Genomic DNA, 46,296 nt, shown 5'->3' with positions numbered 1-46,296 from the left:
GGAGCACCTCAAGCTGCTGTATTCCAGGAGCTACCTCCAGTCGCTGCGGGCCGAGTTGGCCGATTTGAGGAGCAAGGGAATGCCCGAGGCCGCCGAGGAACTGCTGTCCCGCTTCCACAAGCGCTTCTGCAACCTGGAGATTTTCGTCAAGGAACTGAAGGAACGCTTCAGCCGCTGGTTCAACAAGCACCACGGCCGCCGGGGCACGCTGTGGATGGATCGCTACAAGAGTGTGATCGTCGAAGATGGCGAGGCACTGAGAACCATCGCCGCCTACATCGACCTCAACCCGGTGCGCGCCGGGCTTTGTGACGATCCGAAGGATTACCGCTGGTGCGGCTACGCCGAGGCGGTGGCGGGCAGCAAGCGGGCCCGGCGCGGCCTGTGCCGGGCGCTGGATCGGCCGTTGGATTCCTGGGAGGAAAAGCCGACGAAGAGCGATCTCACGGCGGCGGAATGGTATCGCTGCTGGCTTTTCGGTGAGGGGCTGTCGCTTCCCGATGAGGCCGGTCAACCGAAGCGGCGCGGGATGAGCCTCGAGGAGGTGCGCCAGGTTCGGGAAGGGGGAGGGAAGCTCACACGCGAACAGTTGCTGCGCTGCCGGGTTCGCTACTTCAGCGACGGCGTGGCGATCGGGAGCCGCGAGTTCGTCGACGGGCTCTTCGAGCAACGGCGTGAGTATTTCGGCACAAAACGCAGAGATGGTGCCAGGCCGGTCCGAGAAAGTGCCGCGCCTATTTTCTCACTGCGGGCGCTCCGACAACGGGCGGTGGAATGATTCCTTCTAAGTTGCAACTTGACGTGCTCGTGCTTTCGTGCAACCGTGCTGCACGATGAATGTGACCATCAAGATGGACGATGCCTTGTGTCGGGAGGCCCGGCACCGGGCCGTGGATCGGGGGCTTTCGCTGTCGGCTTGGATCGCGGAGGTCGTGAGCAAGCAGCTGGCGGAAGACGAGGCCGTTGCGGGTGGCCTGCTCGAGGCGTTGGCGATGGAAGAGGCCGCGGGGAGGGAATTCGCCATACCACGTGATGACTCCGGTTCCCGCGATCTGACCTTTGTGCGATGAGGTTCCTTCTGGATTCGAACGTCATTTCGGAGCTGCGTTCGGTTCAGCGCTGTGCCCCCGAGGTGCGGGCCTGGGAGCAGAAAACTCCATTGGCTTCCTGCTGGATCAGCGTCGTCACCCTGCTGGAAATCCGCCGGGGCATCGACCAGATCGAGCCGAAGGATCCTCGCTTCGGGAAACTTCTCGGACAGTGGCTGGAGGGCAGGGTCAAACCGGCTTTCGAGGGGCGGACGCTGGCGGTGACTGCCGCCGTGGCGGAGCGCGCCGGCAAGATCGCTGCCGGGCGGACGAGGGGGTTGGCGGATTGCCTGATTGCCGCGACGGCCCTCGAGCACCATCTGATTCTGGCAACCCGCAACGTTGCCGACTTCGAGGATCTGGAGGAGCTGAAGGTCGTGAACCCGTGGAACGGTCCCCAGGCGGGATGAAGCTCAGGGAGCCCGGAGGCATTATCCCCGATTCCAGCTCGCCGCGACCAGGCCGGTGATTTCGAGATAGGATCGTCCATCGGAACTGGTCTTGCGTGCCAGCTCGACGGTCATCGGGAGGCCGGAGCGCTGCAGAAGCTCCTGATATCGGGGGTGGTTGGCGATGGCCTCACTGTCGAAAAGCGCGGTCAATGAGGCAAAGGCCACGCCGGACCGTGAAGCGTAGGCGGTCGTGGTGCGGGTGCCGGCGGGCGCGGCAATCTGGTACGCCGCAAAGGCGGGCTGGGAATCCTCGGTGGGCTTGAAGAAAACCCGGAAGGTTCCGCTTTCTCCCAGGTCGCCGGCGAGGAAACGGGCGAAGCGGTTGGTGGAGAACTCGTGGAAGGAGGACCAGTCGACCTGCCAGCCGCCGGAGGTTTGTCGAAGGGTGACGGGGAAGCCGTCCGGAAGGGCTTCGGTGGTGACCCGGTAGTGATGGAGATCCCCGTCAAGGAGCGAGGGTTCGATGGAAGTCACCTTGATTGGCCCGTCGCCCTCTGCCTCCGCCACCTCCTTCATCGCGGGCAGCGCGGCCTCGGCCACGTAGGCCGAGCGGGCCGTCCAGTCGGGAGCGGAGAGAAATGCCTCGAGGGTGGTCCGCGAACCGGTTTCGGCAGACGGTGGCTCGTCCACCTCCGGCGGTGGCTCCTCGATCGGTGGTTTGCTGGGAGTCTCCCGGATCTCGACGGGCGGGGCAGGCGTTTCGGGAAGGTTTGAGGGAAGAAGGCGGGGTGCCGGTTTGGTCGAGGGCGGGGCGAAAATGGGTGCGGTCACGTCGATGCGCTTGAGGGCGGTGAGGTAGCCGCCGATGAAGGCGAGGACGGTGCACAGGATGCAGGAGAGCACGAAGACGGCGGCCCAGAGGCGGCGGATCCGCTTCGCGGGCTCATCGTAGGTCGCGGAGCGCAGCGCAGGCTCGGTGGCGGGCCGGGGGACCGGAGCCTTGGCCGGAGCCTGCTCCTCAGCCGACGCCCGGGGCGGCTCGCGGTCGCGGGGGACCTCGCGGGTCGCCTGCTTCGGCTGGAAGACTTCCAGTGCCGCGGAAACGGGGCTGGATTCGCCGGGCTCCGGGAGGTTCGCCTCGGGCGCGGGCGGCAGCGGGATCTCGTTCAGCGGCGGCCCGGCTTGCAGCGAGATGCGCGCCGGGATGCCCAGGGCGGGCTGGGGTCCGATGATTTCCTCGCCGCAGTTCGGGCAGGGTCCCCGCTGACCGGCCGCCGCCGCAGGGACTCTCAAGCGCTTGTCGCAGGCGGGGCAGGGAAACTGGAGAGAGTCCATGGCGGAAGCGGATGAGAGCCTTTCAACGGCGAAACCCTAACATCAACTGCCGCGGGTGTCGATCTCAGACAGGCCCTCAGGCAAGCGTCACCGTTTCCACCAGCCGCGGGACCGCTACGGCAAGGCAGTGGGCGATCTCTGCAGGATCGACGGGACGCCGCAGGTGAAATTGATCGCACCGCTCCGGGCCGCCGATTCCGGCGTCGTCACGAACGATCAACTCGGTGGGCGGAAACTGAAGGCCGGTTCCCACGGCCTTCAAGAGGGCTTCCTTTGCCGTCCACAAGTGGAGCAGGGCGATGGCTCGGGAGCCGGTGTCGACGGGCAATTCCGCCCGTTCGGCTGGATGGCAGAAGCTGTCCTCGCACTCAAGCAGGGTGGGGGCGCGGTCGAGCGGTTCGAGATCGACTCCCACCGGGCCGGCGTCCGACACGACCAGGGCGGCCAGCGTTTCGCTGTGGCTCAGGTTGAACTCCAATCCCGGCTGGTCCACCCGGGGCTTGCCACCCGGCCCTTCGAGCCAAGGCAGGATCCGTCCGCCGGTGTGGCCGGCCAGGGCCCGCTTCGCCTTGGCGCGGAAGAGCGACCAGCGACGGGCATCGGGCTCGAAGACGAAGCGCCCCATCCTTTCGATTTCGTCCGAATCGAGGAAACTCTCCGGCTTCTCCGGCAGGTCCCATTCAGAAGTCAGAAGATGGAGCGTCACCCGTCCCATTCGCGTGCCTGACGCTGGCGGATTTGCCCGCTGCTTGTCACGCGCCGTCTCGCTTCAGATCCCGATCAAGCCCCTGCCCTGCATTTCTCACACGTGAGAAATGCATCTGGCCGGAGGCCAGACCGATACGCCCCGACAAGTCGGGGCTATCGGCGCAAACTCCGACAAAGTCGGCCCTCCGGGTTGGGAGGTCCATGTTTTGTGAGGAGGGCGGTTGGTGATCCGCGGCGACTGAAACGGTGCGGCTCTGGCTTCGCGGCCCCCTGAAGGGGGAACTACGAACCGAACAGGCGCGCCGGTTCTGTTTGTAGTTCCTCCTTTAGGAGGTCCAGCGCCAGATCAGATGGCAAGTCGCGTCCTTCGCTCCAGCCACGGATGGGCGAGGTTGCTGACGAACTTGATCTCCGCGCGATCCGACACCCACTTATTGTTCACCGTTCCTATTCGAGTGCTGCGCTCGGAAGGTCGAAGGTCTCAAATTCGAAAGTCCGAACCATTCCCCCGTCCACGAGAATCGTGAGATATCCGGGCTACGGGATCGCGTGGGGGAACTTTTGTGAATTCCAAAAGTCATTCAAAAATAACGAGTTGAAAGGTGTGTCGTCAAAAGATCCGCTCCGCTGAATATCTTGATTTTTTAAAATATCGACCTCATTCTTATCGGCGTTCCCACCCTGTTCCCTTCATTTTTATGACGACCCCCACGTCTCACGCTGTCCGGTTGCGCATTGCCGCGACCTTCACCGCCGAGCCGCTGAATGCCTACCTTTCGAAGGCACTCGCGATTTTTGGATTCGAGACCGACGTCGGTTTCGCCCCGTTCAACCAGGTGCTTCAGCAACTCCTGGATCCCGGCGGCTTGCTCGCGACCAATGATGGCGGGATCAACCTGGTCATCGTCCGGCCCCGCGATCTGGGCGCGGACGGACCCGCGAGGGCGCGTTCGACCGCGCGTGAAGTGGCGGCGGCGGTGGGCGAGTCGATGGCTCACGGTGCCCGCCGCACGCTCGTCGTGCTGGCGCCGAGCGAGCACGACAACGGCATCGAGAAGAACTTCGCCGCTGACCTGCGGGACCAGTTGGATCCGGTCGCGGGGGTCGAGGTGATCGATGCCTCGGAATCCTTCGAGATCTACGGCATCGAAGACGCCTACGATGCCGAGGCGGCCGAGGCGGCCTGCCTGCCCTACCGCGAGGAGGCTTTCGCCGCCCTGGGCACCTTCCTGGCGCGCCGGGTTCTCGCGCTGCTGCGCAAACCCTTCAAGGTGATCGCCGTCGATTGCGACAACACCCTCTGGACCGGGGTCTGCGGCGAGACCGGCCCGCGTGGCGTGTTGGTCGACGAAGGACGCGCGGCCTTCCAGCGGGAGCTGATGGCGAAGCGGGCGGAGGGCTACCTGCTGTGCCTCGTGTCGAAGAATCACCCCGAGGACGTGGAAGCGGTGTTCCGCGAGAATCCCGGGATGGTGATTTCCCGCGACGCCTTCGTCGATGGAATGGTCAACTGGGATCCGAAGTCGGCGAACCTGTGCCGGCTCGCCGAGCGCCTCGGCCTGGGGCTGGACAGCTTCCTGTTCCTTGATGACAACCCCGCCGAGGTCGCGGAGGTCTCGGCCAACGCCCCGGCCGTGCTTGCCCTGCGGCTGCCCGAGGCCAGCGTGGACCTGCCGGATTTCCTGCGTCACCTGTGGGTGCTGGACCGCGCCGAGCACTCGAAGGACGACACGCGTCGTGCCGACTTTTACCACGACGAAGCCCGCCGCCTGGCGCTTCGCGAGCGCACGGCGAGCTACGAGCAATTCATCGAGGGCCTCGACCTGCGGATGGAGATCGTGGCGGTGGCCGAGGATGATCTGGCCCGGGCCAGCCAGCTGACGCAGCGGACCAACCAGTTCAACGCCTGCCCGCAGCCGCGGGACGAGGTCACGCTGGCGCGTTTCTGCCAGGGCATGCGCGCCCAATTGGTCAGGGTCAGCGACCGCTTCGGAGATTATGGCACGGTCGGATTGATGTGCTCCCGGGAAGACGGGGGACGCCTCTGGGCGGAAACCTTCCTCCTGAGTTGCCGCGCGCTCGGCAAGGGCGTCGAGCAACGCATGCTCCGGCACCTGGGCGAGCTGGCCGGGCACCTCGGGCTTTCCGAGGTCGCGATCTGGTTCAACGACACCGGGCGCAACCAGCCGGTGAAGGATTTCCTCGAGAGCGTCGCCGGGCGCTGGGAGGACGGCATGCGCCTGATCGATTCCGAGGTGGCGGCGTCGTGCCCGCTGCTGCCGACGGCGACCGCCTCGCGCTCGAAGGCGGCGAGCTCGATCACCACCCCGCTGGTCGATCCGGAGGCCGTGAGCCTGACGACCCATGTGCTGACCGATGGTGCTTCGCTGGTGAATTGGGCCGCCGATCCGGTGCGCCCGCGTCCGGAGATCTCGGAGCGCTATGCCGCGCCGGTGGGTGAGGATGAGGAAAAAATCGCCACGATCTGGTCCGAGGTGCTCGGTCTGGAGGAAGTCGGCCGCAACGATCGCTTCGTGGATCTCGGCGGCAGCTCGCTGCAGTTGGTCCGCGTCCACGCCGCCATCCAGCGGGCCTTTGGTCGTCGCTTTGAATTTGTCCGCATGTTCGAGAACCCGACGGTGACCGCCCAGGCCGAGCTGGTCGCCGGGCGCGAGCAGGCTTCGGTGGTTCCGGAAGCACCGATTGGCGGCGGCGAGGGTGACGACAACGCGCTGGCCATTGTCGGCATGTCGGTCCGGCTGCCGGGGGCCTCGTCGCCCGAGGAGTTGTGGAAGAACCTGCGCGATGGGGTCGAGTCCATCACCCGTTTCTCCGAGGAGGAACTCGAGGTTCCGGGGCCGGCCAACGACCCGAGCTTCGTGCGGGCCCGCGGCCTGCTCGAGCCGGAGGTCTATGAAGGACTGGATGGCGGGCTTTTCGGGATCATTCCGCGCGAGGCCGAGATCATCGATCCGCAGCAGCGGGTCTTCCTCGAGCTTTGCTGGGAGGCCTTCGAGCGTGCCGGCTACGTGCCGGATGACGCCGAGGCCGATGGCGGTCGCGTGGGAGTTTACGCCGGCTGCTACTACGGCACCTACCTTCCCCACAACATTCTCTCCGACCCGCAAGTGCATCGCCGGCATTTGGAGGAAGCGCAGGTCGGAGCGCTGCAGGTCGAGTTCGGCAACGACAAGGACCACCTGGCGACGCGGGTCGCCTTCAAGCTCAACCTCAAGGGTCCGAGCCTCACGGTGCAGACCGCCTGCTCCAGCTCGCTGGTCGCCGTTTCCCACGCGGCAATGGCACTGCGGACGGGCCAGTGCGACATGGCCCTGGCCGGTGGCGTGACCGTGACCGTGCCGCAGAAGCGCGGCTACCGCCACGAGGAGGGCGGCATGCTCTCGCGCGACGGCCACTGCCGCCCGTTTGATGCCGACAGCTCGGGCACGGTTTTCTCGAATGGCGGTGGCGTGGTGCTGCTCAAGCGACTCAAGGACGCGGTGCGCGACGGCGACCACATCCATGCGGTCGTGCGCGGCTTCGGCATGAACAACGACGGCGGCGTGAAGCACAGCTACGCCGCGCCGAGCGTGGACGGCCAGGCCGATGCCATTCGCCGGGCGCACCTCGATGCCGGCGTCGATCCCCGCACGATCAGCTACATCGAGGCCCACGGCACCGCGACGCCGCTGGGTGATCCGATCGAGATCACCGCGCTGACCCAGGCCTTCCGCCACGCGACGTCCGACACGGGCTTTTGTGCGGTCGGTTCGCTCAAGTCGAACCTCGGCCACCTCGACACGGCCGCGGGCGTCTGCGGCCTGATCAAGACCGCACTCTCGCTCGAGCACGGCGAGCTGCCGCCGGTGCTGCATTTCGAAAAGCCGAATCCCCGCATCGATTTCGACAGTTCCCCGTTCTTCGTGAACGGCAGCCTCCGGGCGTGGAATCGCGAAGGCGACACGCCGCGGCGGGCGGGTGTGAGCTCCTTCGGGGTCGGCGGCACCAATGCCCACGTGATTCTCGAGGAAGCGCCGCGGGACGTCACGCCCGAGGCCCCCGAGGACGAGCGGGTTTGGCTGCTGTCCGGACGCAGCGACGAGGCCGTGGCGGAAATGGCCGACAAGCTCGCCGCGCACGCGGACGGAGCGAGCAGCACCGACTTTGCGACGGCGGCCCGGACGATGGCGGTCGGTCGCAAGGCCATGGCCCGCCGCGCGGCGGTGGTCGCCCGGGATTGGGCCTCGCTGGCCGGCAAGCTGCGCAGCCGCGAATTCACCACGGCCGAGGCGGCGACATCGGTGCCGGAAATGGTCTGGATGTTCCCGGGCCAGGGAGCCCAGCACCCGGGGATGACCCGCGATCTTTACGAGGCCGAGCCGGGCTACCGCGAAGACATCGACTACTGCGCGGACCTTCTCGAGCCGCTTCTCGGCGAGGACTTGCGCAAGACTCTCTTCGCCGAAGACGGAGGCGAAGCTGCCGAGCGTCTCAAGCGCACCGTGCTCGCCCAGCCGGCGATCTTCGTCGTCGAGTGGGCGCTGGCCCGCCAGTGGGCCCGCTGGGGTTTGCGTCCGACGTTGATGCTCGGCCACAGCGTCGGCGAATTCACCGCCGCCTGCCTGGCCGGGGTGTTCTCGATCGACGACGGCCTGCGCATCCTCGCCGAGCGTGGCCGACTGATGGGTGAGCTGCCCGGTGGATCGATGCTGTCGGTGCGCCTGGCCGCCGCCGAGCTTTCAAAGCGACTGCCGGAGGGCATCGACCTCGCCGCCAGCAACGGCCCGGCCCTGTCGGTCGTCGCCGGCGAAACCGAGGCGGTGAATGCCTTCGCCCGGCAGTTGGAGTCCGAGGGCGTCAACGTCCGCGAACTCCACACCTCCCACGCCTTCCATAGCCACATGATGGATCCGGTCGTCGATCGCTTCCGCAGGGTGATCGAGGGCGTGAAACTGCACACGCCACGGATGGCGATCCTTTCGACGGTGACCGGGGAGCGCCTGAGCGATGCCCAGGCGATCGATCCCGGCTACTGGGCGTCCCACCTCCGCCACACGGTGAATTTCCACGGGGCGCTCGATGCCGCCGCGTCCGAAACCGAAGGCCGGGTGTATCTCGAAGTCGGACCCGGCCAGACGCTCACGACCCTTGCCCGCCAGACCGCCGGACGCCGGGCGGCGGGTTGTTTTTCGAGCTGCGAGCATCCGGCATCCGGCGCTCCGGATCGTCCCCGGATGCTGCTTTCGCTGGGCGAACTCTGGACGCGTGGCGTGGAGGTCGATTGGAAGCTGGTCTTCCGCGAGGTGCCGGCCCAGCGGGTGCCGCTTCCCACCTATCCTTTCCAACGCAAGCGCTACTGGAAGGAGTGCCGCCTTCTCGACCAGCCCGTCGTGGCAGCCGCCCCGGCAGTTGCCGCCGCGGCCGTGCCTGCCGAAGCCGCGGCTCCCGAGGAGTCCGCGGGCTCGCTCATCGACCGCGTCCGCCAGGTGCTGGAGGACCTTTCCGGCATCCCGGCCGAGGACATGGCCGAGGGCGCCGGATTCCTCGAGTTCGGATTCGACTCGCTGCTGCTGACCCAGGCGGCGCGCGAGCTGCAGAAGAACTTCGGCGTGGCGATCGCCTTCCGCGACCTGATGCAGTCCTTCCCGACGCTCGGGAAACTGGTCGCCCACCTCGAAGCCAGTGGTGTCTCCGCCGCCGCCGGCAGCTCGAAGCCGACCCCGGCGAAGGTCGAGGTCGTGGCAGCCGATCCGGACGACGACGGCACCGAGTCCGGCGTCGCCGGTCCGCGCACCCGGATCGACCGCGAGGAGCGGTCAGACGAACTCACCCCCTCGCAGCGGGCCCATCTCGACGCCCTCGTCGAGCGCTACTGCGAGAAGACCAGGACCTCCAAGTCCCGGACCCAGGAGTTCCGGCAATGGCATGCGGATCCGCGGACGGTCAACGGCTTCAACCGCCTGTGGAAGGAGATGGTCTATCAGGTCGTCGCCACCCGGATGAAGGGTTCGCGGATGTGGGACGTCGATGGCAACGAGTACATCGACATGGTCAACGGCTTCGGCCCGAACTTCCTCGGCCACGCGCCCGACTTCGTCACCGAGGCGATCCAGGAGCAGCTCGCCACCGGCCTCGAGGTCGGTCCCCAGTGCGAGGCGGCGATGGAAGCCTCGCGCCTGTTCTGCGAAGTGACCGGCAACGAGCGCGTGTGCTTCCTCAACACCGGATCCGAGGCCGTCCAGGCGGCGATGCGGATCGCCCGCACCGTGACCGGACGCGACAAGATCCTCGTCTTCGACAAGGACTACCACGGCAACTTCGATCCGGTGCTCGTGCGCAGCGTCGGCAAGGGCCAGCGCCGCCGCACCCTGCCGCTGGCGCCGGGGATTCCGGACAACTCGGTGCAGGACATCATCGTCGTGCCGTGGGGCAAGCCCGAGGCGCTGGACATGATCCGCGAGGTCGCCGGAGAACTCGCCGCGGTCCTCGTCGAGCCGGTGCAGAGCCGCCAACCGGAGCTGGTTCCGGTCGATTTCGTCCGCGAGGTGAAGAAGATCAGCGAGGAAAACGACTTCCTGCTGGTGTTCGACGAGGTCATCACCGGCATCCGCCAGGGTCCGCGCGGCGCCCAGGAACTCTACGGCATCGAGGCCGACCTGGCGACCTACGGCAAGGTCTTCGGTGGTGGCGCGCTGCCGATCGGCATCTGTGCCGGCAAGGCCAAGTACATGGACACCTTCGACGGCGGCCATTGGCAGTTCGGCGACGACTCCTTCCCCGAGAAGGAGGTGACCTTCTTCGCCGGCACCTTCGTCCGCCTGCCGATGGCGATGGCGGCCTGCCGCGCCGTGCTCAAGCACGTGAAGGAGCAGCCCGCCGAGTATTGGGAGGGCATCGGACGCCGGGCCGACCGCCTGGCGACCACCGTCGACCGCATGTTCCGCGACCAGGGGATCGACGTGCGGATGGTGAACTTCAACTCGCAGATGTACCTGCGGATCGGGGACGGGGCCAGGCACGGCAACCTGATCTACTATCACCTTCGTAGCAAGGGGGTCTTTGCCATGGAGGGCCTGCCCTTCTACCTGACCGCGGCCCATACCGACGCCGACGTCGATTTCGTGATCAACGCCTTCCGCGAGACGATCGCGGAACTGCAGGACGGCGGTTTCTTCCCGAAGAACGAGACATCCAGCGAGGAGGAGGCGGCCGCCGGCGAGCGCGGGCCGTTCCCGATGACCGAGCCGATGTCGGAGATCTGGCTGGCCTCGCTGCTGGGTGACGAGGCGAACCTCGCGTTCAACGAGATGCTCCAACTCCGCCTCAAGGGGGCGGTGGATCACGCGGCGGTCCGGTCCGCCGTGCAGGATCTCGTCGATCGCCACGACGCCCTGCGGATGAGGGTGCCGGCCGGTCGCTCACCCGTGTTCGTGATCGATGATCATCAGGACGCCTGCGTGATCGAGGAGGACCTGCGCGATGAGGAGGACGTCGAGGCGGCGGTGCGCGAGTGCGGCCTGCGCCAGCGTGAGTCGGCCTTCGACCTCTCGACGGGACCCTTGTTCCGGGTGGTGGCGGCGCGTGTCGCCGACGATGAAGTGGTGCTGCAGTTCGTCGCCCACCACCTTGCGGCGGACGGATGGTCCTTCGAAGTGCTGATCCGTGACTTTGCCAAGGCCTACGAGGCGCGGCTCGACGGGTCGAAGCCGAAGTTCACCCCGGTGCCGTCGATCGTCGACCGGGCGCTGCGGGAGCATCGCAGCTCCGGAGATGGAGGCGACTCCCTGGACTGGTGGGCCGGGCGGTTTGCCGGAGAAGTGCCCGAGGTCGAGCTGCCGCTGCGCAAGGCCTATCCGCGGACCCCGCTGTACGCCTCGGACACCTGTGAGCTGATGCTCGATACCGAGATGCTCGGGAGGCTCAAGAAGCTTGCGGCGGCTTGCGGCGCGACGCTCAACAGCACCCTTCTCGGGGGTTTCCAGGCCTTGCTCCACAAGCTCACCGGGCAGCAACGCTTTGCGATGACCTTCCCGACCGCCGGGCAGATGAATGACGGCGACGAGGAACTCGTCGGGCATTGCGTCAACTTCCTGCCTCTGGTCGCCGAGATCGGCGAGGGCGATTCCTTCAAGCAACTGGTCGCCTCGGCGTCGGCGGGCCAACTCGACGCCCTCGAGCACGGCGACGTGACCTACGGGCGTCTCCTGCGGGCGCTCAAGCTCGGCCGGGAGGGTGGCCGCCGTCCGTTGATGGAAGTCATCTTCAACTTCGAGCCCTCGGGTGACCCGGGGTCCTTCGGCGGGCTCCAGGCCAAGGTCGAGACCGTTCCGGCGCGCTACAGCAACTCGACGATCTTCCTCAACCTGATGCAGTCGCCCGACGGCCTCCTGCTGTCCTCGACCTACAACCGGGAACTGATCGATCCCGGGACGATGCGGGCCTGGCTCGTGGCCTTCCGCGAGCTGCTCGGCCAGGCGACCGAGGATCCTTCCCGCCCCCTGGCAGCGCTGAAGCTGCTCGGAGACGACGCCCGCCAGAACCTGCAGCACTGGAGTGGCAGCGAGCTTCGCCTCGCCGATGAGTCCATCGATGCCCGTTTCCGCAGGATCGCTGAAGTCCATGCCGACCGGGTCGCGCTGACGGCTTCCGCCGGGTCGTGGACCTACGGCCAGCTCAATGTCCGCATCGATGCCGTGGCTTCGGCCTTGGCCGGTGCCGGGGTCGGTCGTGGCGACCGTGTGGCCGTGCTTCTTCCGCGGGGCCGCGAGTCGATTGCCGCTTCGCTCGGAGTCCTGCGTGCCGGTGCGTGCTTCGTGCCCATCGACCCGGCCGATCCCGAGCCGCGCCGCCGTGAAATCATCGAGGACGCCGGAGTGAAGCTCGTCCTTTCCGACCAGCGTCCGGAGGGCGTTGCCGTCCTTGATCCCGGCGACATCGAAGAGGGCGTCGCGCCCGTGCTCGAGCTCTCCACCGAGGATCCGGCCTACGTGATGTACACCTCCGGCTCGACCGGCAGGCCGAAGGGCGTGGTGGTGCCGCAGCGTGGCGTGCTTCGCCTCGTCGAAAACGGCGGAACCATCGAGTTCGGTCCGGAGGAGGTCTTTCTCCACGCCTCGAACCCGGCGTTCGATGCCTCGACGCTCGAGATCTTCGGCCCGCTGCTTCACGGCGGGCGGCTGGTCCTGCTGGAGGAGGACGAGACCTCGCTGGCGGGCATCGGTTCGCTGGTGGAGCGCGAGGGAGTGACCACCCTGTGGCTGACGGCCGGCCTCTTCGAGTTGATGATCGAGGAGAATCCCGGATGCCTCCGCGGTGTGCGCCAGTTGCTGGCGGGCGGGGACGTCCTCTCGCCCGGGCACGTCCGCCGCGCCTTCGAACTCCTGCCCGATACCGCGATCATCAATGGCTACGGCCCGACCGAGAACACAACCTTCACCACCTGCCACCGGGTGCGGCCGGAAGACCTCGAAGCCGGCTCGATTCCGATCGGTCGGCCGGTTCCCGGCACGACGGTGGGCATCGTCGACAAGGACGGAGAGCCGGTTCCGGTCGGCGTTCCGGGAGAGCTTCTCTGCGGTGGATCGGGTTTGGCGCTCGGTTATCTCGGTCGCGACGACCTCACGGGGGAGCGCTTCATCCAGACGCCGGCGGGTCGCATGTATCGCACCGGCGACCTTTGCCGCTGGGCGTCGGATGGCACGATCGAGTTCGTCGGGAGGATCGACCAGCAGGTCAAACTGCGTGGTTTCCGGATCGAGCCCGGCGAGATCGAGGCAGTGCTCGGAAGCCATCCTTCGGTCGCCCGCTGCAAGGTGGCGGTGAGGGGCGAGGGAGCCTCCGGGAAACGACTGCTGGCGTGGGTCTGCACGCGGGACACCGGTGCGCTGTCGGAGCTTTCCGAGTGGCTGGCTGCCCGGCTGCCGGGCTTCATGGTCCCAGAGCGGATCATCGAGGTTCCCGACATGCCGCTCACGGCGAACGGCAAGGTGGCCGTCGACCGGCTTCCCGAAACCTCCGGCCATCAGCCGCAGCCGGTCGTGGCGCGGCAGGCACCCGAGGGTGAAACCGAGCGGAAACTTGCCGTCATCTGGAGTGAGCTTCTGAAAATCGATCCGCCCGCCCGGGACGAGGATTTCTTCGACCTCGGCGGAAACTCGCTGGCCGGACTGCGGATGTTCGCCCAGATCCAGCGCAAGTTCGAGGTTTCCCTGCCGCTCTCGACCCTGCTGCGGGCGCGAACCATCCGTTCACTGGCGGTGGCCGTGGAATCCGCCGGGGGCGGGGAAAAACCGGTCGCGCTGGAGAACCTGGCCTCGGTCCAGCCCGAGGGCGACCTGCCGCCGCTGTGCGCCGTTCATGGTGGCGACGGAGGCATCCTCTTCTACCGGGAACTCGCCGAGCGCCTGCCCAAGGATCGCCCGTTCCTGGCGATCGAATCGCCGGAGCTGCGACGGGACGACCGGATCGAGGTCGGCGCCATCCCGGAAACGGCGGCCCGTTACATCGAGATGCTCAAGGCGGTCCGACCGGACGGCCCCTACCTGCTCGCCGGCTATTCCTACGGCGGAGTGGTGGCCTTCGAGATGGCGCGTCAGCTGGCGGAAGCCGGTGAGGAGGTTCCGTTCCTGGCGCTCTTCGACACCGTCAACCCCGCGGCGGACATCCGCCCCTACGCCCTCGGCGAGCGGGTCTCGGTTTACTGGAATTCCCAGTCCGAAGCCTCCCTGGCGGAGCGGATCCGCCGGCTTGCAGGCCGCTTCAAGGACGGCGTCGAAACCCACCTCCGGGTGAAGGCCGAGTCGGCCGCCGCCCGGGGCGAGGCGGCGTCCGCCCATACCGAGCGCCGGGCCGTCCAACTGCGCGAGGCCCACGAAAAGGCCATGGATGCCTACCAGCCGTCGCGGTTCCGCGGCACTCTTCATCTTTTCCGCGCATCCGCGGTGAACGACAAGTTCGAGATCCCCGACGACTACGGGTGGTCGGATCATGTCGACGCCCTGAAGATCATCGAGGTCCCCGGTGAGCACCTGACGCTGTTCGACGATGGAAATGTCGGCCCGCTGGCCGAGGATGTGGCCGCCGAGCTTCGGGCGGCCGTCGGAACCGCCATGGACCAACCGCAGTCGTGACCCCCGTGATCACGTGCCCCCCTTCCTCCTTGTGAATCGCTGAAATTCAGTTCATTCTGATAACTCACATGCCCCCCATCAGGTCAGCCGAGATTCTCCGGCAGGCACTGCTTGCGCTTCCGATTCTGATCGGAGCGACGGCCGTGTCGGCACAGGATCTTGTCCCGCAGGCGGTGGAGTATGTGCCGCTGGAAGATCTGTCGCTGGAGGCTGGAGACGATGCCCGGGTCAACGACCAAGCGGGCCGGGTGGATGATCGATTGGGCGGCGTGGAGTGGACCCCGGCGCGCGACGAAATGCCGGAGCCGGCGGAGAGCGGCTGGGACCTCGGCCTCGTGCTGGAGGTGGCCTACGACGACAACATCTTCCTCAGCGCCGCGGCGCCGGAGTCCGACCTTGTCATCAGCGTGACTCCCAGGGTCGGGTTCATTGCCGGACGCGACGACGACGAGGCGGCCTACCTCAAGCTCGCCTATCGGCCGAGTGCGGTGATCTACATCGAGAATGGCGACGAGACCCGGCTCGACCAGCGCCTGGATCTGGAGGGGGCGATCAATGGCCGGCGGTCCGGCCTGCGCTTCCTCGGAAATCTCGACCGGCTGGGCGGGGCGACCCCCGAGATCGGTGCCCAGGTCGACCGCACCGATTACGCGGCCGAGCTGCGCGCCGCCTGGCGCCCCCGTGAGAAGCTCGCCCTGGAGATCGCGACGGGAATGGCCGGCACCGACTACGACGATGCTGTTTTCTCGGACTCGAAAGAGACCTATCTCGAAGGGGCCCTGCGCTACGCCTATTCGCCCAAGACCGAGCTCGTGTTCGCGGTCGCGGGGGGCACGATCGAGGTGGACCAGGCGATGGATCAGGATTTCCTGCGGGCGACGACCCAGCTGATCTGGAAGCCACGGGAGAAGCTTTCCATCGACCTGAAGGCCGGCCTTGAGCATCGCGACTACGGCATCGACTCCGACACCTTTCCCGTGCTCGACGGCCGGGTGGTCTGGATGCCGCGCGAGGGCACCGAGGTCTTCCTCGCGGGCTATCTCCGCGAAGAGAGCTCCGCGATCTTCGCCGGCGAGAACATCGAGGTTGCCGGCTTCGAAGCCGGGGTCGCCCGGCGTTTCGGTGAATACTGGACCGCCCGGCTCAGTGCCGGATACGAGACCGCCGACTACAAGGTGGTTTCGGGTCCCGGCGTCGGAGGCCGCTCCGACGGGATCTTCTTCATCCGTCCGAGCCTCGAATACCAACTCAACGACCGCTTCCGCTTCGGCGTCTTCTACCGCTACGAACAGAACGACTCGAACGTCGCCGCCTTCGGCTATGATGTGAACCGGTTCGGCGTCGATGCCGAACTCGACTTCTGACCGCCATGAACACGCTCCGCCTCCATTTCCTGCTCATCGCCGCCTTGCTGCTGCCGGCGGCGCACGCCCAGAACGACCGCGCTTCCGGCACGATCGGCAGCCGCGACAGCGTGGCCATCCAGGTCTTCCGCGAGGATGACCTGACCACCCGCGGCCAGCTCTCGCCGGCGGGAACGATCCACATGCCGCTGATCGGCGCGGTGCGCCTCGCGGGCCTGACGACCGACCAGGCGGCGACCTTGATCGAGCGCAAGCTGAAGGACGGCTACCTGGTGCAGCCGCAGGTTTCGGTGGCGATCACCGCCCGCGTCCGGAAATCGGTGACGGTGCTCGGAGAGGTCCAGAAGCCCGGGGTGTTCCGGCTCGATCCCAACCGGCAGTTGACGCTTGTCGAGGCGCTGGGCATGGCCGGCGGCACCACCCGCATCGCCAACGACAAGAAGATCACGTTGAAACGCCGCGGGCAGGAACAGCCGATGCGAATCAACCTGCGCACGATCACCTCGGGAGCCTCGAAGGACATCCCGCTGCTCGACGGCGACATCGTCACCGTGCCCGAAAGTCTGTTCTGACCACCCCCCTTTCCGTTTCGATGAAATCACCGCGCCTTCCCTGGGAAAACGACCGCGAACGAGGCCTCACGACCGAGGTTTCGCCCGCCTCGTCCGATCCCACCTTCTACATGCCCAAGGCGGAGATTCCCCGCTTTGCCGGCATGCTGCTGCGCCGCGGCTGGATCGTGATCGTCGCCGGCTTGCTGGCGGCGGCGGCGGCGTGGTGGGTGCTGGGGCAGATGCCGAAGGTCTACCGGGCAAGCGGCTCGGTTTACATCAGCACCGAAACGCCGCAGGTCTTCGACGTGCGTCCGGTGTCGTCCGAAGAGGCGCGGGATCTCGAGCAGATGCTCTCGGTCGAGCGCGGCATGAGTTCAACGAGCGTGCTGCTGCGCGTGATCGATCGCGAGGGCCTGATGAAGGATCCCGACTTCGCGGAGCCTGGCGCGACACGGCAGGCGGTGCTCGGGGTTCTGGCGGATCGCGTCGAGGTCGGCCTGAGCCGGGGCACCCGGGTGATCGAGATCGTGGTCGAGGACACCGATCCCGAGCGTGCCGCGCGCCTGGTCGAGGCGATCAAGACGGAGTACGAGATGTGGTCCGAGGAAGGGCGCGAAAAGCTTCTCGAGCAGGCCAGTGCCGGTCTGGCCCGAGAGGAGGAGCGCCTGCGGATGCGCATGGAGGCATCGGAAGCGGCGCTGCAGGAATTTCGCGAGAATCATCCGGTGCCGGGGCTTGCGGTGACCGGGGGGTCGCGGCAGGAGACCCTCGACATTCTCAACTCGCGGCTGACCCAGGCCAAGGCGGAGCGGCTCCAGCTTGAGGCCGAGCGCGAGGCGTTCGCACGCTTTGATCCGGCGGATCCCGACGGTCTGGCGGGCCTGAGCGAAGGTGAGCACAGCGCCGAGGTGCTGTCGCTGGTCCGCGAGCTTCGCAACCGCGAGCTGGAGTTTGCCAAGATCAAGGAGCGCTATCTCTTCAAGCACCCGACCTTCAAGGAGGCGTCTGGGGCGGTCGAAGGGGTCCGCGAAAACCTGGCCCGCGCGGTGCTCACGGCCGGGGAGGCCATCGAGAAGAGCTATCAGGTCGCCCGGCAGAATGAGTCGAAGCTGGAGGCGGAAGTGGCCCTGGCGAGCGGGGAGGCGGTCGATGTCGAGGGTCTGCGAGCGGAGTTTGCCAAGCTTTCCCGCGAGGCGACCGCCAATCGCGAACTGCACGCCTCGGTGTCGCGCCGCCTGCGCGAGACCGCGATGGTCGGCTCGGTTTCCTCGTCCTTCCTCAGCTGGCAGGACCAGCCCCTGGCCCCGGAGCATGCCCACCGGCCGCGCCGCATGATCCTCACCCCGCTGGCCGGCATGGGCGGTGCGTTCCTCGGCTGCCTGCTGATGCTCGGCCTCGAGTTCGGCGATCGCCGGGTGCGCGATGCGGCCACCGTCACGCGGGCGACCGGCGTGCCCTTGCTAACCCGGCTGCCGGACGGTGCGGCGGGTGATGGCATGGTCATGCTTTCGTCGCCCCAGTCGGAGACGGCCGAAGCCTTCCGTCGCCTGCGCGCGGTGCTCATTCCGCCCTCGCCCCGCGAGGGCATGCGCACGGTGCTTTTCGCCAGCGCCCGGGAAGGGGAGGGCACGTCCTTCTGCTCGGTGAACCACGCCGTTTCGCTGGCGGTGCAGGGATACCGGACGCTTCTGATCGATGCCGACCTGCGCAAGCCGGGCCTGAGCCGCGACCACCTCAAGGAACCCGGCGGCGATCTCGGCCTCGGGGCCTATCTCGCCGGCGAAACCAGCCCGGCCGAAGCCTGCGTGCGGACCCCGGTCGAGCGGCTCTACCTGATGTCCTCCGGCGAGATGCGCAGCAATGCGTCCGAACTGCTCTCCGGCACCCGCTTCCCGGCGCTGCTCGAGGAGGCGCAGCGCTGGTTCGACCGGGTGGTCATCGACGTTCCGTCGGTGCTTTCCAACAGCGATGCCCAGGTCGTGGCCCGCTACGCCGATCACACCTGCCTGGTCGTCGGCGAAGGCGGCGGAGACCGTCGCGAACTCAAGCAGAGCGCCGAACTCCTCCGGGCGGGAGGTGCGAATCTCGTCGGTTTTGTCTGGAACGAGCACCCGGCCCACGCCAATGGCGGTCCCAGCCTCCCGGTGGCACGCCACAAGCTTTCCGATCCGAGCGCGACCGCCCTGGTCGATCATGACAACCCCGAACCCCGAGATTGACATCCGAGTCTGATTTATTGGAAGATCCCCCGTTTTCGCTCACCCCGCGAAGACATGAGCGGACCCCCCGTCCGCGCTGTTTCACCCCCCATCCCCCCAAGCATGAAAACCGCCATCCCCCCGAGGGACGACGCTGCCCCGGCGTCGTGCCCCCCGATCCAGCCACCGGCTGAAGCGACCTATTCGCTTCGCCATCGCCACCGCAGCTGGGTGGCCCACCAGAAGCTCGTCGCCCTCAGTTTTCTCGGCGATGCCGCCATCGTCTTGTTCGCGATGCTCGCGGCCTATCTGGTGCGGTTCGAGAGCCACCTCGCCGGCATCGGTGTGGGCGATGAGACCATCGACTTCAACAGCTACCTGGGTCACGTGATCCTCGGTGCGGTGCTGCTCCAGTTCCTGCTCGCAAACTTCCGCGCCCACGATCCGCGGCACTTCCTCGCGATCCGGCGGACGCTGCAGCTCATCGCAAAATCCTGTGCGATCTGGTTCGCGGTGTTCCTGGGCCTCACGCTCACGCTCAAGCTCGAGCCGGCGATCAGCCGCGTCTATTGCGTGCTGGCGACCGGCTTCGCCCTGATGGGGCTCGGAGGGTGGCGCTGGTTCCTCTACTGCGTGATGCGTCGCGAGCCGATCGCGTCGACCCTGCGCCAGAAGGTCGTGTTCGTCGGTTGGAACAGCGAGTGCGAACGCTCGGTCGAGCGCTTTTCCGAAGGCCGGGCGCACCGCTACGCGGTTGCCGGGGTGGTGTTGCCGCAGGAGCCCGATGCCCGGGCGAAGGTGCCCGGTTCGGTCCCCGTGCTCGGCACCATCAACGAGGTCCGGACCATCATCCGGGACACGGGTGCCGACATCGTGATGGCGGTCGATTCCGCCCTCGAGCGCGATGCCATGCTCGACCTGGCGGAGACCTGCGGCAAGGAGTTCGTCGATTTCAAGCTCGTCCCGAGTTGTTTCCAGGTGCTGCTTTCCGGCCTCCAGTTCGAGAGTATCCACGGCATGCCCGTGCTCGGGGTGGGCCGCCTGCCGCTGCACCACGCCTTCAACAACGTCTTCAAGCGCACGGTCGACATCGTCGGGGCGCTCGTCGGCCTGTTGCTCTTCGGTCCCGTGATCGCCCTGTTCTCGGCCCTGGTCTATCTCGAGTCACCGGGTGCCGTGATTTACCGCCAACGCCGGATCGGCCTCAACGGCCGGCCCTTCGACATCCTCAAGATCCGCAGCATGAAGCCGGACGCGGAGCGCGGGGGCTCGCCCGGCTGGACGGTGAAGGACGATCCGCGCCGCCTCAAGGTGGGTGCCTTCATGAGGAGGTGGAACATCGATGAGCTGCCGCAGTTCTGGAACGTCCTCAGGGGCGAGATGAGCCTGGTCGGGCCGCGTCCCGAGCGTCCCGAACTGATCGAGGGTTTCAAGGAACAGATCCGTCACTACAACGTCCGCCACAACGTGAAGCCGGGACTGACCGGCTGGGCGCAGATCCACGGATTCCGCGGCGACACCTGCCTCAGGGAGCGGGTGAAGTTCGACCTCGACTACATCGAGAACTGGAGCGCGCTGCTCGACTTCCAGATCATGCTGCTGACCTTCTTCAAGCGGAAGGGCGCCTGCTGAGACGGCGGGGAGGTCGTCGCGAGCCCGGGCACCGGGGGGGCGTGGAGCCTTGCCTCGCGCCGCCTGTTCGCGTTTGCTTCGTCGCGCACCTGTTGCCCCGGACGCGATGTCGGGAAAAACCGGTGTTCCGATCCCCACCCATGTCCCGCGACCTCTCCGACGCCCGCCTCTACGCCATCGTCGATCTCGGCTACACGGCCGCTGCCGACCTGGAGGAGGTCGCCCGTGCCTTGATCGGTGGCGGCGCCGACATCGTCCAACTCCGCGCCAAGGGACACGAGGCCGGGGATATCGAATCGATGGCCCGCCGGCTCCTGCCGGTCTGCCGGGAAGCCGGGGTGCCCTTCATCATCAACGACCATCCGCAGATCGCCCGTCGGATCGGTGCCGACGGTGTCCACCTCGGCCAGGACGATGGGTCCCTGGCCGAAGCCCGCGCCGTCGTCGGTGCCGATGCCATCGTCGGTCGCTCGACCCATTCGCCCGGGCAAGCGGCCGCGGCCGTCGCGGAAGGCTTCGACTACATCGGCTTCGGTCCGCTTTTTCCCACCCCGACCAAACTCGGCCGCCCGGGCATCGGTCTCGACGACATCGCCGCGGTCCGGCAGGACCTCGCCTGCCGCCTGCCGGTCTTCTGCATCGGCGGCATTCGTCGCGCCAACCTGCCCGATGTGCTCGCGGCCGGAGCGAGGCGGGTCGTGATCGTTTCCGACCTCCTCAGCGCCCCCGACATCACCGCAGCGACCGCGCAAGCACGGGAACTCCTGGGCGGAGATTGAAGGTCGGTCCCTTCCTTCACCACGCGGTCATCTTGCGGAATGCCTCGAGCCGCGCCTCGACGTCCTTCTTGGTGATCGCTTCCAGCTGCTGCGTCGAAAACGCCTCGCAGGTGAACGAAGCGACCACCGAGCCATGGGCCACGGCCTGGCGGATGTTCTCGAAGGAATAGTCGCCGCCGGCATGCGAGGCGAGGTAGCCCGCCAGGCCTCCCAGGAAGCTGTCGCCGGCACCGGTCGGGTCGGCGATCCCGCGCAGCGGAAAGGCCGCGCAGCGGAAGAAGGAATCGGGGCAGGGGACCGTGTCCGAGCCGCCATTGGCCGAGAACAGCATCGCGCCGAACTCGCCCAGCTTGATCACCACGAACTTCGGGCCCTTCCCCAACAGGATGCGGCCCGCCTCGATGAAGTTGGAAGTGCCGGTGAAGTCCCGCGCCTCGCTCTCGTTGATCACGAAAAGGTCGAGCTGCTTGAGCACCTCGTGGAGCCGCTCGTTGGCGATCTCGATCCACAGGTCCATCGTGTCGGCGATCACGAACCTTCCACGCTCCGTGCTCCCGACACCGCATTCGCCGAGCATCTGCAGCTGGTTGTCCGGCGACATGTTCGCCAGCACGACGATTTCGGCATCGGCCACCTCCGCCGGCACCTTCACTTCCCAGTTTTCCAGCACGTTCAGGCCGACCCGGTGGGTCACCCGTTCGTTGAGGTTCTCGAGGTACTCGCCGCTCCAGGTGAAGGATTCACCGTCGGAATGCTCGATCCCGCGCAGGTCCACGCCGCGCTTTTCCAGCATTTCCAGATGGGGCTTCGGGAAGTCGTGGCCGACGATGCCCACCAGCCGCACGTCCGGCGCGTAGAAGGTGGCCGCCAGGGCCGCGTATGAGGCCGAGCCGCCCAGCAGGTCGGCTGCTTCCGAGTCCGGGGTCTTCACGTGGTCGATCGCCACCGTTCCACCCACAATCACCGCTGCTGCATCGTTGTTCTTCGTCATCGCGCTGGTCCTTTCACATCCCTCCCCGGACTTCCAGCGCGAATACGCCAAAGCCGCGCCTCTGCCTACGGTGCCGGGATCTCCTCGAGGATCTCGGCGACGATGTTGCGGGCCTCGGTGCCGGCGAGGCGGGCTTCGGGCTCGACGACCAGACGGTGGGCGATGACGTCGGCGGCGATGTCCTGAATGGTCTCGGGAATGACGAAGTCGCGGTCTTCGAACAGCGAGACGGCCTGGGCCACCCGCATCAGCGCCAGCGAGGCGCGCGGGCTGGCGGCGAGCTGGACGTCCTCACGGTGGCGGGTGGCACCGACGATCTCGACGATGTAGCGCCGGAGTTCGTCGCTCAGGCCGACCTGGCGGACGCCTTCGACCATCTCCAGCATGTCCTCGCGGTTGACGCAGGGTTCGATGGCATCGACGGGGTGGCGCTCGGCCTGGTCGGAGAGGATCGCGCATTCCTGCTCGACGGTCACGTAGCCGAGGCGCGAGCGGAGCATGAAGCGGTCCATCTGCGCCTCGGGCAGCGGGTAGGTGCCGCGGAACTCGACCGGATTCTGGGTGGCGATGACGAAGAACAGGCCGTCGAGGTCGTGGCGCTCGCCATCGATGGTGGCCTGGCGCTCGGCCATGGCTTCGAGCAGCGCGGACTGGGTGCGGGGCGAGGCGCGGTTGATCTCGTCGGCGAGCAGGATGTCGGTGAAGACCGGTCCGGGCCGGAAGCGGAACTCCTGGGTCCGGGGATCGAGCACCGAGACGCCGAGGATGTCGGTCGGCAGCAGGTCCGGGGTGAACTGGACGCGCTTGAAGGCGGCACCTTCGATCGAGCGGGCAATGCTTTTCGCCAGGGTGGTTTTGCCGGTGCCCGGGACGTCCTCCACCAGGGCGTGGCCGCCGGCGGCGAAGCAGGCGAGGATGCGGCGCACGGCCTCGTCCTGGCCGAGGACGACCTGGTGAACGGAGGCCTCAAGACGGAGGGCGGTCTGGCGGGGGTCGGACATGGAATTATTCGTCGGCCTCGGCGGCGGGTTGGCAGAGCTTCCCGTGGGCCTCGAGGATGGCTTCGAGTTCATCCACGGCCTCCTGCGGCAGGCGTTCGCCGAGGCGCTTCCAGACCTCGTTGTTGAGGAAGGTCCGGGCGCGGGTGTCGGCGATGTAAAGCACCGCCTCGGCGAGGATCTTCGGGCCGCTCCGGGTGCCGACGATCGGGTGCAGCAGGTGGATCGGATCCTCGTCGGAACCGGGTGGTGGCGAGTGGCGGATGCTGGCGGCGGCCCAGCGGCCGTTCTCGTGCATGCCCACCAGTTCGAGGGTGTTGTGCGCGGGAAGTTCCTGGCCGATGAAGGCGAACAGCCGTCGCACCGAGCGGTCGTCGTCGAACATGGTGGTGCGGGCGATGACCTGGCGCGGATCCTTCGAGTTGAGGGCGTCGATCCAGGCGTTGGCGGCCCGGCGCGCGGCGTCTGGTTCGGGAGTCCCGCTGGCCGGCAGTCCCCCGAGCCGGTCCTCCAGGCCCAGCCCGGCGAGCCACTCGTCGAGGTCCCGCTCCTTGCATTCCTCATACCACGGCCTCAGGGACGCGGGGATGTCCGACACCTCCGGATGGGCCTCGGGATCGAGCTGCCAGCCGTCTTTCCCACGCACCATGAGGATGGGTGAGATGTCGTTCCGGTTGATCCTCGGGTCGAAGGGATTCAGCTCGCAGTGAACGGCGCAGCCGCGGTCGCCTTCGGTCCGGACGTCGAGGGTGAGGCGCAGGTGCGCCGTGTCCCGGTGCCCGCGCCACAGCCGGCTGTAGGACATCAGGGCATGGGCGGCGGCGGTTTCGGTCTCGGCATGGACGAGGCTCAGGAGCGGTTCGAGCTCCGCCGAGGCGAGCCCGAGCATCAGCGCCTCGCCCAGGGCGACGGGGTCCTCGATCGCCCGGTCGCCAGCGTTTTTTTTCATCGCCAGGGGGAAGGAACGCTGCAGCGCCGCGACCGGAAGATTCGGCCCGGCGTCCGGGGCATCGCCCCCGAGCCATGACGGCACGCGCAGCACCCAGCGGCCCGAGTCGGAGCGCCGGAATCCGAGGTTGCGGATCCGGATCTTCTCGACGCTGGAGCGGGATTCGGTCGGATCGAAGAAGCCGATGCTGACCAGCGCCCGGTCCTCCTCGAAGTCGGTGTTGACGGTGGCCCGGAGAATTCTCGGGTCGAGTAGTTCGAGCCAGACGCTTCCCGCCGTTCCGGAACTCCTCAGGCCGGCGGCGATCAGCGACACCGAGTCCCGCCATCCGGCGGGCCGGGGCTCTTCGAGGCCGCCGATCAGGGCGGCGGTGGCGGGCAGGTCGCGCTTGCGGCAGGCATCGAGGAAGAGTTCCGCCAATTCGGCGGGCCCGGCTTCGGCCAGGGTCTTTGCGGGCAGTGCGGCGCGGACCTTGTCGAGCAGGGTGCCTTCGAGGCCTTCGCGCAGGGATTGGAGTTGTTGGGGGCGTTCCTCGAGCATCCACGCTTCGAGCCGGGTCGCCGCCGGGCCGAGTTCCGGATGGTAGCGGATGCCGGTATTCTCGAACGAAGCCGGCACGGGAGCCGGGAGCCACGCCCCGTCCCGCCGGATCAGACCGACGGCGTGGACCTGGGCGGTGGCGGGATCGAAATCGGTGGATTGGGAAATCAGGACGGCCGCCAGTTTGCCGTCGATCTTCTCCGCGGCGACGTCGAGCCGGCCGTGTTCCAACCGGGTGCCGAGGCGGTCGAGGCGCTGCTCGATGCTCTCGAGCTTGGTTTCCGTCACGTCGGGAGAAATCGCCGTCCGGGTGCGCAGATCGAAATCGGCGGATGGCAGCCGTTCGAGGAAGGCGAGCGCCGCGTCCCCGGCTCCGGATGAAGCCATCGCGGAGGAGACCAGCAGGCCGGCGAAGGTGATGGAAACCCGGATCAAAGTTTCTGATGGAAGGGTTCGTCCTCCCGCACCGATCGCACGAATGCGGTCAGCAGGCGAATGGTGTTCTCGATGTCGTCGAGATGCGCGGTTTCCACCACCGAGTGCATGCAGCGCAGGGGAAGCGAGACGAGTGCACTCGGCACGCCACCGGCCTGGTGGAAGATCTTGTCGGTATCGGTGCCGGTCACGCGGCTGCTGGCCTCGTGCTGGAGGGGGATCGATTCCTTCGCGGCGATGTCGATCAGGCGCTCGACGATCAGCGGATGATTGGCGGTCCCGTGGGTCACGGTCGGACCCCCTCCCAAACTCACCTTGCCATGCTGGGCGGCATCGATGTCGGGGGTGTCGGTGGCGTGGGTGACGTCGAGGCAGACGCAGGCATCCGGCCGCAGCCGGTAGGTCGCCATGATCGCACCATGGCCGCCGATTTCCTCCTGCACCGCGTTGAGGCACAGCAGCGACGAGGCCGCCTTCTTCTTGCCCTTGGCGAGTCGCCGCATGACCTGGGCGATGATGTAGGAGCCGATGCGGTTGTCCAATGCCCGGGAAACGAGCCGCTTGTGGGCGAGTTCGGTGGGCCCATCGGAATAGACCGCGTAGTGGCCGACGCGCAGGCCCATCTCTTCGACCTCCTCGGCGCTCGACGCTCCGACATCGACCCACAGCTCGTGGACCTTCGGCGTTTTTTCATCGCTCAGCGAATCGCGCCGCAGGTGGATGGCGGTGTTGCCGATGATGCCGGGGACCTCGCCCTTGTCGCCGAGGATGCGCAGGCGCCGGCCGCGGCCGGTGGCGTGGTCCGAGCCGCCGACGCGGTCGATGCGGAGAAATCCGTCGTCCTGGATGTGGCGGATCATCCAGCCGATCTCGTCGGCATGGGCGGCCAGCATGACCGTGTGATCCGAGCGGCCCTTGAGCGTCGCCCAGGTCGAGCCGTAGGCATCGCAGTCGACCGCGTCGGCGCAGGATCCGAGGTAGTCGGCCCAGACCCGCTGCCCCGGCATCTCGTTGCCGGTGGGGCTGGGGGTTTCGAGGAGTTTGAAGAGAAATTCGCGTTGGTTCTTGGTCATGGCTCGGGGAATTCGGAGTCGTCGTTTTCCAGCAGCTTGTCGATTTTTTCGATGTGCTTCCACGGCACCCGCTTGCGCTGGTACTTGCGCCACAGCACTTCGCGCAGGGCGCTCCAGAGTTCGCGTGGTACCGGATCGACGGCCTGCCAGGTCGGGTCGGTCTTGAGGGTGGTTTGGAACGACCACCGGCCGGCGTGGCGGTTGGCCCGCCAGAAGCGCAGTCCCTCATCCGTGCTGTCTCGCCACTCGTGGGATTCCATCGCGCCAAGCTTCCGGCGGGCGGGCGGAGGTGCCAAGAGCCAAGTTCCAAGTTCGAAGGTCCAAGTTCCAAATGTTGGAGCCGACCAGTCCCTCACCTGAAGTCTTGGCACTTGGAACTTTCTACTTGGAACTTCAGTCCAGCGGCACGATGCGGACCTTGCCCTGGGGCTTGCGGAGGTCGCCGGAAAGGGTGGGGGCCTGGGGTTCGGATGGGGCCGTTTCGCCGCCGAGGGCGTTGCGCAGGGCGCCTTCGACCAACTGGCCGCAGTGGATCTTCATCGGAGGCAGGGGGCCGAGCTCGCCGGTGAGTTCGTCGGCGGACATGTTGGCGGCCTCCTCCGGGGTCTTGCCCTTGAGCATTTCGGTGGCCATCGAGGCGACCGCAATCGCGGTCTGGCAGCCGAAACTCTGGAAGGAAGCCCGGTCGATGACCTTCCGGCCGTCCTTTTCGGTGAATTTGAGCCACATCCGCAGCATGTCGCCGCAGTCGGGCGAGCCGACCGTCCCGATCGAGTCGGCGTCGGACATTTCACCCTGGTTCCGGGGGTCGCTGAGGGCGTCGCGCACCTTGTCTTCGAAATCGCTCATGGGCTGAAGATGGACGGGGCGGCGCGCGGATCAAGCCCGGGCTTGCCACGGGCGGCGGCGGGAAGTGTGATGACGAGCGCAATCCCATGCACTTCCTCGGAATCGAAATCGGTCATCACTCGGTGCAGGTCGGGGCGCTCGATCTGGAAGGCGCCCGGATGGTCGCTCAGAGTTCGCGCCCGATCGAGTGGATCGAGGGGCTTCCGGAGGGCTATGCGGAGCAGGATCCCGCGAAATGGATCAGTGCCCTGGACGAGGCCCTCCGCGCCGTGCTGGAAAAGCTCGGCGATGCCCGGTCGGCGGTGACGGCGATGGCGGTGACGGCACCGGCCGGGGGGCTGGTGGTGCTCGACGGCGACGACCGGATCGTGCGTCCGGCGAAGCTGGGATGCGACCGCTCGGCCCGGCCGGAAGTCGAGGAACTCGGCCGGACCTTCGGCGGCGGGCCGGGGCTGATCGAAATGACCGGCAATGCTCCGGGTGCGGGGTCCACCGCCGCCCAGTTGCTGTGGCTCAGGCAGCACGAGGCGAAGCATTTCCAACGCGCCGAACGGATTTTCACCACCGCGGACTTCATCGGCTACTGGCTCACCGGCGAGGCCGGGATCTCGGTTTCCTCGGCGGCAGCGGGCGGTCTGATGGATGTGGCCGCCGGGCAATGGTGTGCGCCGCTGGTGGATTTCATCGACGAGGGACTGTCGGGACGCCTGCCGGCCATTCTTCCACCCCGGCCCGCGCGCGGGCTGCTGCGCCCGTCGCTGGCACGCAACTGGGGCCTGCCGTCCGGGGTGCTGGTCGCCAGCGGCAGCGAGGCCGGAGCCGCCGCGCTCTTCGCATCCGGTGCCGCGATTCCCGGAAACCTGCTGGCCGATGTGTCTCCCGATGGCGCCCTGGTCGGGTTGTCCGAGGAGGTGAGGGTCGATTACCGGGGCGAGGCGACGGTCGGCCGCGGGATCGGCGGCCACGGTTTCACCCGGATGGCGATGCGCAACGTGGTCGCCGCGACCGAACTGGTGCGGCGCCACTACGGGTGGGGCATGCCGGAGTTCGACCGGATGATGGCGGAGGCCTCGCCCGGCGCGGATGGGCTACTGTTCCTGCCGTACTTGCGGGGCGAATCGGTGCCGCGCCTCCCCGAGGCGAAGGGGGTGCTGCATGGAATCACGCTCGACAACTACACGCCCGCCAATCTCGCCCGCGCGGCGGCCGAGGGCGTCGCGCTTGGCTTCGGCTACGCCATGAGCCGGCTCAACGACATCGGCTTCGAGCCGGCGGAAGTGAGGCTGACGCGCGACATCGGTCCCACTGCCGGGCAGTTGCTGGCCGATGTCTTCGGGGCGCCCGTGGTGACCGTGACGGGCGGCGGGGGAGCGCTTGCCGGGGCGGCGATGCAGGCGGCGGTGGCCTACTTCGAAGAGCGCGGCGAGGACCTCGGGTTCGATGAGATCGCGGGCTACGTGGTGGCGGCCAACGAGGCGACCCGGCGGACGCCGGACGCCGCGCGACATGCCTTTTACGAAGACCTGCTGGCGCGCCAGCAGTATCTGGCGGAGACCCTGCACGAGAGCGGATTCCTCTGATGGGCAACGAGGTTCGTGAGAGTCCCAAGGCGACGCTTCTCGGCACCCTCGCCGGGTGGGTCATGCGCCTGTGGTGTGCGACGCTCCGTTTCGAGATCGAGGACCGCGCCGGTCTCGGGAAATCCGATGGAATCCAGGGTCCGGTGATCTATGCCCTGTGGCACAACCGGATTTTCGTGGTGCCGGCCGCCTGGCGGCGGCTGTGCGGGAGATCGCGGAAGTGTGTCGTGCTCACGAGCGCGAGCCACGATGGCGCCATGCTGGCCCGGGCGGTCGGGGTGTTCGGGCTGGGATCGGTTCGCGGCTCGTCCTCGCGACGCGGGGCGGCGGCGCTGGTCGCCTTGCGCAAGGCACTGAGGAAAGGGGACGACGCCTGCGTGACGCCGGATGGCCCGCGCGGTCCGCGCTACTCGTTGCAACCCGGGGTGGTGAAGGTGTCCGAGGCATCGACGGCACCGGTGATTCCGATCCATGTCGAGTTTGCCTCCGCGTGGCGGTTGAAGAGCTGGGACCGGTTTCACCTCCCCAAGCCCTTCAGCCGCGTGCGCGTCATTTTCGACGAGGCGCTTGCCGTTCCGGCGGGGCTTTCGGATGCTGCCTTCGAAGCGTGGCGGGACCGTGTCGAGGCGGTTCTGCGTAGCGGGGTCGAAGACTTTCACGAAGAATCATGAGCAATGTGATCGATGGCAAAGCGGTGTCCGCGGCGGTACTCGAGGAGTGCCGCGCGGAAGTCGGGCAGTTGAAGGCGGATGGCATCACCCCGGGACTCGCGGTGGTGCTGGTGGGCGAGGATCCGGCGTCGAAGATCTATGTCGGATCGAAGGTCCGCACCTGCGGGGATCTCGGTCTGCACTCGCGGAAGATCGAGCTGTCGGCCGAAACCACGCAGGACGAACTGCTCAGGGTGGTGGAGGAGCTGAACGCCGACCCGGCGATCCACGGGATTCTCGTGCAGAGTCCGCCGCCACCGCACATCGACGAGGAGGCGATCGTGCGCGCGATCGATCCGCGCAAGGATGTCGACGGATTTCATCCGGAGAATGTCGCCAAGCTGGTGCTCGAGGATCAGAGCGCCTTCGTCCCGTGCACGCCGGCGGGCTGCATGCGACTGCTCGAGGAGGCCGGGGTGGAAACCAAGGGAGCCAACGCCGTGGTCATCGGTCGCAGCATGATCGTCGGCAAGCCGATGGCGCTGCTCCTGATGGCGAAAGGTTCGGACGCGACGGTGACCGTCGCCCATTCCCGCAGCCGGGATCTGCCGGCGATTTGCCGCGGTGCGGACATCGTCATCGCCGCGGTCGGCCGCCCGGAAATGGTGACCGCCGACTGGGTGAGGGACGGCGCCGTGGTGATCGACGTCGGCATCAACCGGGTCGATGATGCCTCGAAGAAGCGCGGCTACCGGTTGACCGGCGACGTCGCCTACGACGAAGTCGCGCCCAAGTGTTCGGCCATCACGCCGGTGCCGGGTGGCGTCGGGCCGATGACCATCGCGATGCTGATGAAGAACACGCTCAAGGCGGCCCGGCAGTTGGGCTGAGGCTTGGGTTGTGGGCTTGGGTTGTGCGGCCCCCTAAAGGGGGAACTACGAACATAACAGGCGGGCGAGTTGGGTTCGTAGTTCCCGCTTCAGCGGGTCTACATCGCCGGATCATCCCAGCCCTTTCCATATTCCAGGATGGGATAGTCCTTCCATACTGTCTCGGCCTGCTTCTTTCCGACTTCCTGCAAGTAGTCGGAAGCGCTCGACCACGGCCAATCCTGCCAGGTCTGCGCGTAGCCATGACGCACCGGATTGTGGTGAATGTAGTTTAGCGACGCCCAGAAATGTCCGGAGTCGCGGATCGCTCGATCGGAGGTGCCGTGCCAGATCTTTCGCCCTCGCCTTTTCTCCTCGCGGTTCCATTGAAACGAGGTGCGGCCATGGAGTTTTCCAAGCGACTGAACCAGGCCCTTCAAATCCCCGCTCCGGATCAAGAGATGGTAGTGATTCGGTAGAACGCACCAGGCGACAGGTGCGTTTGGCAAGGCATTGATGAGGTTTTCGGAGAAGGAGGTCATTCGCTCCGGGCAGAGGCCGATATGTGGACGGTGCTCGTAGCAGGCAGCGGATAGGATAAAGTGTCGGGTGCCCTCGTGAAAGTGCGGAGGACGATGCCAGGGGCGACTGAGTTTCTGTCGGTGCAGCAAGACCCCGGCGCGTTGGGCCGGGGTGAGGCTGCGCCAATGGTAAGGCATCGTTTTGAGAGGTGGCGGAAGACCCGCTGAAGCGGGAACTACGAACTGAAGTGGCGGTCCGGCAGGGTGGTGCGGAGGATGGTGGAGTCCCCGATTGCGGTCAACGGCGCGCCACCTGCAGGCAGCAGGAAGAAGTCGCCTTTTCCAAAGGTGCGCCCGTCCGGGCTGCTGGCGCGGCCTTCGGCGACGGAAAAGATCGAGAACCGCGCGTCGGCGTTGCCAAAAGCCTGACCGCTGGCGGGTTCCAGCTTCTCCACGCGGAAATGCTCGCATTCGGCGATCACCGATCCGCGAGGCGGATCCATGCCGGGCTCGTGGTCATTGAAGTCGATGCTGCGCATCGATTCGTCGACATGGAGGTCGCGCGGCTTGCCGTCGAGCCCCATCCGGTTCCAGTCGAAGACCCGGTAGGTGGTGTCGGAGTTCTGCTGGATCTCGTGGATCAGAAAGCCCGCACCGATCGCATGCAGGCGGCCGGACGGAATGAAGATGGACTCGCCGGTCCGGGGTTCGATCGCGTGGACGGCTTCGGCGACCGAACCATCGGCCAGGGCGGATTCGAACTGCTCCCGCGTCACGCCCTTCTTCAACCCGGCATACAGTCTGGCACCGGCATCGGCCTTGGCGATGTACCACATCTCGGTCTTCGGCTCGCCGCCGAGGGCAGGGGCGATCGCGGCCGGAGGATGGACCTGGATCGAAAGGTCGTCGCGGGCATCGAGGACCTTGATCAGCAGCGGAAACCGCCCGGCATCCGGCAGTCCTTCGCCGAAGATCTCCCGCCGCCGGGTTGTCCACAGCTCATGGAGGGTGACGCCTGCGAGGGGACCCTGCGCGACCACCGACTGCTCTTCCTCGCGGTCGACGATTTCCCAGGACTCGCCGTAGGGGGCGTCGTCGGGAAGTTTGCGGCCGTATTCGCTGGCGAGCATCCGGCCGCCCCAGACGCGTTGCTTGTAGAGAGGGGTGAAGGTGATCGGAAGCATGCCGGAAAAGTAGGGTGCGGGGTCCGGGAAGTCGAACCCGGGCTGGATCATCGTTTGACCGGGCGGGCAGACCGGTGTCATGAAGGGGGTGATGTCATTCCTTCTTCGAAAGGCCACGGCGATCCTCGCCCTGCTGTTTTGTCTCGGCGCGTTGACGCTGCGGGCGGCGGATTTCGGGACGCTCGATGCCTTGTCCGAGGATTTGCAACAGGCGGAAACGAGGCTTGAGGCCTCGGAGTTGGACGAGTCCTTCAAAATACCCGTTCGTGAGACGCTTACCAAGACCGCGCAGCGGTTGGAAGAGGCCCGGGACGACCTCGCGCAGACGGTGGCGCTGAAGGCGACGACGCCTGGCTTGCCCGACGCGATCCAGCAGGCGCAGACGACGCTGGAGGAACTGCCCGATCCCTCCGGCGTGGAGGTGACCCCGCCGGACGGAACGGCCGACCTGCGGGGGCGGTTCGAACTCGTGCAGTCCGAGGTGGCGAAACTGGAGAGCGAGCTTTCCGAAAGAGGGCGGGAGCTGGACGAGCTGAGGGATCTTCCGGTTGAAATCAGCAACCGTCTGCCATCGGCCAATGCCGAGTTGTCGCAGGCGAAGGCGATGGTGGCCGGGTCGGGCGATATCGAGAATCCCTCACTCGCCCAGACGGCGGACCGGCTTGCGTTGGAGGTCGAGAGCGCGGCGTTGAGCGCGGAGGTCGCCCTGCTGGAGGCGCAGCGGGTGGACCAGCCGCAGCGCGAGCAGCTGGCGGAACTCGAGTTGGAAATCCTCAAGCAGCGCCTCGCCATCGAACGCTCCAAGCTGGCCACTCTCGAGCAGGCCTGGAGCAGGCAGGTCGGCGGCGAGGTCGGCCAGTTGCGGCGGAGTGTTTCGACGCTCGCCGCAGCGGTTCCCGATGCCAGGCCGGACTTGGCCGGCGTGGCGGGCGGCCTGCCCGAGTTGCTCGATGACCTCGAGCAAACGGTTGGGGACCTCGACCGGGCGTTCGTCCATTCGAGCACCGTCCGTGAACGGCTTGGCGACCTGCGGCGCGCCAATGAGAAGATCCGGAGGCAGGTCCAGCTCACGGGTCTCGAGGGTGCGTTCACCCAGATGCTGCTCGAACAGCTCCAGCAACTGCCCGATGCGCGCGTGCTCGACTACGACTTGAATCAAATCGAGCGCGAACTCTCGAATGCCCAACTCGAGGGCCTGCGGATCGAAAGCCTGCAGGAGGAGCAGGACAGCCTGGAGACCCGATGGGAGGGCGATGCCGGGGCCGAGCCCCTGTTGGAAACCCGCGCCGATGTACTCGAACGCTACGAGACAAGCCAGCGCACCCTCATCCGCACCCTCGCGGATCTCGGTGCGGATCAGGAAGCCTACGGCAACCTCGTGCTCGAACTCCGCGAGTTCCTTTCGGATCAGCTTTTCTGGAGGCGCAGTTCGGAGCCGATCGGGTCACGCTTTCTCCAGGGCCTCTCCCGCTCGTCACCCATCTTGTTCTCCGCCGGATCATGGGGCGGCATTTTTGATTCATTGCGGGATGTTCCCCGGAGGCATCCCTTGGCGACCGCCATCATCCTCGTTCTGGTGGTCGGTCTTTTGATCCCGCGACGCCGCTTGCGGCAGTCGATCGAAAACAGCGGCCGGAGGATTCGCAGGATTTCCACGGATCGCCTCATTCACACCTTCCGGGGACTGCTGGCGACCCTGCTTCTGGCCCTGCCGGTGCCGCTGGTTCTCGGGTTCTTGTCGTGGGCCCTCGCGAGTGATCCGGATCCCGATCCCTTTGTCCGCGGGGTTGGTCATTGGCTGGGCTGGGCGGGATGGTCGCTGATGTGGGTTTTCTCGCTCCGGGAACTTGCCGCCGATGGCGGTATCGGGCGGGTTCACCTCGGCTGGGAGGCGGACTCGGCGCAGGCCCTCAGGAAGTGGCTTCCGCGACTTGTGGCCTTGTATTTGCCGGCGCTGTTCGTGGTGATGATCACCCTCTTCGATGGGAAGTTGCACGCGTTTGACAGCCTCGGGCGTCTCGCCTTCATCCTCTCGCAGGCGGCGCTGGCGTGGGCGATGGTGGGGCTGTTCCGGCCGGACACGGGCGTCTTCGCGACGCTCATCCGGGAGCGTCCCGACCGCTTGTTGGTGAAGTCCCGCCTGCTCTGGATGAGCCTGCTCGTCGGATTTCCGCTCGGGCTCGGCGTGATGGCGTGGGCCGGTTACGTCCTCACGGCCTTCCTCCTCAGCGAGCAGTTTCTCCTGATCCTCCGCTGGGTGGCGGTCGGGGTCGTGGTCTATGGCGTGGTGCTGCGCTGGTTCATGATCCGGCAGCGTCGCCTTGCCCTGACGGAGGCCATCGAGGAGAGGAAAGCCCGCCGCGATGCCAGCGACAAGACGGAGGAGGAGGGGGAAGAGATGGTGATGGTGGACGACGATCGCATCGAACTCGGCCTGGACGATGTCGCGCGCCAGACCCGGCGTTTGCTGCGCTCGCTGGTCGGGGTCGGCGTATTGGTCGCGATCGCCTACGGCATCACCCGGACGCTTCCGCTCGAACAAGCGGCCCAGTACCTGTCGATCGGTGTCAGCCTCGATTGGATCGGAGTCGCGAAGGCCCTGCTCATCGCCATGGTCGTCCTTACGGTGATCAAGAATCTTCCGGGTTTGGTCGACCTGTTGGGCTTCCGTGAAGCCGGCATGGAGCCGGGCACGCGTTACGCGGTCGCCACGCTTTGCCAGTATGCCCTCGGAGCGATCGGACTGTTTTCCATCGCCAGCGTCCTCGCCCTCGACTGGTCGCGTTTCGGTTGGATCGCCGCCGCCCTGAGCGTCGGCCTCGGCTTCGGTCTCCAGGAAATCGTCGCCAACTTCGTCTGCGGCATCATCCTGCTGTTCGAGCGACCGATGCGGGTGGGTGACGTGGTCACGGTCGGCGAGGTGACCGGCACGGTTTCGCGGATCCGCATGCGGGCGACCACGATCACCAACTGGGAGCGGCAGGAGTTCGTGGTGCCGAACAAGGATTTCATCACCGGATCCCTCATCAACTGGACGCTGAGCAGCCCGCTGAACCGGATCACCATCAATGTCGGGGTCGCCTACGGCAGCGACACGGTGAAGGCACGGCGGATTCTCACCGAAATCGCCGAGGCCCACCCGGTGGTGCTCGAGGATCCCGCGCCGCTGATCAACTTCGAGGCCTTTGCCGACAGCACGCTCAACCTGAGCATGCGCTGCTACCTGCCGAACATGGACAACCGCCTCAGGACCATCACCGAGATCCACGAGGAGATCGATCGCCGCTTCAAGGAGGCCGGCATCGAGATCGCCTTCCCGCAGCGGGATCTGCACGTGCGGACGGTGCCCAACGAGCTGATCCGGGGCGGAGCCGCTCCGGCCGGGGAGGCTTGAGCAGGGTCCTTAGCTTTTCCTGATATTCCGGTTCCGGAAAACTAGCCTTGCTCCGGTCGGGCGCTCGGGGGATGCTGGGGAGCGCGATATTTTCATGGCGAGGAAGGACAACCGGAAGCGTGGCACCAGGACCGAGGCGCCGAAATGGTCGAATGAGGTGACCGGGATCATCCTGATTGGTCTCGGTCTGCTGGCGTTTCTGGCGGTGGTTTCCTTCACGGTCATGGACCTGCCGGTGTGGGGGATTGGCAAGGACATCGCGCCCGCTGCCGAGGCCCGGATGCCCCGCAAGAACCTGATCGGCGGGGTCGGCACCCTGCTCGGGCTGGCCCAGATCTTTCTCTTCGGAAAGGCGGGCTTCGTCGTGCCGGTGGCCTTGATCTGGTTCGGGGTGGTCAAGCTGGTCTTCGACGGCCGGCTGTGGCCGAGGACGATGATCGGCTTCGCGGTGCTCGCCATCGCCGGGGCGGCCTTCCTGCACGCCGGATGGGGCGAGCGGGGGGAGTTGATGAGTGCCGGGGGCGTGATCGGGAGGTTGATCGCCGGATTTCCGCCGAGGGTGGAGGAGCCGGGGTTCGATCCACGGCTGGTGCCGCTGATCGGGAAGTGGGGCACGCTGATCCTGACCAGCTGCGGGTATCTGGTGTCGTTGATTCTTCTCACCGGCCAGCGGCCGTTCCGGTTCATCAAGGGGACCTTCGGCCTGATTGCCGGTGGCATCCGGAAATTTCGCGAGCGGAGGAATGAATCGAAGGCCGACCGTGAACGCCGCGAGCGGATGGAGGCGGAGAAGGACAAGGAGAAGGAACGGCGACGCAAGGAACGGGAGGCGGCCCGGGAGGCGAAGCAACGGGAGAAGGATGCCGAGGCACCGCAGACCGAGTTGCCGCTGCGCGAAACCCCGGCCCCGCAGATCATCGATGCTTCGCAGCGGCGGGTCGATGCCCCGAAGCCCGGTGACAAGCCCTTCGAGCGGAAGAAACCGGAACACCAGTTCCTCTCGACCAGCGGCTTCGAGGACTACGAGCTTCCGGGATTCGACCTGCTCGATGACATCGAGGACGCCGAGGAGGCTCCCGAAGCCAACCGTGACCTGCTCCTGGCGACGCAGAAGAACATCGTCGACACGCTCCGCTCATTCGGCATCGAGACGAGTCCGGGCGACATCACCCGTGGCCCGACGATCACCCGCTACGAGATTTATCCGAGCGCCGGTCTGCGGGTGTCGCGCATCGCACAACTCGAGGCCGACATCGCCCGCGCGACCCGGGCCGAGCGGATCAACATCCTCGCGCCGATCCCCGGCAAGGACACGGTGGGCATCGAACTGGCGAATTCCAACAAGGTGGCGGTGCACCTTCACGAGCTTTTGCAGGATCCCGAGTTCCGCTCGGCGAAGAAGAAGATCCCGCTCGCGCTCGGCAAGGATGTCTATGGCAAGACGGTCATCGGCGATCTCGCCGCCATGCCGCACCTGCTGGTCGCCGGCGCGACCGGCTCGGGCAAGTCGGTCTGCATCAACTCGATCATCGCCTCGATGCTGTTCAAGTTCGGCCCGGACGAACTGCGCTTCATCATGGTCGACCCGAAGGTGGTCGAGATGCAGATGTACAACAAGCTGCCGCACCAGGTGGTGCCGGTGGTCACCGATCCGAAGAAGGTGGTCGCCGCCCTCAAGTGGGTCGTCAACGAGATGGAGAAGCGCTACCGCGTCTTCGCCAAGTGCGGCGTCCGGAACTTCGATGGCTTCAACAATCGCGTCCGGCCGGAAAAAGAGCAGCCGGAGGAGGCCCCCGAGCCGGAGCCGGAGGAGGAAGTCGATCAGGAGCAGATCGACGCGATCGCCGAAGCTCTGGAGAGCGGCGACCTCGGTCCCGAGGCCGAGGAACACGAGGAGGAGCCCGACGAGGAGGACATCCCGGACCGCTTCCCCTACATCGTCGTCATCGTCGATGAGCTGGCCGACCTGATGCAGACCGCACCGGCGGACGTCGAGATGAACATCGCTCGCATTGCCCAGAAGGCGCGCGCGGCGGGCATCCACCTCATCATCGCCACCCAGACGCCGCGGGCGGATGTCGTCACCGGCATCATCAAGGCCAACATCCCCTGCCGCATCGCCTTCCAGGTTTCCTCGCAGCTCGACTCCCGCGTGATCCTCGACACCAAGGGCGCCGACAAACTCGTCGGCAAGGGCGACATGCTCTACCTGCCGCCGGGCTCGGCGAAGCTGGAGCGGGCCCAGGGTGCCTTCGTCGCCGACGAGGAGGTCGAACGGCTGGTCAACCACTGCGCCGGCCAGGCCGACCCGAACTACGAGGAGGACGTCCAGGCCACCATCGAGAGCGGCGCTGCCGACGATGGCGAGGAAGAGGTTTCCGACGCCGACGAGGAGATGATCATCAAGTGCATCGACGTCGTCCGCCAGGAGCAGAAGTGCAGCACCAGCCTGCTGCAGCGCCGCCTGCGGCTCGGCTACACCCGCGCCGCCCGCATGGTCGACATCCTCGAGCAGCGCGGCATCGTCGGTCCCGGAGACGGCGCCAAGGCGCGCGAGGTGTATGTGAAGTGAGCGTGGAGTCAGGAGTCAGGAGTCAGGAGTCAGGAGTCGGGAGTCGGGAGTCGGGAGTCGGGAGTCGGGAGTTGGGAGTTGGGAGTTGGGAGTTGGGAGTTGGAACTCGGAAGGCCGGGGGACGACGCCGGAGGTGTCGAATGTTGGTAGCCGGTGGTTGAGCGAGGAACGAGCGACACCGCCGGACCAGGGAAAGCGAGAAAACCGCACCCCGGCAGGGGTGCCACAGGTTATGCCAACTCCGCCCGAATTGCCTCCTGCACTTCTTCGAGGTCCCTCCGGCTGTCAATCACGTGGGCGAATGGTTCGTCCTTGAGCGAGAGGAAGATGTCGCGGCATTTTTGTAGAGCGTCCCGCCTTTCGAACTCATTGGCGGCGTCACCGCGGGAACCAATCCGATCCAGCGCTCTGTCCACATCGAGATCGAGGATGAAAAGATGATCCGGCACCGGCGCGAAGGTCTCGTTCTTGCGCCGGATTTCCGTCGGGTCGAATCCCCGCACGCCCTGATAGGCCATCGTCGAAAAGTAATAGCGGTCGAGAATCACCACCTTGCCGGCCTCAAGGGAGGGTTGGATCAACTCGTCGACGTGCTGCTTCCGGTCCTTGAGGAAATACTCCAGTTCATCCTCCGCCGAGAGGCGCCCGGTCGAGGCCGACTCGCGCAGTTTCCGGCCCCACGGGCCGTCGGTCGGCTCGCGGCTGGTCACCACCTCCCGTCCCTGTTGCCCGAACCACTCCGCCAGCAGGCGGGACTGGGTCGACTTGCCGGTGCCGTCGATGCCTTCGAGGACGATGAACATGGCGGGAGACTGACCGAGCTGGGTTCCAAGTGAAAAGTTCCAAGTTCCCATCGAGCCCGCCAGCCTGGGTGGAAGGAGTGGCCCTGCGGCAAAGAGCGGGAAGTGGACCACCCGGCTTTACGGCTTCGACAACGAGTTCGCCTTTGATGTTTCCCAAGTGGATCCGACCGTGACCTACAAGCTCGTTGAGGCCACGGGCGAGATCCTCTACGAGCTGGCCCTCAGGCGCAGTGAGCTGACCCCTACCTAGAGGACTCCGGCTCGCGAAATGCCCCGGGCGTGGTGCCGAACTGCCGACGGAAGCGGGTGGCGAAGTGCTGGCTGGAGTTGAAGCCCACCGCAAAGGCGATGTCGGTGACGGGGCGTTGCGGGTCTTCCCTCAGCAGCCGTGCGGCGTGGGCCAGCCGAGTCCGACACAACTGGTCGGACGGGGTCGCGTTGAAGATCTCCTTGCACGAGGCGTTGAGATAGGTCGGACCGACCCGGCAGGCCCGCGCCATTTCGGCCACCGTCCAAGGCTCGGCGGCGATCTCGACGCTGGCCTCGAGACCGTGGAAGAAGCCCCGCACCGTCGGGTCGAAACCGTGCGGGTCGTTTCCAGGGTCGGTCGCCTCGCTGGCGATGATTCGGGCGACCGCGACCAACAGGTGGTTCACGGTGTCGGCGAGATGGGCGGCTTCCAGCGGACCGGAGTCCGCGAGGCGTCGGCAGGAATCCTCGAGAAAGGGTGTCAGTGACCGTCCTTCATCGACGGCATGGCAGCGGGGGCTGGCACGAAAGATCCGCAGTAGCTCGCGTCTGGACTCCGGGTCGGGTCCAATCCACTTCGGAAACTGCCACTGCTGGCCGTCCTTGCGGTTCTCGACATCGAGGATGAGCCAGAACATTCGGCATGGTCGGATTGCCGGGTCGCCGAGCCGGTGGCGCTGCCACGGGCGGGTGATGGTGATGTCGCCGGGGCGCAGCAGCACCGATTCACGGTCGGTGGCGAAGACCGTCTCGCCGTGCAGCAGGTAGCAGATCTCGATGCCCTCGTTGCGGTGCATCGGCAAGCCCCACGATTGGGGACCCACGGCATCCCAATAGCCGATGGTGCGGAGGCCGGGCAGGCGTCCGCGGCCGAGCGGCGTGCCGGGGTACTGGCCGCGGACGCGGGCCTCCATTTTGACCTCGCCGCGGGTGACCGCCTGCCGCAGGGGCTGGCAGTCGTCGGCTTGGTGCGCTGGATCCCCGGTGTTCATGAAAATTCGCGGTCGATGGGGAACGCGAGGCCGGAGGGGACCTGCTGGGATGCCGCCATGGCCACGTTCAAGATCGCGATCAATATGGAATTCTGTCGCTCGGCGGACAAGTCATTCGAGGCGGGGGTGAAGATCGCGTCGGAACTCGGCTACGAGTGGATCGAGCCGATGGTGCACACCGGCTGGGAGCTGCTCAGCGAGGTCGAATACTTTCACTCGTTCTCGATGGAGGAGGACCCACTGCTGATGAAGGAAATCTGCGACCGCCACGGCGTGAAGGTCGCCAGCCTTTCCGCGCACTCGCCCCTGATGAAGCCCGAGGCGGCGGTCGACCGCCTGACCCGCGCCGCGGTGCTGGCCACCTTCGTCGGCTGCGATTTCCTCAACACCGACGAGATGGTCAGGCCGGAGTGGATGGACGACGACTTCGCCCACGACACGATGCGCTACACCCTGACCCGCATCGAGCAGGTCTGCGCGCGTCATCGCAAGTACCTCTGCATCGAGCCCCACGGCATCTACACCGCGCACACCGACGGTCTGATGCGGATCGTCAACCTGGTCGATTCACCGTGGATCCAGGTCAACTGGGACACCGGAAACAGCTACCTCGCCGGCCTGGAGGATCCGTACGAGGCGCTGGAAAAGGTCCGCGACCGGGTCTTCCACATCCACGCCAAGGACATCTCGATGGAGCACAGCGAGCGCGAGAAGGGCAAGGTCACCGGAACGCCGGTGGGCTGCGCCTGTGGCGATGGAGTGGTCGATTGGGAACGGGTGATCCGGATCATGGAGCCGGTGGACCGCGAGATCTTCCTCAGCGTCGAATGCGGGACGATCGACGAAGCCGCGAGAAGCCTCGACTTCCTGAGGAAGCAGATCGGGGCCTGAAATCCATCTCCAGAGCCCGACCGGACCGCGAATTTTGCGAAAGACCTCTCCCATCATGCTGAATCCACAAGACGAAGCTCGCACAACCGTATCACCCCGACAGTGCATGAAACATCCCGCGCGACGTGAATTCCTGAAGCAGTCCGCCATGATCGCGGCCTTGCTCGGCACCCCCGGATTGCTGCGTGCAGGTGGTGGGACCGACGCCTGGCGGCCGAGACTCGCTCTGTCATCGGTGATGTTCTCCGACCTGTCGCTCGAGGAACTTTGTCGGCAGGCAGTGGAGCTGGGGTTCAAGGGAATCGACCTGTGGGGGCCCTTCGGCGATTGCCGCCATCTGGCCCGGGCCCGCGAACTCGGTGTTGATGAATTCCGCAAGCTGCTCCGGGCGCACGACCTCGAGATCGGTGCCTGGACGACCTACCGGACCAAGGGCCACGACGAGGGGTTTCCCGGCTTCGCCGAGTTCATCGGTGGCTGTGGCGGCGGGGTGGTGGTTCGCGAATCGAAGTATGGAAGCTTCGCCGCCGATCAACTCGACGCGGCCATGCGAGAGTTCTTCGCAGAGCTTCGTCCGGAGATCGAACTTGCCCGCAAACACAAGGTCCGCCTCGCGATCGAGAACCACGGCCACGCCCTTCTTGACTCCCCGCAGTCCTTCGAAGCGTTCAAGCGACACAACCCCGCGCCCGATGTCGTGGGCCTCGGCGTGGCGCCCTATCACCTGCAGAAGCGCAAGGCCGATGTGTCCGAGGTGATCGGCATCTGCGGCGACCATTTGCTGTTCTTCTACGCGTGGCAGTCGGCGGGCGGGACCAAGCAACTGCCCGGTCACGGGCCGGCCGACTTCGAGCCGTGGATGCGGGCCCTTTCCGCGGTGAACTATTCCCACTGGATGACCCCCTTCATGCACGGCGGACTGCCGCAGGACGAAATGGCGGCGGCGGTCGCCAAGGCCGTGGATTATCTCCGAAACGACGCAACTCCCAACGAACCATGAAACCAATCAGGCGAAGAGATTTCCTCAAAGGGGTGGCCGCGACCGGTGCGGCGGTCGGCTTCCCCACCATCGTTCCGGCGCAGGTCGTTGCCGGGCGGGGCCGGGTGATGCCCAACGACCGGGTGAATGTGGGGCAGATCGGCTGTGGCAACATTTCCGACTACTTCCACCGCAGCCAGCTCAGGCAGATGGACGACGTGCGCGTGGTGGCCACCTGTGACGCGTTCCGGTCCCGGGCGGTGACCCGCGCCAGCCAGTACAACAAGGACTACGGCAGCGAGGTCGCGACGGTGAACGACGACTTCCGCGAGTTGCTTGCGCGCGAGGATGTCGATGCGGTGATCGTGGCGGTGCACGACAACTGGCACACGCCGATGTCGATCGCCGCGGTGCGTGCCGGCAAGGACGTGTATTGCCAGAAGCCGCTGGCGCTCGACTACAGCCAGACCCCCATCCTGCGTGAGGCGGTCAGGAAACACGGGCGGGTGTTCCAGTTCGGCACCCAGTACCGTTCACAAGGGCGCTACCGGCAGATGGTGGAGCTGGTCCGCAACGGATACATCGGCGAGCTCGAGCGGATCGACGTGTGGAGCCGCAACGTCCACAACGACAAGGCGAAGTATCACGTCGCCCCCTACGGATCGACCGAGGAGGTGCCGGTGCCGGATGGCTTCAACTTCGATGCGTGGCAGGGGCCGTCGCCGATGGTGCCCTACACGGTGGACCGTTGCACCAACTGGGGCGGCTTCCATTGTCCGGAGACATCGCTCGGCTTCCTTGCCGGCTGTGCGATCCACCCGCTCGGCGTCGCGCAGTGGGGGAACCGGAGCGACGACACCAGCCCGGTTCGCTACGAGGGCACCGGCAACATCCCGGACGAGGGGATCTACCGCACCCTCGAGCACTGGGACATGAGCTGCGAGTACGCGAACGGCGTGATCCTTCGGCTGATGGACACGCGGGCCGCGCAACCGGTCGTCGCCGGCTATCACGACAAGGAATGGCGGGGCGACGACGGGGTCGTCTTTCACGGAACGGAGGGCTGGATCGGCAACATCTCCGGCGGTTTCGATGCGAGCGACCGCCGCCTGTGGAAAAACGAATTCAGGAGCGACGACGAACGCCTGCCGGTGTCGAAGGAGCACAACCGCAACTTCATCGACTGCGTGAAGTCGCGCGAGGAGCCGATCTGCCCGGTGGAAATGGCGATCCGCTGCGACGCCATCTGCCACCTCACCCGCGCCGCCGCGCTCACCGGCAAGGCGGTCGAGTGGGACCCGGAGAAGGAAAAGGTCGTCGGCAATCCCGAGGCCGCAAAAATGCTGGGCCCGCAACCCGTTCGCGAAAAGTGGCGGGTGTGCTGAGGGCAGGATGAGCGGGCACCCCGAGGGCGTGGGCGATCCGCTCACGGCGCTTGTCCACGCTGTGAACGCACGCCCGGCTGGATTGCCCTCGCTCCGCTCACGCCATCCCGACGTGCGCTCGCCGCCGCTCGCGATGGGATGCTCACGGCGCTTGTCCACGCTGTGAACGCACGCCCGGCTGGATTCGAACCAGCGACCATCCGCTTAGAAGGCGGGTGCTCTATCCAACTGAGCTACGGGCGCTTGCGCGGGCCGAGGGGTAGCTTCGATTCCGGGCCGAGACAAGACTGGAGGCGGGGAGCTTGATCTGATGAACTTACTCCCATGCAGGCCCAGCCCCCGCCTCAGATGCCCGCGCCGATGCCGACCCCGCAGTCCATCCAGGACGCGGAGCACCTTCGACTCCTGTCGATCTTCCACTACGTGATGGCCGGGCTCGCGGTCCTCGGGGCGTGCTTCGCCGCAATGTACGCCCTGATCGGCGTGTTCTTCGGGGCGATGATTCCGGTCGCCGCGACTTCCGGCGGTTCGGGTGCGGGAAGCAGTTCGGGGATGTCGCCGGCCGATGCGCGGGTCTTCGAGATGATGGGGTGGGTCTATGGGTTCTTCGGCGGTCTGGGGGCCCTGTACGCCCTCGGCCTGGCGGTGTGCCTGTTCCTCTGTGCGAGGAATCTGGCGCACCGGCGGAAGTGGACCTTCGTGTTCGTCATCGCCTGCATCCAGTGCATCAACATGCCCCTGGGAACGATCCTTGGCATCTTCACCATCATCGTCCTCCAGCGCCCGGGCGTGAAGGCGCTCTTCGATCAGCCCGACGCCGCTGGCGGGTCAATCGAGTGAGGCGTCCGCGCCCCTGAACCCATAGCGTCCGCCCTCGACCACGGTGTCGGGCGGCACGCGGGCTTGCTCAAAATGGTCGTGCCCTTCCTTGAGGTTTCTCCAGAATTCGATCCAGCGGTGGTTGGATGAGGCCTCCTTCATCCGGGCGTCGGTCATGCGGAAGGGGAAGAGGTGCACGCGGATGAAGCGCTGTCCTCCGGCGAGCGCGGCATCGCAGAGGGTGTAGATTTCCTCGATCCCGGGGTCGGTCATGGCCAGGCAGCCGATCGACACGCGGTTGCCGTGGATCATGATGAAGGAGCCGGTGCGGCCGTGGTGGCGGTCGTAGGTGTTCGGGTATCCGATGTTCATCGCCAGGTGGAAGCGCGAGTCGGATTTCAGCCCCCTACGGGAGAAATAGTAGAATCCCTCGGGAACCTGCCGGTCGCCCTCGGCGAGCTTGGGTCCGGGTTTTCCCGAAGTGGCGGCGATGGGGTAGGTGCGGAAGAGGACGAACCTGTCGGCACCGTCCGGCTGCATCCAGACTTCGAGCTCCTTTTCCTCCTTGAAGGCGCGAAGGAAGACCGGGTCGCCGACGGCCAGCCCGTGCTTCGCCAGGGCGGGGGCGAGCAGGGGTTTGACCCGTGCGGCGGCTGCCGCGGCGCGCTCGGGGCCGGGCAGTGAGCTGTCGACGGAGTCCTCCACGCGGGAGGGATCCTGGCCACGGCAGGAGGGAATGAGAAGGGTCGAGAGGAGGGCGAGAACGAGCGGCAGGTGTTGAGGCGGTGAAGTGGTCGGGCCAGCTGTTGAAGCGGTTCGGCGAGCCAAAGCTCGCGGTCCGTTTGAGGACTCGACGGGGCGGGAGGGCTTGGCTAGGGCTTCGGGCATGTCAGCAGCGATCGGGATCATCGGAGGGAGCGGGCTTTATGAAATCGAAGGCTTCGAGAAGTCGGAGGAACGCCGCGTCGAGACGCCTTTCGGTGAACCGTCGGACGTGCTGGTGGGCGGCGAGCTGGCGGGCCGTCAGGCGTGGTTCCTGCCGCGGCACGGTCGGGGTCATCGCTTGCTGCCTCATGAGATCAATCATCGTGCGAATTTGTGGGCCTTGCGAAGCCTCGATGTCAGGTTCCTCATCTGCGTGACGGCCGTGGGAAGCCTGCGTGAAGAATACGCGCCTCGCGACGTGCTGCTGCCGGACCAGTTTTTCGACCGCACCAGCCGGCGCGAGCATCACACCTTCTTCGGCCGTGGCATCGCCGCGCACGCGTCCTTCGGCGAACCGATCAGTGCCGGCCTGCGTGGCATCCTCAAGCAGGCACTCGATGCCGAGGGGGCGAAGGTGCACGACGGCGGGACCTACGTGAACATGGACGGCCCGGCCTTCTCGACGCGCGCGGAGAGCGAGGCGAACCGCCAGCTCGGGTTCGACGTGATCGGGATGACCAATCTTCCCGAGGTCAAGCTGGCCCGCGAGGCCGAGATCGCGGCGGCGACGATGGCGATGATCACCGACTACGATTGCTGGAAAATCGAGGAGGAGGCGGTGAGTGCCGGGTCGGTCATGAGTCATCTCCAGGCGAACGTGAGCCTCGCGAAAAGCGTGCTGGCACGGGCGATTCCCCTGGTGCCGGAGACCCCTGACTGGCCCGAGCACCGTGCCTTGGACGGTGCGATCATGACGGAAAAGGCCCGCTGGCCTGAAAAAACCGTCCGCAGCCTGTGGCCGCTGCTTCAGAGATTCGGATGACAATAAAGCAAGAAATGCGGACGTGACATTTCGGATCCGTCCGGCATAGTCCACCCATCTGATGAATCGCACTCAGCTTCAATTGCTAATGAAAGTCGCCCTCCACGCCCTCTGTTTCACCCTCCTCGGCATGTCGCTGGGAAGCTGCAAGAATGCCGACAAGAATCTGGCGGACGACGCTGTGAAGCCGGTCAAGAGCCAGGCCAACAATGCCTACCGGGCCCCGAGCACGAGGGGGCCGGTGCCGCGCAATCCGGACATGTCGCTTTCGTCGAGCTTCGGCAAGGATGCCGGCGTGACCTTCTCACGGGTGTCGGTTTCGCAGCCCTTCGTGGCGATGACCTTTGATGACGGGCCGCATCCGAGCAACACGCCGCGGCTGCTCGACATGCTGCGCGACCGCAACATCAAGGCGACCTTCTATGTGATCGGCCGGAACGTCGACATGTATCCGGAAATCACCCGCCGCATCGTGGCCGAAGGCCATGAGATCGGGAACCACACCTACACGCACGGCAACCTCACCAAGATGGGGGATGACTCGGTGCGCAACGAGTTGATGAAGTGCCGGGCCTCGATCGCCAAGGCGACGGGAGTCCAGCCGCGCACGCTGCGCCCGCCGTACGGGGCCCTGCTCCAGCGCCAGC

At 66.4% G+C, this 46,296-nt stretch carries 33 protein-coding genes and 1 tRNA gene (1 of these 34 running past the window's edge); 20 read left to right on the top strand and 14 right to left on the bottom strand.

All coding sequences use genetic code 11. The annotated features are described in order from the left end of the window. The 3 genes from ACG2LG_RS09755 to ACG2LG_RS09745 all read left to right on the top strand — a co-directional run. A partial coding sequence (locus tag ACG2LG_RS09755; RefSeq protein WP_396258527.1) for a transposase occupies positions 1-778 on the top strand: 778 nt, incomplete at its 5' end. Between the two features lie 55 nt (positions 779-833). Beyond that, complete coding sequence (locus tag ACG2LG_RS09750; RefSeq protein WP_396258525.1) at positions 834-1,070, top strand: hypothetical protein; 237 nt, start codon at positions 834-836, stop codon at positions 1,068-1,070. After that, a complete protein-coding gene (locus ACG2LG_RS09745; protein WP_396258523.1) occupies positions 1,067-1,498 on the top strand; it encodes a type II toxin-antitoxin system VapC family toxin in 432 nt (143 codons plus the stop codon). The genes ACG2LG_RS09750 and ACG2LG_RS09745 overlap by 4 nt, the downstream gene beginning before the upstream one ends. A gap of 21 nt (positions 1,499-1,519) precedes the next feature. Here ACG2LG_RS09745 and ACG2LG_RS09740 read toward each other — a convergent pair whose 3' ends face one another. Then, positions 1,520-2,815: a hypothetical protein gene (locus tag ACG2LG_RS09740; protein WP_396258522.1), complete on the bottom strand. Its 1,296-nt coding sequence runs from the start codon at positions 2,813-2,815 to the stop codon at positions 1,520-1,522. A gap of 76 nt (positions 2,816-2,891) precedes the next feature. Next, positions 2,892-3,521, bottom strand: a complete 630-nt coding sequence (locus tag ACG2LG_RS09735; RefSeq protein ID WP_396258521.1) for a 4'-phosphopantetheinyl transferase family protein — start codon at positions 3,519-3,521, stop codon at positions 2,892-2,894. A 730-nt stretch (positions 3,522-4,251) separates the two neighbouring features. On the opposite strand from ACG2LG_RS09735, the gene ACG2LG_RS09730 reads away from it, so the two are divergent. The 6 genes from ACG2LG_RS09730 to thiE all read left to right on the top strand — a co-directional run bounded on the left by ACG2LG_RS09730 (position 4,252) and on the right by thiE (position 21,179). After that, positions 4,252-14,652: an amino acid adenylation domain-containing protein gene (locus ACG2LG_RS09730; protein ID WP_396258520.1), complete on the top strand. Its 10,401-nt coding sequence runs from the start codon at positions 4,252-4,254 to the stop codon at positions 14,650-14,652. Between the two features lie 68 nt (positions 14,653-14,720). After that, positions 14,721-16,016, top strand: a complete 1,296-nt coding sequence (locus tag ACG2LG_RS09725) for an outer membrane beta-barrel protein (RefSeq protein ID WP_396258518.1) — start codon at positions 14,721-14,723, stop codon at positions 16,014-16,016. A gap of 5 nt (positions 16,017-16,021) precedes the next feature. Then, positions 16,022-16,588, top strand: a complete 567-nt coding sequence (locus tag ACG2LG_RS09720; protein ID WP_396258516.1) for a polysaccharide biosynthesis/export family protein — start codon at positions 16,022-16,024, stop codon at positions 16,586-16,588. Between the two features lie 20 nt (positions 16,589-16,608). Further along, entirely contained in the window at positions 16,609-18,789 is a 2,181-nt protein-coding gene (locus ACG2LG_RS09715; RefSeq protein ID WP_396258514.1) for a GumC family protein, read from the top strand. Between the two features lie 102 nt (positions 18,790-18,891). Further along, positions 18,892-20,400 (top strand): exopolysaccharide biosynthesis polyprenyl glycosylphosphotransferase, encoded by a 1,509-nt coding sequence (locus ACG2LG_RS09710; protein WP_396258512.1) that lies wholly within the window; start codon positions 18,892-18,894, stop codon positions 20,398-20,400. 140 nt (positions 20,401-20,540) lie between these two features. Next, positions 20,541-21,179: a thiamine phosphate synthase gene (gene thiE, locus ACG2LG_RS09705; protein WP_396258510.1), complete on the top strand. Its 639-nt coding sequence runs from the start codon at positions 20,541-20,543 to the stop codon at positions 21,177-21,179. A gap of 16 nt (positions 21,180-21,195) precedes the next feature. On the opposite strand, the gene ACG2LG_RS09700 is transcribed toward thiE, so the two are convergent. From ACG2LG_RS09700 to ACG2LG_RS09675, 6 genes are all read right to left on the bottom strand, one after another. Next, a complete protein-coding gene (locus tag ACG2LG_RS09700) occupies positions 21,196-22,170 on the bottom strand; it encodes a PfkB family carbohydrate kinase (protein WP_396258508.1) in 975 nt (324 codons plus the stop codon). Positions 22,171-22,235: 65 nt separating this feature from the next. Then, a complete protein-coding gene (locus ACG2LG_RS09695) occupies positions 22,236-23,171 on the bottom strand; it encodes an AAA family ATPase (protein ID WP_396258506.1) in 936 nt (311 codons plus the stop codon). 4 nt (positions 23,172-23,175) lie between these two features. Continuing rightward, positions 23,176-25,092 (bottom strand): hypothetical protein, encoded by a 1,917-nt coding sequence (locus tag ACG2LG_RS09690; RefSeq protein ID WP_396258504.1) that lies wholly within the window; start codon positions 25,090-25,092, stop codon positions 23,176-23,178. Next, positions 25,089-26,165, bottom strand: a complete 1,077-nt coding sequence (locus tag ACG2LG_RS09685; RefSeq protein WP_396258502.1) for a M42 family metallopeptidase — start codon at positions 26,163-26,165, stop codon at positions 25,089-25,091. Before ACG2LG_RS09685 ends, ACG2LG_RS09690 begins: the two co-directional genes overlap by 4 nt. Continuing rightward, a complete protein-coding gene (locus tag ACG2LG_RS09680; protein WP_396258500.1) occupies positions 26,162-26,425 on the bottom strand; it encodes a hypothetical protein in 264 nt (87 codons plus the stop codon). Before ACG2LG_RS09680 ends, ACG2LG_RS09685 begins: the two co-directional genes overlap by 4 nt. Before the next feature lie 133 nt (positions 26,426-26,558). Next, a complete protein-coding gene (locus ACG2LG_RS09675; protein WP_396258498.1) occupies positions 26,559-27,014 on the bottom strand; it encodes an iron-sulfur cluster assembly scaffold protein in 456 nt (151 codons plus the stop codon). A gap of 86 nt (positions 27,015-27,100) precedes the next feature. Between ACG2LG_RS09675 and ACG2LG_RS09670 the strand changes: the two genes are divergently transcribed. Genes ACG2LG_RS09670 through folD form a run of 3 tightly spaced genes read left to right on the top strand, consistent with a single transcriptional unit; the run spans position 27,101 to position 30,134 of the window. Further along, positions 27,101-28,594 (top strand): FGGY family carbohydrate kinase, encoded by a 1,494-nt coding sequence (locus ACG2LG_RS09670; protein ID WP_396258496.1) that lies wholly within the window; start codon positions 27,101-27,103, stop codon positions 28,592-28,594. Continuing rightward, positions 28,594-29,265 carry a lysophospholipid acyltransferase family protein gene (locus ACG2LG_RS09665; protein WP_396258494.1) on the top strand — a complete coding sequence of 224 codons (672 nt, stop codon included), beginning with the start codon at positions 28,594-28,596 and terminating at the stop codon, positions 29,263-29,265. The genes ACG2LG_RS09670 and ACG2LG_RS09665 overlap by 1 nt, the downstream gene beginning before the upstream one ends. Continuing rightward, on the top strand, positions 29,262-30,134 hold the full coding sequence (folD, locus tag ACG2LG_RS09660) for a bifunctional methylenetetrahydrofolate dehydrogenase/methenyltetrahydrofolate cyclohydrolase FolD (protein ID WP_396258492.1): 873 nt from the start codon (positions 29,262-29,264) through the stop codon (positions 30,132-30,134). Before ACG2LG_RS09665 ends, folD begins: the two co-directional genes overlap by 4 nt. A gap of 98 nt (positions 30,135-30,232) precedes the next feature. Here the strand turns inward: folD and ACG2LG_RS09655 are convergent, their stop codons facing one another. Beyond that, positions 30,233-30,655, bottom strand: coding sequence for a transposase (locus tag ACG2LG_RS09655; protein ID WP_396258490.1), 423 nt, complete (start codon positions 30,653-30,655; stop codon positions 30,233-30,235). A gap of 215 nt (positions 30,656-30,870) precedes the next feature. Then, complete coding sequence (locus ACG2LG_RS09650) at positions 30,871-31,899, bottom strand: type I phosphomannose isomerase catalytic subunit (RefSeq protein WP_396258488.1); 1,029 nt, start codon at positions 31,897-31,899, stop codon at positions 30,871-30,873. 10 nt (positions 31,900-31,909) lie between these two features. Between ACG2LG_RS09650 and ACG2LG_RS09645 the strand changes: the two genes are divergently transcribed. Both ACG2LG_RS09645 and ACG2LG_RS09640 read left to right on the top strand, forming a co-directional pair. Further along, positions 31,910-35,212 carry a mechanosensitive ion channel domain-containing protein gene (locus ACG2LG_RS09645; RefSeq protein WP_396258487.1) on the top strand — a complete coding sequence of 1,101 codons (3,303 nt, stop codon included), beginning with the start codon at positions 31,910-31,912 and terminating at the stop codon, positions 35,210-35,212. A gap of 94 nt (positions 35,213-35,306) precedes the next feature. Then, positions 35,307-37,784, top strand: coding sequence for a DNA translocase FtsK 4TM domain-containing protein (locus ACG2LG_RS09640; protein ID WP_396258485.1), 2,478 nt, complete (start codon positions 35,307-35,309; stop codon positions 37,782-37,784). A gap of 230 nt (positions 37,785-38,014) precedes the next feature. Here the strand turns inward: ACG2LG_RS09640 and tmk are convergent, their stop codons facing one another. Beyond that, the gene (tmk, locus tag ACG2LG_RS09635) at positions 38,015-38,587 is read right to left on the bottom strand and encodes a dTMP kinase (RefSeq protein ID WP_396258483.1); all 573 of its coding nucleotides are present in this window, start codon (positions 38,585-38,587) and stop codon (positions 38,015-38,017) included. A gap of 242 nt (positions 38,588-38,829) precedes the next feature. Further along, a complete protein-coding gene (locus ACG2LG_RS09630) occupies positions 38,830-39,828 on the bottom strand; it encodes a helix-turn-helix domain-containing protein (RefSeq protein WP_396258481.1) in 999 nt (332 codons plus the stop codon). A 57-nt stretch (positions 39,829-39,885) separates the two neighbouring features. Between ACG2LG_RS09630 and ACG2LG_RS09625 the strand changes: the two genes are divergently transcribed. From ACG2LG_RS09625 to ACG2LG_RS09615, 3 genes are all read left to right on the top strand, one after another. Beyond that, positions 39,886-40,719, top strand: coding sequence for a sugar phosphate isomerase/epimerase family protein (locus tag ACG2LG_RS09625; RefSeq protein ID WP_396258480.1), 834 nt, complete (start codon positions 39,886-39,888; stop codon positions 40,717-40,719). Between the two features lie 106 nt (positions 40,720-40,825). Then, positions 40,826-41,719, top strand: coding sequence for a sugar phosphate isomerase/epimerase family protein (locus tag ACG2LG_RS09620; RefSeq protein WP_396258479.1), 894 nt, complete (start codon positions 40,826-40,828; stop codon positions 41,717-41,719). Further along, positions 41,716-43,083 (top strand): Gfo/Idh/MocA family oxidoreductase, encoded by a 1,368-nt coding sequence (locus tag ACG2LG_RS09615; protein WP_396258477.1) that lies wholly within the window; start codon positions 41,716-41,718, stop codon positions 43,081-43,083. Before ACG2LG_RS09620 ends, ACG2LG_RS09615 begins: the two co-directional genes overlap by 4 nt. Positions 43,084-43,252: 169 nt before the next feature. Here ACG2LG_RS09615 and ACG2LG_RS09610 read toward each other — a convergent pair. Beyond that, positions 43,253-43,326, bottom strand: a tRNA-Arg gene (locus ACG2LG_RS09610). 81 nt (positions 43,327-43,407) lie between these two features. Here ACG2LG_RS09610 and ACG2LG_RS09605 point away from each other — a divergent pair. Then, positions 43,408-43,923 (top strand): hypothetical protein, encoded by a 516-nt coding sequence (locus tag ACG2LG_RS09605; RefSeq protein WP_396258476.1) that lies wholly within the window; start codon positions 43,408-43,410, stop codon positions 43,921-43,923. Here the strand turns inward: ACG2LG_RS09605 and ACG2LG_RS09600 are convergent. Further along, positions 43,912-44,607, bottom strand: a complete 696-nt coding sequence (locus ACG2LG_RS09600) for a murein L,D-transpeptidase family protein (RefSeq protein WP_396258475.1) — start codon at positions 44,605-44,607, stop codon at positions 43,912-43,914. The genes ACG2LG_RS09605 and ACG2LG_RS09600 overlap by 12 nt on opposite strands. A 181-nt stretch (positions 44,608-44,788) precedes the next feature. Here ACG2LG_RS09600 and mtnP point away from each other — a divergent pair, with 181 nt between their 5' ends. Continuing rightward, entirely contained in the window at positions 44,789-45,649 is an 861-nt protein-coding gene (gene mtnP / locus ACG2LG_RS09595) for an S-methyl-5'-thioadenosine phosphorylase (protein WP_396258473.1), read from the top strand. Between the two features lie 88 nt (positions 45,650-45,737). After that, a protein-coding gene (locus tag ACG2LG_RS09590; RefSeq protein ID WP_396258471.1) for a polysaccharide deacetylase family protein crosses the window boundary here: on the top strand, positions 45,738-46,296 show its 5' portion. 293 nt of this gene lie beyond the right edge of the window; only the first 559 of its 852 coding nucleotides appear in the window; the start codon lies at positions 45,738-45,740; the stop codon falls past the right edge of the window.

Source organism: Haloferula sp. A504 (genome assembly GCF_044385805.1).
Taxonomy (GTDB): domain Bacteria; phylum Verrucomicrobiota; class Verrucomicrobiia; order Verrucomicrobiales; family Akkermansiaceae; genus Haloferula.
This window is presented reverse-complemented; position numbering and strand designations above follow the sequence as displayed.

Bases quoted from the DNA above. Each gene is read 5' to 3' on its own strand.
- ACG2LG_RS09750 (WP_396258525.1), top strand. From the start codon at position 834: ATGAATGTGACCATCAAGATGGACGATGCCTTGTGTCGGGAGGCCCGG.
- ACG2LG_RS09745 (WP_396258523.1), top strand. From the start codon at position 1,067: ATGAGGTTCCTTCTGGATTCGAACGTCATTTCGGAGCTGCGTTCGGTT.
- ACG2LG_RS09740 (WP_396258522.1), bottom strand. From the start codon at position 2,815: ATGGACTCTCTCCAGTTTCCCTGCCCCGCCTGCGACAAGCGCTTGAGA.
- ACG2LG_RS09725 (WP_396258518.1), top strand. From the start codon at position 14,721: ATGCCCCCCATCAGGTCAGCCGAGATTCTCCGGCAGGCACTGCTTGCG.
- ACG2LG_RS09720 (WP_396258516.1), top strand. From the start codon at position 16,022: ATGAACACGCTCCGCCTCCATTTCCTGCTCATCGCCGCCTTGCTGCTG.
- ACG2LG_RS09715 (WP_396258514.1), top strand. From the start codon at position 16,609: ATGAAATCACCGCGCCTTCCCTGGGAAAACGACCGCGAACGAGGCCTC.
- ACG2LG_RS09710 (WP_396258512.1), top strand. From the start codon at position 18,892: ATGAAAACCGCCATCCCCCCGAGGGACGACGCTGCCCCGGCGTCGTGC.
- thiE (WP_396258510.1), top strand. From the start codon at position 20,541: ATGTCCCGCGACCTCTCCGACGCCCGCCTCTACGCCATCGTCGATCTC.
- ACG2LG_RS09700 (WP_396258508.1), bottom strand. From the start codon at position 22,170: ATGACGAAGAACAACGATGCAGCAGCGGTGATTGTGGGTGGAACGGTG.
- ACG2LG_RS09695 (WP_396258506.1), bottom strand. From the start codon at position 23,171: ATGTCCGACCCCCGCCAGACCGCCCTCCGTCTTGAGGCCTCCGTTCAC.
- ACG2LG_RS09685 (WP_396258502.1), bottom strand. From the start codon at position 26,165: ATGACCAAGAACCAACGCGAATTTCTCTTCAAACTCCTCGAAACCCCC.
- ACG2LG_RS09680 (WP_396258500.1), bottom strand. From the start codon at position 26,425: ATGGAATCCCACGAGTGGCGAGACAGCACGGATGAGGGACTGCGCTTC.
- ACG2LG_RS09675 (WP_396258498.1), bottom strand. From the start codon at position 27,014: ATGAGCGATTTCGAAGACAAGGTGCGCGACGCCCTCAGCGACCCCCGG.
- ACG2LG_RS09670 (WP_396258496.1), top strand. From the start codon at position 27,101: ATGCACTTCCTCGGAATCGAAATCGGTCATCACTCGGTGCAGGTCGGG.
- ACG2LG_RS09665 (WP_396258494.1), top strand. From the start codon at position 28,594: ATGGGCAACGAGGTTCGTGAGAGTCCCAAGGCGACGCTTCTCGGCACC.
- folD (WP_396258492.1), top strand. From the start codon at position 29,262: ATGAGCAATGTGATCGATGGCAAAGCGGTGTCCGCGGCGGTACTCGAG.
- ACG2LG_RS09655 (WP_396258490.1), bottom strand. From the start codon at position 30,655: ATGACCTCCTTCTCCGAAAACCTCATCAATGCCTTGCCAAACGCACCT.
- ACG2LG_RS09650 (WP_396258488.1), bottom strand. From the start codon at position 31,899: ATGACACCGGTCTGCCCGCCCGGTCAAACGATGATCCAGCCCGGGTTC.
- ACG2LG_RS09645 (WP_396258487.1), top strand. From the start codon at position 31,910: ATGTCATTCCTTCTTCGAAAGGCCACGGCGATCCTCGCCCTGCTGTTT.
- ACG2LG_RS09640 (WP_396258485.1), top strand. From the start codon at position 35,307: ATGGCGAGGAAGGACAACCGGAAGCGTGGCACCAGGACCGAGGCGCCG.
- tmk (WP_396258483.1), bottom strand. From the start codon at position 38,587: ATGTTCATCGTCCTCGAAGGCATCGACGGCACCGGCAAGTCGACCCAG.
- ACG2LG_RS09630 (WP_396258481.1), bottom strand. From the start codon at position 39,828: ATGAACACCGGGGATCCAGCGCACCAAGCCGACGACTGCCAGCCCCTG.
- ACG2LG_RS09625 (WP_396258480.1), top strand. From the start codon at position 39,886: ATGGCCACGTTCAAGATCGCGATCAATATGGAATTCTGTCGCTCGGCG.
- ACG2LG_RS09620 (WP_396258479.1), top strand. From the start codon at position 40,826: ATGAAACATCCCGCGCGACGTGAATTCCTGAAGCAGTCCGCCATGATC.
- ACG2LG_RS09615 (WP_396258477.1), top strand. From the start codon at position 41,716: ATGAAACCAATCAGGCGAAGAGATTTCCTCAAAGGGGTGGCCGCGACC.
- ACG2LG_RS09605 (WP_396258476.1), top strand. From the start codon at position 43,408: ATGCAGGCCCAGCCCCCGCCTCAGATGCCCGCGCCGATGCCGACCCCG.
- mtnP (WP_396258473.1), top strand. From the start codon at position 44,789: ATGTCAGCAGCGATCGGGATCATCGGAGGGAGCGGGCTTTATGAAATC.